This is a genomic window from Marinobacter shunpengi (assembly GCF_045449715.1).
GTDB lineage: Bacteria > Pseudomonadota > Gammaproteobacteria > Pseudomonadales > Oleiphilaceae > Marinobacter.
This window is the reverse complement of the sequence record NZ_JBJJLA010000010.1, coordinates 115,167-172,837: the sequence shown is the minus strand read 5'-3', so window position 1 is coordinate 172,837 and position 57,671 is coordinate 115,167. Positions and strand designations below refer to the sequence as shown.

Annotated in this window: 47 protein-coding genes, 2 tRNA genes and 1 pseudogene (2 of these 50 cut by a window edge); 38 read left to right on the top strand and 12 right to left on the bottom strand. The window is 60.6% G+C overall.

What is annotated here, in order from left to right; translation table 11 throughout:
* From ACJO3T_RS05360 to ACJO3T_RS05250, 23 genes are all read left to right on the top strand, one after another.
* Positions 1 to 1,432, top strand: partial view of an ATP-binding response regulator gene (locus tag ACJO3T_RS05360; RefSeq protein ID WP_406962056.1) — the 3' portion only. The gene continues 158 nt to the left of window position 1, outside the view; the window shows 1,432 of its 1,590 coding nt (coding positions 159–1,590); its start codon lies beyond the left edge, outside the window; the stop codon is at positions 1,430 to 1,432.
* Between the two features lie 152 nt (positions 1,433 to 1,584).
* Positions 1,585 to 1,661: transfer RNA gene (locus tag ACJO3T_RS05355), tRNA-Asp, on the top strand.
* A gap of 376 nt (positions 1,662 to 2,037) precedes the next feature.
* Positions 2,038 to 4,104 (top strand): oxidoreductase, encoded by a 2,067-nt coding sequence (locus ACJO3T_RS05350; protein ID WP_406977986.1) that lies wholly within the window; start codon positions 2,038 to 2,040, stop codon positions 4,102 to 4,104.
* A gap of 209 nt (positions 4,105 to 4,313) precedes the next feature.
* Entirely contained in the window at positions 4,314 to 5,576 is a 1,263-nt protein-coding gene (locus ACJO3T_RS05345; RefSeq protein WP_406977985.1) for a DNA repair protein, read from the top strand.
* A 145-nt stretch (positions 5,577 to 5,721) separates the two neighbouring features.
* Positions 5,722 to 6,606: an NAD(+) kinase gene (locus ACJO3T_RS05340; RefSeq protein WP_406962062.1), complete on the top strand. Its 885-nt coding sequence runs from the start codon at positions 5,722 to 5,724 to the stop codon at positions 6,604 to 6,606.
* Positions 6,607 to 6,608: 2 nt separating this feature from the next.
* On the top strand, positions 6,609 to 7,619 hold the full coding sequence (locus ACJO3T_RS05335; RefSeq protein WP_406962064.1) for a metallophosphoesterase: 1,011 nt from the start codon (positions 6,609 to 6,611) through the stop codon (positions 7,617 to 7,619).
* Between the two features lie 5 nt (positions 7,620 to 7,624).
* A complete protein-coding gene (locus tag ACJO3T_RS05330) occupies positions 7,625 to 8,488 on the top strand; it encodes a rhomboid family intramembrane serine protease (protein WP_406962066.1) in 864 nt (287 codons plus the stop codon).
* Positions 8,489 to 8,689: 201 nt separating this feature from the next.
* Entirely contained in the window at positions 8,690 to 8,941 is a 252-nt protein-coding gene (locus ACJO3T_RS05325) for a YeaC family protein (protein WP_406962068.1), read from the top strand.
* 46 nt (positions 8,942 to 8,987) lie between these two features.
* Positions 8,988 to 9,788 (top strand): DUF2797 domain-containing protein, encoded by an 801-nt coding sequence (locus ACJO3T_RS05320; protein ID WP_406962375.1) that lies wholly within the window; start codon positions 8,988 to 8,990, stop codon positions 9,786 to 9,788.
* Positions 9,789 to 9,793: 5 nt separating this feature from the next.
* Positions 9,794 to 12,433, top strand: coding sequence for an aminopeptidase N (gene pepN / locus ACJO3T_RS05315; protein WP_406977984.1), 2,640 nt, complete (start codon positions 9,794 to 9,796; stop codon positions 12,431 to 12,433).
* Positions 12,434 to 12,633: 200 nt separating this feature from the next.
* A complete protein-coding gene (locus ACJO3T_RS05310) occupies positions 12,634 to 13,629 on the top strand; it encodes a TAXI family TRAP transporter solute-binding subunit (RefSeq protein ID WP_406962072.1) in 996 nt (331 codons plus the stop codon).
* Between the two features lie 90 nt (positions 13,630 to 13,719).
* Entirely contained in the window at positions 13,720 to 16,338 is a 2,619-nt protein-coding gene (locus tag ACJO3T_RS05305; protein WP_406962074.1) for a TRAP transporter permease, read from the top strand.
* 110 nt (positions 16,339 to 16,448) lie between these two features.
* The gene (gene thrS, locus ACJO3T_RS05300; protein WP_406977983.1) at positions 16,449 to 18,374 is read left to right on the top strand and encodes a threonine--tRNA ligase; all 1,926 of its coding nucleotides are present in this window, start codon (positions 16,449 to 16,451) and stop codon (positions 18,372 to 18,374) included.
* On the top strand, positions 18,371 to 18,916 hold the full coding sequence (gene infC, locus ACJO3T_RS05295) for a translation initiation factor IF-3 (protein WP_328188925.1): 546 nt from the start codon (positions 18,371 to 18,373) through the stop codon (positions 18,914 to 18,916). The genes thrS and infC overlap by 4 nt, the downstream gene beginning before the upstream one ends.
* A 93-nt stretch (positions 18,917 to 19,009) precedes the next feature.
* Positions 19,010 to 19,201 carry a 50S ribosomal protein L35 gene (rpmI, locus tag ACJO3T_RS05290; RefSeq protein ID WP_406962077.1) on the top strand — a complete coding sequence of 64 codons (192 nt, stop codon included), beginning with the start codon at positions 19,010 to 19,012 and terminating at the stop codon, positions 19,199 to 19,201.
* 30 nt (positions 19,202 to 19,231) lie between these two features.
* The gene (gene rplT, locus ACJO3T_RS05285) at positions 19,232 to 19,585 is read left to right on the top strand and encodes a 50S ribosomal protein L20 (RefSeq protein ID WP_328188913.1); all 354 of its coding nucleotides are present in this window, start codon (positions 19,232 to 19,234) and stop codon (positions 19,583 to 19,585) included.
* 229 nt (positions 19,586 to 19,814) lie between these two features.
* Positions 19,815 to 20,813, top strand: a complete 999-nt coding sequence (pheS, locus tag ACJO3T_RS05280) for a phenylalanine--tRNA ligase subunit alpha (protein ID WP_406977982.1) — start codon at positions 19,815 to 19,817, stop codon at positions 20,811 to 20,813.
* A gap of 62 nt (positions 20,814 to 20,875) precedes the next feature.
* On the top strand, positions 20,876 to 23,248 hold the full coding sequence (gene pheT, locus ACJO3T_RS05275) for a phenylalanine--tRNA ligase subunit beta (RefSeq protein WP_406977981.1): 2,373 nt from the start codon (positions 20,876 to 20,878) through the stop codon (positions 23,246 to 23,248).
* Between the two features lie 2 nt (positions 23,249 to 23,250).
* Positions 23,251 to 23,550, top strand: coding sequence for an integration host factor subunit alpha (ihfA, locus tag ACJO3T_RS05270; protein WP_328188909.1), 300 nt, complete (start codon positions 23,251 to 23,253; stop codon positions 23,548 to 23,550).
* Positions 23,534 to 23,899: a MerR family transcriptional regulator gene (locus ACJO3T_RS05265; RefSeq protein WP_406962084.1), complete on the top strand. Its 366-nt coding sequence runs from the start codon at positions 23,534 to 23,536 to the stop codon at positions 23,897 to 23,899. The genes ihfA and ACJO3T_RS05265 overlap by 17 nt, the downstream gene beginning before the upstream one ends.
* Positions 23,900 to 24,054: 155 nt before the next feature.
* Entirely contained in the window at positions 24,055 to 24,492 is a 438-nt protein-coding gene (locus ACJO3T_RS05260; protein ID WP_406977980.1) for a hypothetical protein, read from the top strand.
* A gap of 47 nt (positions 24,493 to 24,539) precedes the next feature.
* A complete protein-coding gene (locus ACJO3T_RS05255; protein WP_406962088.1) occupies positions 24,540 to 25,142 on the top strand; it encodes a DUF938 domain-containing protein in 603 nt (200 codons plus the stop codon).
* A 102-nt stretch (positions 25,143 to 25,244) separates the two neighbouring features.
* Complete coding sequence (locus ACJO3T_RS05250) at positions 25,245 to 26,306, top strand: calcium/sodium antiporter (protein ID WP_406962090.1); 1,062 nt, start codon at positions 25,245 to 25,247, stop codon at positions 26,304 to 26,306.
* Between the two features lie 98 nt (positions 26,307 to 26,404).
* Here ACJO3T_RS05250 and ACJO3T_RS05245 read toward each other — a convergent pair whose 3' ends face one another.
* Positions 26,405 to 27,649 (bottom strand): acyl-CoA dehydrogenase family protein, encoded by a 1,245-nt coding sequence (locus ACJO3T_RS05245; protein ID WP_406962377.1) that lies wholly within the window; start codon positions 27,647 to 27,649, stop codon positions 26,405 to 26,407.
* A 103-nt stretch (positions 27,650 to 27,752) separates the two neighbouring features.
* Positions 27,753 to 29,468 carry a class I adenylate-forming enzyme family protein gene (locus ACJO3T_RS05240; protein WP_406977979.1) on the bottom strand — a complete coding sequence of 572 codons (1,716 nt, stop codon included), beginning with the start codon at positions 29,466 to 29,468 and terminating at the stop codon, positions 27,753 to 27,755.
* A 261-nt stretch (positions 29,469 to 29,729) separates the two neighbouring features.
* Here ACJO3T_RS05240 and ACJO3T_RS05235 point away from each other — a divergent pair, with 261 nt between their 5' ends.
* Positions 29,730 to 30,923, top strand: a complete 1,194-nt coding sequence (locus ACJO3T_RS05235; protein ID WP_406962093.1) for a TAXI family TRAP transporter solute-binding subunit — start codon at positions 29,730 to 29,732, stop codon at positions 30,921 to 30,923.
* A 92-nt stretch (positions 30,924 to 31,015) separates the two neighbouring features.
* Positions 31,016 to 32,944, top strand: a complete 1,929-nt coding sequence (locus ACJO3T_RS05230; RefSeq protein WP_406962095.1) for a TRAP transporter permease — start codon at positions 31,016 to 31,018, stop codon at positions 32,942 to 32,944.
* A 43-nt stretch (positions 32,945 to 32,987) separates the two neighbouring features.
* Here ACJO3T_RS05230 and ACJO3T_RS05225 read toward each other — a convergent pair whose 3' ends face one another.
* On the bottom strand, positions 32,988 to 33,686 hold the full coding sequence (locus tag ACJO3T_RS05225; RefSeq protein ID WP_406962097.1) for a TetR/AcrR family transcriptional regulator: 699 nt from the start codon (positions 33,684 to 33,686) through the stop codon (positions 32,988 to 32,990).
* Between the two features lie 247 nt (positions 33,687 to 33,933).
* Here ACJO3T_RS05225 and ACJO3T_RS05220 point away from each other — a divergent pair, with 247 nt between their 5' ends.
* Positions 33,934 to 35,118, top strand: coding sequence for a TAXI family TRAP transporter solute-binding subunit (locus ACJO3T_RS05220; protein WP_406962099.1), 1,185 nt, complete (start codon positions 33,934 to 33,936; stop codon positions 35,116 to 35,118).
* 139 nt (positions 35,119 to 35,257) lie between these two features.
* On the opposite strand, the gene ACJO3T_RS05215 is transcribed toward ACJO3T_RS05220, so the two are convergent.
* The gene (locus tag ACJO3T_RS05215) at positions 35,258 to 36,277 is read right to left on the bottom strand and encodes a CNNM domain-containing protein (protein WP_406962101.1); all 1,020 of its coding nucleotides are present in this window, start codon (positions 36,275 to 36,277) and stop codon (positions 35,258 to 35,260) included.
* A gap of 153 nt (positions 36,278 to 36,430) precedes the next feature.
* Between ACJO3T_RS05215 and djlA the strand changes: the two genes are divergently transcribed.
* The 6 genes and pseudogenes from djlA to rhuM all read left to right on the top strand — a co-directional run.
* On the top strand, positions 36,431 to 37,210 hold the full coding sequence (gene djlA / locus ACJO3T_RS05210; protein ID WP_406962103.1) for a co-chaperone DjlA: 780 nt from the start codon (positions 36,431 to 36,433) through the stop codon (positions 37,208 to 37,210).
* A 234-nt stretch (positions 37,211 to 37,444) separates the two neighbouring features.
* The gene (locus ACJO3T_RS05205) at positions 37,445 to 38,212 is read left to right on the top strand and encodes a metalloregulator ArsR/SmtB family transcription factor (RefSeq protein ID WP_406962105.1); all 768 of its coding nucleotides are present in this window, start codon (positions 37,445 to 37,447) and stop codon (positions 38,210 to 38,212) included.
* Positions 38,212 to 39,243 (top strand): ACR3 family arsenite efflux transporter, encoded by a 1,032-nt coding sequence (gene arsB / locus ACJO3T_RS05200; RefSeq protein WP_406977978.1) that lies wholly within the window; start codon positions 38,212 to 38,214, stop codon positions 39,241 to 39,243. The genes ACJO3T_RS05205 and arsB overlap by 1 nt, the downstream gene beginning before the upstream one ends.
* 15 nt (positions 39,244 to 39,258) lie before the next feature.
* Positions 39,259 to 40,263: an ArsJ-associated glyceraldehyde-3-phosphate dehydrogenase gene (locus tag ACJO3T_RS05195; protein WP_406977977.1), complete on the top strand. Its 1,005-nt coding sequence runs from the start codon at positions 39,259 to 39,261 to the stop codon at positions 40,261 to 40,263.
* Between the two features lies 1 nt (position 40,264).
* Complete coding sequence (arsJ, locus tag ACJO3T_RS05190) at positions 40,265 to 41,476, top strand: organoarsenical effux MFS transporter ArsJ (protein ID WP_406977976.1); 1,212 nt, start codon at positions 40,265 to 40,267, stop codon at positions 41,474 to 41,476.
* A gap of 12 nt (positions 41,477 to 41,488) precedes the next feature.
* Positions 41,489 to 41,776, top strand: a pseudogene (gene rhuM / locus ACJO3T_RS05185) (RhuM family protein); the annotation flags it as partial.
* A gap of 9 nt (positions 41,777 to 41,785) precedes the next feature.
* On the opposite strand, the gene ACJO3T_RS05180 reads toward rhuM, so the two are convergent.
* Positions 41,786 to 43,123: an aminotransferase-like domain-containing protein gene (locus ACJO3T_RS05180; RefSeq protein ID WP_406977975.1), complete on the bottom strand. Its 1,338-nt coding sequence runs from the start codon at positions 43,121 to 43,123 to the stop codon at positions 41,786 to 41,788.
* Positions 43,124 to 43,215: 92 nt separating this feature from the next.
* Here ACJO3T_RS05180 and ACJO3T_RS05175 point away from each other — a divergent pair, with 92 nt between their 5' ends.
* A complete protein-coding gene (locus ACJO3T_RS05175) occupies positions 43,216 to 43,815 on the top strand; it encodes a DJ-1/PfpI family protein (RefSeq protein ID WP_406977974.1) in 600 nt (199 codons plus the stop codon).
* Positions 43,816 to 43,898: 83 nt separating this feature from the next.
* Here the strand turns inward: ACJO3T_RS05175 and ACJO3T_RS05170 are convergent.
* Positions 43,899 to 43,975 (bottom strand) — tRNA-Pro (locus tag ACJO3T_RS05170).
* A gap of 259 nt (positions 43,976 to 44,234) precedes the next feature.
* On the opposite strand from ACJO3T_RS05170, the gene ACJO3T_RS05165 reads away from it, so the two are divergent.
* Together ACJO3T_RS05165 and ACJO3T_RS05160 are read left to right on the top strand one after the other, a co-directional pair.
* Positions 44,235 to 45,863: an FMN-binding glutamate synthase family protein gene (locus tag ACJO3T_RS05165; protein WP_406962379.1), complete on the top strand. Its 1,629-nt coding sequence runs from the start codon at positions 44,235 to 44,237 to the stop codon at positions 45,861 to 45,863.
* A gap of 284 nt (positions 45,864 to 46,147) precedes the next feature.
* Positions 46,148 to 47,737, top strand: coding sequence for a BCCT family transporter (locus ACJO3T_RS05160; protein ID WP_406962117.1), 1,590 nt, complete (start codon positions 46,148 to 46,150; stop codon positions 47,735 to 47,737).
* 142 nt (positions 47,738 to 47,879) lie between these two features.
* Here the strand turns inward: ACJO3T_RS05160 and ACJO3T_RS05155 are convergent, their stop codons facing one another.
* From ACJO3T_RS05155 to ACJO3T_RS05145, 3 genes are read right to left on the bottom strand one after another with little or no spacing between them, the layout of a single operon-like run.
* A complete protein-coding gene (locus ACJO3T_RS05155; protein ID WP_406962119.1) occupies positions 47,880 to 48,827 on the bottom strand; it encodes an alpha-L-glutamate ligase-like protein in 948 nt (315 codons plus the stop codon).
* A complete protein-coding gene (locus ACJO3T_RS05150; RefSeq protein WP_406962122.1) occupies positions 48,824 to 50,341 on the bottom strand; it encodes an inactive transglutaminase family protein in 1,518 nt (505 codons plus the stop codon). The genes ACJO3T_RS05155 and ACJO3T_RS05150 overlap by 4 nt, the downstream gene beginning before the upstream one ends.
* A 10-nt stretch (positions 50,342 to 50,351) precedes the next feature.
* Complete coding sequence (locus ACJO3T_RS05145) at positions 50,352 to 51,137, bottom strand: ATP-dependent zinc protease family protein (protein ID WP_406962123.1); 786 nt, start codon at positions 51,135 to 51,137, stop codon at positions 50,352 to 50,354.
* 274 nt (positions 51,138 to 51,411) lie between these two features.
* Between ACJO3T_RS05145 and ACJO3T_RS05140 the strand changes: the two genes are divergently transcribed.
* Together ACJO3T_RS05140 and ACJO3T_RS05135 are read left to right on the top strand one after the other, a co-directional pair.
* Entirely contained in the window at positions 51,412 to 53,031 is a 1,620-nt protein-coding gene (locus ACJO3T_RS05140) for a DNA recombination protein RmuC (RefSeq protein WP_406977973.1), read from the top strand.
* Between the two features lies 1 nt (position 53,032).
* Positions 53,033 to 53,890, top strand: coding sequence for a tetratricopeptide repeat protein (locus ACJO3T_RS05135; protein ID WP_406962126.1), 858 nt, complete (start codon positions 53,033 to 53,035; stop codon positions 53,888 to 53,890).
* 97 nt (positions 53,891 to 53,987) lie between these two features.
* Here ACJO3T_RS05135 and ACJO3T_RS05130 read toward each other — a convergent pair whose 3' ends face one another.
* Positions 53,988 to 54,761: an enoyl-CoA hydratase gene (locus tag ACJO3T_RS05130; protein ID WP_406962127.1), complete on the bottom strand. Its 774-nt coding sequence runs from the start codon at positions 54,759 to 54,761 to the stop codon at positions 53,988 to 53,990.
* A gap of 229 nt (positions 54,762 to 54,990) precedes the next feature.
* Here ACJO3T_RS05130 and ACJO3T_RS05125 point away from each other — a divergent pair, with 229 nt between their 5' ends.
* A complete protein-coding gene (locus ACJO3T_RS05125; RefSeq protein ID WP_406962128.1) occupies positions 54,991 to 56,505 on the top strand; it encodes a fumarate hydratase in 1,515 nt (504 codons plus the stop codon).
* Between the two features lie 96 nt (positions 56,506 to 56,601).
* Here the strand turns inward: ACJO3T_RS05125 and ACJO3T_RS05120 are convergent, their stop codons facing one another.
* Positions 56,602 to 57,147, bottom strand: coding sequence for a hypothetical protein (locus tag ACJO3T_RS05120; RefSeq protein ID WP_406962130.1), 546 nt, complete (start codon positions 57,145 to 57,147; stop codon positions 56,602 to 56,604).
* A 129-nt stretch (positions 57,148 to 57,276) separates the two neighbouring features.
* Positions 57,277 to 57,671 carry the end of a protein adenylyltransferase SelO gene (locus ACJO3T_RS05115; protein WP_406977972.1) on the bottom strand. Its footprint extends 1,066 nt past the window's final position, so 395 of the gene's 1,461 nt are visible here — the last part of the coding sequence; the start codon falls outside the window, past its right edge; it ends in the stop codon at positions 57,277 to 57,279.

Below are 57,671 nucleotides of genomic sequence, written 5' to 3'. Positions count from 1 at the left end.
CGAAGTCATCCTGCTGGATATCATGATGCCGGACCTGGACGGCTACCAGGTATGCGAGCGTCTGAAGGCGGACCCGGTCACCGCGGATTCCGCCGTGGTTTTCCTGTCGGCCCTGGACGATGTGGATGCCAAGCTCAAGGGGTTCTCCCTTGGGGGTGCCGACTATATCTCCAAACCCTTTCAGGCCCAGGAGGTGATCGCCCGGGTGGGCACCCACGCCCGCGTCATACGCCTTGAGCGGACCCTGCAGGAGCGCAACCGGGAACTGGAAAGCGACCAGACCCGTATCCTCAATGCCATCAGCGAAGGCATCTACGGGCTGGATGCCGAGGGCGATATTGTCTTTGCCAACCCGGCGGCGGCCATGATCAGCGGTTGCAGCGTGGAAAAGCTGATCGGCCAGAATTTTTTCGAGCTTCACTTCCATCAGCCCCGTCCCTGTTCCGGAGCCCTGTGGCATCCATCGGAGGATGCTGCCGACGGGTTGCCGGTGCAGGCCACCTGTCGTCAGGGAATTGCCGAACATCAGCGTAACGTCACCATGTACCGGGCCGACCGCTCCGGCTTCCCCGCCGAATACCGGGCCACGCCCAAGAAGGAAGGGGACCGCCTGACCGGCGCGGTGGTGGTATTCCGGGATATCACCACCGAACTGGAGAACGAGCAGGCCCTGGAAGACGCCCGTAACCTGGTGCAGGAGCAGCGGGACCAGCTTGCCCATGCCTCCCGCATGGCCACCATGGGGGAAATGGCTGCCGGCTTTGCCCATGAGGTGAACCAGCCCCTGACCGCCATTACCAATTACGCCCGCGTTGCCCTGCGTATGCTCAGGACCGATGAACCCGATCCGGAACTGCTGTCACAGACCCTGGAAAAGATTGAAGCCCAATCCCACCGGGCCAGTGAGGTGGTCAGGCGTATTCGCGGGTTTGTCCGCAAGCCGGCGGTGGGCAAGGAGGTACTGTCGGTAGCTGCCTTGCTGGAGGAAACCCGCCAGTTTGCGGAGGTGGATGCCCGCAATAACGACGGTGGTGTCGAGGTGGTTGTGGCGGATGAGGTGCCGGATGTCCTGGCGGACCCCGTCCAGGTACAGCAGGTGGCCCTGAACCTGATCCGCAACGCGCTGGAGTCCACCCGGGGGGCGGGCTCCGTGGAACCGGTGGAGGTGAATGCCCGAATGCTGGACGACACCATGGTCCGCATCGAGGTCCGGGACCATGGTGAAGGCCTGCCCGAAGACGCCGAACAGAAGCTGTTCCTGCCGTTCTTTACCACCAAGAAGGAGGGGATGGGGATCGGTTTGACCCTGTGTCGTTCCCTGATTCAGGCTCAGGGGGGCGAGATCGGTTTTGAGCGTCCGGAGGGGCAGGGGGCGGTGTTCTTCTTTACCCTGCCAGTGGCTCCGGCGACGGCTGAGTTGAGTGCGGAGTAACCGGTTCAGGGAGGCTCTGGAAAAAGTTTTCAGGAAAGCGTTGACATGCCCGGAGCCATCTTTATAATGCGCCCACGTTGTCACAGAGCAGTCACGCAGACGGGCTCAGCCAGATCCACTCCTTCGGTTTCAGGTGGGTGGCAACAGATCGCGGAGCGGTAGTTCAGTTGGTTAGAATACCGGCCTGTCACGCCGGGGGTCGCGGGTTCGAGTCCCGTCCGCTCCGCCATTTTTCTCCCCCTTTCATGTCCCCTTTGATTTTCCTGTTTGGAAGCTCCCCTGGTCTTGGGTAGTTGTTCCTGTTTGTTTTTTACCTGTCGCAAAAATTGTCCGGTAAGTCTTGAGCCTGATCGGCCGAACCTCTACTTTAGTCGAATCCTGAACATGGGCGCCTTGTTCATCACCTGGTGAAAGCAGCCAAGATTGCGAATCCGGGGACATGGTCCGGCACCGGGTGCCGTTTTCCGGGACACGCCGTGGATCCGTCCATGGAGGCTCTTCAAAAACGTCCATGTTTTTGAAGGTCCCGGAAAACGGCCCCCGGCACCGAACCTCGAACCTGGGTGGTGCCGCCAAAAACTAAAATTGATTAAGAGAGACCCCGCATGACCGCTTCACAACAACCGGGCAAGGCCCGGTATCCCCATTTGCTGGCCCCTCTGGATCTGGGTTTTACCACGCTCCGTAACCGGACCCTGATGGGCTCCATGCACCTGGGGCTGGAAGAGCGCCCCAATGGTTTTGAGCGTCTGGCCGCCTTCTACGCCGAGCGGGCCCGTGGTGGTGCCGGGCTGATCGTGACCGGGGGCATCGGCCCTAATGTGGAGGGCAGTGTCGGCCCCGGCGCCGCGAAGATGACCACGGAGGAAGAGTCGGATCAGCACAAGGTGATTACCCAGGCCGTGCATGAGGCCGAAGGCACCATTTGCATGCAGATCCTCCATGCCGGTCGTTACGCCTATCATCCGCAACTGGTGGCGCCGTCTGCCGTGCAGGCGCCGATCAACCCGTTCACGCCCAATGAGCTGGATGAGGCCGGGATCGAGAAGCAGATCGAGGATTATGTGACCGCGTCGGCCCTGGCCCAGCGGGCCGGATACGACGGTGTCGAGATCATGGGCTCCGAGGGCTACTTCATTAACCAGTTTATCGTTGCCCGTACCAACAAGCGCACCGACGGTTGGGGTGGCAGTTACGAGAATCGTATCCGCCTGCCCCTGGAGATCGTTCGGCGGGTGCGGGAGAGGGTTGGCCCCAATTTCATCATTATCTACCGCCTGTCCATGCTGGACCTGGTGGAAGAGGGCAGTACCTGGGAAGAGGTGGTGCAACTGGGTAAGGCCATCGAGAAGGCCGGTGCCACCATCATCAATACCGGCATCGGCTGGCATGAGGCGCGGGTGCCCACCATTGCCACATCCGTGCCCCGGGGCGCGTTTACTGAAGTCACGGCGCGGATGAAGAAGGAAGTCAGTATTCCGCTGGTGACCACCAACCGCATCAATATGCCGGACGTGGCGGAGCAGATCCTCGCCACCGGCGAGGCGGACATGGTGTCCATGGCCCGGCCGTTCCTGGCGGATGCGGATCTGGTGAACAAGGCGGCGGAAGACCGGGCCGAGGAAATCAATACCTGCATTGGCTGCAACCAGGCCTGCCTGGACCATACCTTCAGCGGCAAGCTGACCAGTTGCCTGGTGAATCCCCGCGCCTGTTATGAGACCGAGCTCAATTACACCCCGACGGAAAGCCCCCGGAAACTGGCGGTGGTTGGCGCCGGTCCTGCCGGTCTGGCCTTTGCCACCGTGGCTGCCCAGCGCGGGCACAAGGTGACGTTGTTCGACTCCGCTGACGAGATCGGCGGGCAGTTCAACCTGGCCAAGCGGATTCCCGGCAAGGAGGAATTCCACGAAACCCTCCGCTATTACCGCGTCATGCTGGCGAAGCTTGACGTGGATGTGCGTCTGGGGTCGCGGGTTGACGCCGATACCCTGCGTGAGGGCGGGTTTGACGAGGTGGTTCTGGCCACTGGTATCAAGCCTCGCACGCCAGAGATCGAGGGTATCGACCATCCCAGGGTGGTGAGTTATATCGATGCCCTGACCGGTCGTAAGCCTATTGGCGAACGGGTGGCGGTGATTGGCGCCGGTGGCATCGGGTTCGATGTGTCGGAGTTCCTGGTGCATCAGGGGGCGTCGGTATCCCTGGACAAGCATGCCTTCATGAAGGAGTGGGGCGTGGACCTGTCGGTTGAGCATCGCGGCGGTGTCGAAGGTGTCAGTGCGGACGTGACGCCACCGGCGCGGGAGATCTGGTTGCTGCAGCGCAAGACGTCCAAGGTGGGCAAGGGGCTGGGCAAGACCACCGGCTGGATCCACCGTTCCGCCCTGAAGATGAAGGGCGTGCACATGGTACCGGGCGTCACCTACCGGCGGATCGATGACGAGGGGCTGCATGTGTCCATCGCCGGTAAGGGCGAGAATGCGGAGGACCGGGTGCTGGCCGTGGACAGTATTGTGGTCTGCGCTGGCCAGGATCCCCTGCGCGAGCTCCAGTCGGCACTGGAGGGAAGCAACCTGCCGGTGCACCTGATCGGCGGTGCGGATGTAGCGGCCGAGCTGGATGCCAAGCGCGCGATTGATCAGGGCAGCCGGCTGGCCGCCTCGCTATAACCTGTATCCGTTGGAGACGGGTCGCCGATATCGGCGGCCCGTTCCGCGGTAGTCAATCACAAATTCTCACAGTTCCCTGCTGCCGATAGTGACTCCCTCTGGCTAAAATGGACGCTGGTCGTCACACTGAGATGTTCCGATGCAATGTTGTGACCTCTCTGACGTCACAATATTTGGTAACTCAGGTTTCTTTTAGCCGGAGGGTTTAAATGGCTCTAGCCGATCCATCCGAAGAAGGATATTCCGCCGTTTTCCTCATGGATGGTATCGAGGTGGCGCGTCAGATGCGGGCCACCGAATTTGACGCCTTCCTGGACGGCTACGTGGGCCTGTCGGACCTGGCGGACACCGACGTGCAGGCAGTGTTCGTGCAGATCGGTACCGACCTGCTGGTGCGGGGGCTGGTGTTCTTCCGGATCTACTTTGACGAGGAAGGGCGCGCTGACAGTCACTGGAACATTCCGGTGGAGGCACTGGTCATGAAGGGCTCGGCCGGCCCGGATATGGGGGCGGGGCCCATCCGTCTGGTCTGCCGCAGTCTGTGTCCCGAGAAGCGCTACCAGTCCGAGCTTTGGGATCCGGACATGACGCCGGGGTCCAACCACTTCCAGACCATCCGCAAGGCCGTGACGGCCAACCATCTCAAGTACAAGCGCAAGAGTTCGTCCGACGACGAGCAGATCCCCGTGTTGCGTACCGCGCTGGGTAAGCCGGACGCCGAGGTCGCCAGCCAGGAGGCCAGGGCCCAGCGGAACCGGCTGGCCCACATGATTCGTGAGCAGCGGTTGCGTATCAAGACCCTGCAGGGCGCCCACCGGGATTCCCTGGCGGCCATGCAGCGGGAACAGAGGCTCGAACATCGCGCCTGGCAGGAAAAGATGACCGAGCTGGAACGGAAGCTGGAACGGACCAGGCTCGATGCGAAGAAGGTGAAGAAGCGCCTGGAGCGCCGGGACCTCCAGGTGGAGGAGTTGCGCCAGCAGCTGGATGAGGCCCGGGCGGCAGCGTCGGAGGCGCCCCAGGGTATGGAGGAAGCCGCCCAGGCGGAAGTGGTCCTGCTGCGCGAGCAACTGGAGCGCAAACAGCGGGAGCTGGACAGTATGGGGGAACTCACCCGGGAACTGGAGCAGGCCCTGAATGAGGCCCGCAACAAGGCCCCGGACGAGGACAGCCTGATTCGCCAGTTGCAGGACCAGAAGGTTTTCCTGGTGGGCTACCACGCTGGTGTCGGTCACCTGACCCTGCCCTACAACGACCTCCGCCGTTATTTCGAGAACCCCACCGGCTACGCGGCGGAAAAGTGTGGACTCTCGGAACCGGACTACCGTCGCTGGCTGGACCACTACGAGAACCCCGTCTGCCGTGCCCCGGGCAAGAAGAAAGGGCAGACCTGTGGCCAGCCGGTCCTGCGGATCAGCCAGCCCGGCGAGTTCGAGGCGGGCGTGCACGACCGTTGCGACGATCACCGTTAACCTTCACCGACCTTGACCACCGGACAATCTTTTTCAGAATTGATCCGTAATTCGTTAAGATGATGGGAGGCTTCCGGGAATGGGCCAGCCAATCTCTGGTCCCCGGACGCTTCCAGACATCGCGACTGACAGACTGAGAGAGTTAATGGATCAATTCAGGAATATCGGTGTTATCGGCCGCATGGGCAGTGTCAAGGTGGTCGAAACGCTGAGGTCCCTCAAGACCTACCTGCTCAATGAAAACTACCAGGTGATCCTGGAGCAGGACACGGCGGGCATGCTGCCCGGTCACGGCCTTCAGGTGGCCAGCAAGAAGCTGCTGGGTGAAATCTGCGACCTGGTCATCGTCGTCGGCGGTGATGGCAGCCTGCTGGGGGCGGCCCGGGAGCTGGCCAAGTCCAAGATTCCGATCCTCGGGGTCAACCGAGGTCGCCTGGGATTCCTCACCGACATCTCTCCCTCGGAGCTGGAAGCGCGTCTGGAAAAGGTACTGCGGGGCGAATATATCGAGGAGAACCGCTTCCTGCTGGATGGCAACCTGGAGCGGGACGGGCAGCCACTGGGTTACGGCAGTGCCCTGAATGATGTGGTGTTGCACCCGGGCAAGTCCACCCGGATGATCGGGTTCGATCTCTATATCGACGGCCATTTCGTGTACAGCCAGCGGTCCGACGGACTGATCGTGTCCACCCCCACCGGTTCCACGGCCTATTCCCTGTCCGCCGGCGGGCCCATCATGCACCCCAAGCTGGATGCGGTGGTGCTGGTGCCCATGTTTCCCCATACCCTGAGCAGCCGGCCCATCGTGGTGGATGGCAAGAGTGAGATCAAACTGGTGATCGGCGACACCAATGAGACCTATCCCCAGATCAGCTTTGATGGCCAGATGGACATCGCCTGTGCCCCGGGGGATATCATCCGTATCACCAAGAAGCCCTTCAAGATCCGCCTGATCCATCCCAAGGATCACAATTTCTACGCCACCTGCCGCGAGAAACTCGGTTGGGCCAGCGAGATAGCAGCGAGTTAATCATGGCAAGTGTAAGACCGGCCTCCCGGGGCTACGACATCATCGGCGATATCCATGGCTGCGCCCGTACCCTTGAACACCTGTTGCAGCAGATGGGATACCGCAAGCGCAACGGCGTCTACCAGCATGACCGGCGCCAGGCGATCTTTATCGGCGACATCATTGACCGGGGCCCCCGGATCCGCGAGGCGCTGCACCTGGTCAGAGACATGGTGGAGCATGGCTCCGCCCGGATCGTCATGGGCAACCATGAATACAACGCCCTGGGCTATTGCACCCGGGCCCGGCCAGGCAGTGGCAAGGAGTTCCTGCGGGAGCACAATGCGCGCCATAACCGACTGATCCAGGAAACCCTGGAGCAGTTCGATCACCATCCCCAGGAATGGAACGAATTCCTGGAATGGTTCTACACCCTGCCACTGTTCATCGAGGAGGAGCGCTTCCGGGTGGTACATGCCTGCTGGGACGAGCGTCTGATTCGCCAGTTCCTGGAATCCCAGGGCAGCCCCTGTATCGACGAGGATTTCCTGCATGCGTCGGCGGCCATCGAGTCCTTCGCCGGACAGGTCATGGATACGCTGCTGCGGGGCACGGACCTGCCCCTGCCGGATGGCACGACCATCACCGGGCGGGATGGCTACACCCGCAGGTTCTTCCGCACCAAATTCTGGGCCGACGATCCCCGCACCTATGGTGATGTGGTGTTCCAGCCCGACCCGTTGCCGGAGGAGGTGGCCCGCCGCGAGCTATCCGAGAAGGAACGATCGGAGATCATCCGGTATCCCCTTGGCGAACGCCCGGTTTTTGTGGGTCACTACTGGATGGAGGGCGAGCCCGCCCCATTGAAACCCAATGTAGCCTGCCTGGATTACAGTGCCGTGAAATACGGCAAGCTGGTGGCCTACCGCCTGGACGACGAACGGGAACTGTTACCCGAGAAGTTCGTCTACGTGAACGTGGAGCGCCCGGAAATCAGCGGCGCTCCCCAGACCGAAGACAGCGTCGCGAGGTAAGAGGCTTGCATCGAATCAAGGAACTGGAGACCGGGGACGACCTGTCCGGGTTCAGCACCTGGCTGGGACACCAGGGGGTGAAACACCAGATCACCCGGGAGTCCGATGTCCAGGTGCTGTGGCTGGACAACCCCGACCATGAGGAACCGGTGCTGGCCGCGCTGGAGCAGTACATGACCCGGGACGATGTCCGTGACCGGGTGAACCAGGCCAGCCGGGCGCCGTTCCGTGGTGGTCGCTGGCAACCGGCACCCAGGCATTCACCGATGGTGTTCGGGCTGATCATTGTGGCCGCGGTGGTCGCCTGGCTGACCGGGCTTGGGGAAAACATCATGTCCGCGGTCTTCATGTACGTGGACCCTCGCTATCACGACTGGCAGACGTTCGCGCAGCGGCTGGACGCCCTGACGGGCAGCCTTGCCAGTGGCCAGATCTGGCGACTCGTGTCGCCGGATTTCCTCCACTTCAGCCTGATGCATATCCTGTTCAACTCTGTGATGCTGTGGTTCCTGGCCAGCCAGGTGGAGTGGATGGATGGCCGGGGGCGCTTCCTGGCGCTGTTCCTGGTGACCAGTCTGGCCTCCAACACGCTGCAGTACCTGGTCTCGGGGCCGCTGTTTGGTGGGTTGTCGGGGGTCGTCTACGGGGTGCTGGGCTACTGCTGGCTCAGTCAGCAACGGCAGCCCCGTTTCCAGTTTCCGCCGGCCCTGGTGACCTTTGCCCTGGTGTGGATGATCATTGGATTCACTCCGTTACCGGTCTGGCTGGGAATCGGTCGCATGGCCAATGAGGCGCACCTGGGGGGGTTCCTGGGTGGATTGCTGATGGCTCTTGTGATGCCACCCCCTCGACTGCAACGGGCGACCTGAGTGCGAGGAGTCCGTGCGATTTCCACCGCGCAGACTCCTGGGCTTTTAGTTCGGACATAAAAAAAGCCCCACCAAAAGGTGGGGCATAAATGAGCTCGGAAGCTCCTGATGAGAGAGACCAAATGAAACGACCGCGTCATTTGGTGGGTTAATGATAATCATTTTCGTTTAAGGGTGTCAAACCCTTTCGGGCACTTTTTTATGACTTACGAAGAATTAATTCAACGCCTGGATCCTACCGTCTACCAGAACCTGCGCCGGGCCATCGAGCTGGGCAAATGGCCGGATGGCCGCAAGGTGTCCGGCGAGCAGCGCCGGATCTGCCTGGAGGCCGTGATCCATTACGAGAAAACCCACAATATTCCCGAGCATGAGCGGGTAGGGTACATCGAGCGCCAGTCCTGTGGTTCCGGCAAGGACCCCGGCGAAGACACCATCCGCATCGTAAGCTGAGGTGGTCTTGAGCGAAACCATCGAACTCAGTGGCCGCCTGGTGAAAATGCCGGCGGTGGCAGAAACCCCTGTAGGCTATACCCTGAAGGTAGGTGACCACGGCCTGGCCCTGAACGACCTGATCGGGCAGCCGATAGAAATTACCTTTAGTGGTGAGATCCGCTGTGTCCACTGCAATCGCAAGACCAGCAAGAGCTTCAACCAGGGCTACTGCTATCCCTGCTTCAAGCGGCTGGCGGCTTGCGACAGCTGTATCATGAGCCCGGAGAAGTGCCACTATCACCTGGGCACCTGCCGCGAGCCGGAGTGGGGCGAGACCCACTGCATGACCGGCCACGTGGTCTACCTGGCCAATTCATCCGGACTGAAGGTGGGCATTACCCGGGCCAACCAGGTGCCCACCCGCTGGATCGACCAGGGGGCGGTGGCGGCCATTCCCATGCTGCGGGTGGCAACCCGCTACCTCGCGGGCCTGGTGGAAGTGGCCTGCAAACAGCATGTGGCGGATCGCACCAACTGGCGCACCATGCTCAAGGGCGAGGCGCCGGAAATGGATCTGGTGGCCGAGCGGGCAGCACTGCTGGAGAAAATTACGCCGGATCTGGAACAACTGGCCGTCGAACATGGTCAGGGCACCATCGAAACCGCCGATGATCCGGTCTGGACTCTGGATTATCCGGTGGAGACCTGGCCGGAGAAGGTCAAGCCCCATAATCTGGACAAGGAGCCCGTGGTCACGGGTGTTCTTCAGGGGATCAAGGGGCAGTACCTGATGCTGGACACCGGCGTTATCAATATTCGCAAGTATACGGCCTACAACGTCCGTGTACGGGTTTTATCGGAGTAAGACCAATGCGCACAAGCCAACCGAAAACCATCTATCTGAGTGAATACCGGGTACCGGACTTCCTGGTGGATCACGTGGACCTGCGGTTCGAGCTGTTCGAGGACGGCGCCCGGGTACACAGCACCCTGAGCATACGCCGTAACCCGGAGGCCACGGGACCGGCGGAACAGCTTGAGCTCAACGGCGATTCCCTGACCCTGGAATCCGTCCACCTGGACGGTCGTGAGCTTCAGGCGGGCCAGTTCGAGGACCGGGGCGAGCTTCTGGTGGTGCCGTCGGTGCCGGATGCCTTCGAGCTGCAGGTGGTCACCTGGATCGAGCCCCAGAACAACACCCGCCTGGAGGGGCTGTACAAATCCTCCGGCATGTTCTGCACCCAGTGTGAGGCGGAGGGTTTCCGTTGCATCACCTTCTTCCCGGACCGCCCGGACGTCATGGCCCGCTATCGCACCCGTATCGAGGCGGACAAGGCGTCCTACCCGATCCTGCTGTCCAACGGCAACGATGTGGAGCGGGGCGACCTGGAGGGTGGCCGTCACTTCGTCACCTGGGAAGATCCGTTCCCCAAGCCCAGCTACCTGTTTGCCCTGGTGGCCGGGGACCTGGTGGAGAAGAAGGACCGCTTCACCACCCTGTTCGGTCGTGACATCGACCTGCGTATCTATGTGGAACCCCGCAATGCCACGAAGACCGGCCACGCCATGGACTCCCTGAAACGGGCCATGCGCTGGGACGAGGAGGTCTATGGCCGCGAATACGACCTGGACATCTTCATGATCGTCGCGGTGGACGACTTCAACATGGGCGCCATGGAGAACAAGGGCCTGAACATCTTCAACTCGTCCTGCGTACTGGCCAGCCCGGAGTCGGAAACCGATATGGCCTTCCAGCGCATCGAGGCCATCGTCGCCCACGAGTATTTCCACAACTGGTCCGGCAACCGGGTGACCTGTCGTGACTGGTTCCAGCTCAGCCTGAAGGAGGGTTTCACGGTGTTCCGGGATTCCCGGTTCTCCGCCGACATGGGCTCGCCCACGGTCAAGCGTATCGAGGACGCAACCCTGCTGCGTACCGCCCAGTTCGCCGAGGACGCCGGTCCCATGGCGCATCCGGTGCGCCCGGCGTCCTACATGGAGATCTCCAACTTCTACACCCTGACCATCTACGAGAAGGGCGCCGAGGTGGTGCGGATGATCCACACCCTGTTGGGGCCGGAGCTGTTCCGCAAGGGCAGTGATCTCTACTTCGAGCGTCATGACGGCCAGGCGGTGACCACGGATGATTTTGTCAAAGCCATGGAAGACGCCAGTGGCCGTGACCTGGGCCAGTTCCGCCTGTGGTACGAACAGGCTGGCACACCCGTGCTGGCGGTGGAGGACGACTATGACGAGGCGGGGCAGGTCTATCGCCTGACCGTTCGCCAGAGCATTCCGGACACCCCGGGCCAGACCGACAAGAAGCCCCAGCACATACCGTTCGCCCTGGGGCTGCTGGATCAGGATGGCAATGACATTCCATTGACCCTGTCCGGAGAGAGCGAGCAGGGGGACACCACCCGGGTGCTGGAGTTGACCGATGAGGAACATGTCTTCGAGTTCACCGGCATCGACAGTCGCCCGGTACCGTCACTGCTGCGGGATTTCTCGGCGCCGGTGCGGGTGAACTACTCCTGGAGCCGCGATCAGCTGATGTTCCTGATGAGCCATGACAGCGACGGTTTCAATCGCTGGGATGCCGGTCAGCGTCTGGCAGTGGATGTGATCCGCGAGCTGTCGGGGCACGCCGACACCAGCGTGGACGACCGGCTGATCGAGGCCAGCCGCACCCTGCTTAATGACCGGGATGCGGACCAGGCGCTGGTGGCCAAGATGCTGCAACTGCCGTCCGAGGCCTATCTGATCGAACTCTCCGATGGGGCGGATGTGCAGATTATCCACCACGCCCGGGAGCGGGTGCTGAAGGCGCTGGCCACCGCCCTGCGGGACGATCTGCTGGCCTGCTACCGGCGCCAGCAGCCGGCGGAACACTACCAGGTGACGCCGGAGGATGTGGCCAGTCGCAGCCTGCGCAACATGGCGCTGGCCTGGCTGCTGCATATCGGTGACGAGCAGGCGCGGGACCTGGCGCTGGAACAGTTCCACTCCGCCACCAATATGACCGACCAGTCCGGCGCCCTGCGGGCCCTGGTGAATTCCCCCTTCGGGGACGAGCGCAGCCGCGCCCTGGATGCCTTCTACCAGCAGTGGCACCAGGACCCGCAGGTGGTGGAACAATGGTTTTCCATCCAGGCAGGCAGTCCGGTATCCGGGGATCTGGCGGCAGTCCGTCGGTTGCTGGAGCATGAGGCCTTCGACTGGAAGAATCCCAACAAGATCCGCTGCGTGGTGGGTGCCTTTGCCGGCCAGAACCTGGCCCATTTCCACGAGCAGGATGGGTCCGGCTACCAGTTCCTGGCGGACACCATTCGCCGCCTGGACGACAGCAACCCGCAGATTGCTGCCCGGCTGTGTGCACCGTTGACCCGATGGCGGAAGTTCGCCCATGTCTACAGCGAAGGCATGCGTAAGGCTCTGGAGTCGGTGCGGGAGAAGGATGGTCTGTCCCGTGATGTCTACGAGATCGTCCACAAGAGTCTGGCCGACTAGCCGAGAATGGTTGGAGACTCAGGCGCTTAGTCCCATAGTCGGCTTTATTTTGGGGCCAATGTGGGCTATTTTCTAACAAGCTGAGAATGTGACGTATTGTAACGTCCGGCTGGAAAGCCGCCGGATAGCCCCGCTGTCGCTTTTGGCAGTCCGGGGGGCCGGGGGTTCGACCAATAACGCGAATCAAGAAGGAATCGTCTATGGCAATCCGAACAGATCTGAGACTCAAAGCCTCCACCCTGGCGATCGCAGCGTCCGTTGGCCTGGCAGCGGGCTCCATGTCGGTGTCTGCGCAGGACCAGCGCTTCGTGACCATTGGTACCGGTGGTGTCACCGGTGTCTACTACCCGGCCGGTGGTGCGATCTGTCGGCTGGTCAACATGGATCGCAAGGAGCATGGCATCCGTTGCTCCGTGGAAAGCACAGGCGGTTCCGTCTACAACCTGAACGCCATCCGTCAGGGTGAACTGGACCTGGCGGTTGCCCAGTCCGACTGGCAGTACCACGCCTACAATGGCACCAGCCAGTTCGAGGACGACGGCAAGAACGAGAACCTCCGCGCGGTCTTCTCCCTGCACCCTGAGCCTTTCACCGTGGTCGCCAGTAAGGGCTCCGGCGTCAAGACCTTCGAGGACCTGGAAGGCAAGCGGGTGTCCGTGGGTAACCCCGGCTCCGGTCAGCGGGCCACGGCCGAGGTGCTGATGGATGAAATGGGCTGGACCATGGACAAGTTCTCCCTGGCCGCTGAACTGAAGGCCGCCGAACAGTCCCAGGCCCTGTGTGACGGCAATATCGATGCTTTCTTCTATACCGTGGGCCACCCGTCCGGTGCCATCAAGGAGGCCACCACTTCCTGTGACAGCACCATCGTGGCAGTGGACAACGATGCCACCCAGACACTGGTCGATGACAACCCCTACTACCGGGTTGCCACCATCCCGGGCGGCATGTATCGCGGTAACGACGAGGATGTGACCACCTTTGGTGTGGCCGCTACCTTCGTGACCTCCGCCGATGTGGATGAGGACGTGGTCTACGAAGTGGTCAGCGCGGTGTTCGAGAACTTCGACAGCTTCAAGCGCCTGCACCCGGCCTTCGCCAACCTCAAGAAGGAAGAGATGGTATCTGATGCCCTGAGTGCTCCGCTGCATAAGGGAGCCGAGAAGTACTACCGTGAGGCAGGCCTGATCGACTGACGGTCCGGCACTCAGTTGTAATCGTACCGCCGGAGGCCGAGTCCTCCGGCGGTTTGTATCTGACCACTGAATTTCCGATGGAACCGGCCCATGAGCAAACGCGACCCGTCTGCTTCCGACAGTGTTGATGTCTCGAAGATTCACGAAGTACTACAGACGGAAACCGGGGGCAGGGCGTTAACGGGACCGTCGTCGGTCCTGCTGTTCGTCGTTCCGCTGGTGTGGTCGCTATTCCAGTTGTGGATTGCGTCCCCGCTGCCGTTCATGGTGGATTTCGGGGTGTTCAATTCCACCGAAGCCCGGTCCATCCATCTGGCGTTTGCCACCTTCCTGGCGTTTACCGCCTTCCCCATGTTCCGGGGGCGGCATATCAACCATATTCCCTGGTTTGACTGGATTCTGGCCCTGGCGGCATCGTTTTCAGCGGCCTACCTTTTTATTTTCTATGACCAGTTGGCTGACCGTCCCGGCGCGCCTGTTACCCGGGATCTGGTGGTCGCTCTGGGGGGGCTCGTGCTGCTGCTGGAGGCCACCCGGCGTGCACTTGGCCTGCCGCTGACCGTGGTCGCCGCAGTCTTTATCACCTATTCCCTGGCCGGTCCCTGGATGCCGGATGTGATTGCCCACAAGGGCGCCAGCCTGCAGAAGCTTGCGTCTCACCAGTGGCTCGGCACCGAGGGTGTGTTCGGGGTTGCCCTGGGGGTTTCCACCACCTTCGTGTTCCTGTTCGTCCTGTTCGGGGCGCTGCTGGAGAAAGCCGGGGCGGGTAACTACTTCATCAAGGTCGCCTATGCGCTGCTGGGGCATATGCGGGGCGGTCCCGCGAAGGCCGCGGTGGTGTCCAGTGGCCTGTCCGGGATTATTTCCGGCTCGTCCATCGCCAATGTGGTGACCACCGGTACTTTCACCATCCCGCTGATGAAACGGGTGGGTTTCCCGGCCACCAAGTCCGGGGCCGTTGAGGTGGCTGCCTCCACCAATGGCCAGCTTACTCCGCCCATCATGGGGGCCGCCGCGTTCCTGATGGTGGAATACGTGGGTATTTCCTACCTGGAGGTCATCAAGCACGCCATCCTGCCGGCGCTGATCTCCTATATCGCCCTGATCTACATCGTTCACCTGGAAGCCTGCAAGCTGGGTATGAAGGGCATCGAGCGCCTGAACAAGCCGACCCTTGCCCAGCGCATGCTGACCTGGGTGGTGTTACTGATCGGTCTTATTGTGCTGACCCTGGTGGTCTACTACGGGATTGGCTGGACCAAGTCGCTGATGGGGGAGGCCGCCGTCTGGGTTTTGGGCCCGCTGTTGCTGCTGGTCTACATTGCGCTTGTTGCCTACGCCGCGAAATTTCCGCCCCTGGAGTCGGATGACGGCTCCAGCGATATGACCGAGCTGCCGGAGGTTGGTCCCACGGTCAAGACCGGCCTGTACTTCCTGCTGCCGGTGGTGGTGCTGGTCTGGTGTCTTACCGTCGAGCGCTTCTCGCCCCAGCTGTCCGCCTTCTGGGCGACCATATTCATGATCTTCATCGTGATCACCCAGCGGCCCCTGCTGGCGTTCTTCCGCAAGCACGGCGACATCGGGGGCACTGTTCGCAGCGGCTTTTCCGAGTTGATCCATGCCCTGGCCACCGGTGGCCGTAACATGGTGGGCATCGGTGTGGCGACAGCCACTGCCGGCATCGTGGTGGGTACGGTCACCCTGACCGGCATCGGCCTGGTCATGACCGAGTTCGTCGAATTCATCTCCGGCGGCAACCTGTTGCTGATGCTGATCTTCACCGCGCTGATCAGTCTGCTGCTGGGGATGGGGCTGCCCACCACGGCCAACTACATAGTGGTGTCGACGCTGATGGCGCCGGTAATCGTGACGCTGGGGGCCGAGAATGGCCTGCTGGTGCCGTTGATTGCCGTTCATCTGTTCGTGTTCTACTTCGGCATCCTGGCAGACGATACGCCACCGGTGGGCCTGGCTGCCTACGCCGCCGCCGCCATCTCCGGGGCGGATCCTATACGTACCGGTGTGCAGGGCTTTGCCTACGATATACGAACCGCCGTGCTGCCGTTCATGTTTATTTTCAACACGCAGTTGCTGCTGATTGGCCTCACTGGGCCGCTGGATCTGATTATCACCATCGCCAGCGCGGTGGTGGCGATCCTGGCGTTCTCGGCGGCCACCCAGGGCTACTGGTTGACCCGCAGCTACCGTTGGGAATCGGCCCTGCTGATCCTGATCGCCTTTACCCTGTTCCGCCCCGGATTCTGGTGGGACCGGGTCTATCCGGAATACGAGCAGCGCCCCGGGTCGGAACTGGTGCAGCAGGTGGAGGCGCTGGCGGATCAGCCGCGGGTGGATGCCATCATGGCCCAGGCATCCGGTCCGTCGCTCACCGGGGACGAGGAGCGCTCCACCTGGGTCAAGATCCCGCTGGCTGAAGGCGACACCCCACAGCAACGTGTGATGAACATGGGCATCGAGGGTGCTCCGGACGGCGACGTGTACACGGTGGACTTCGTCGGCTTCGACAGCCCGGCCGCCAACGCCGGTCTGGATTTCGGCTGGACTATCAATGCCATCCGGGTTCCCCAGGAGCGCCCACCCCGGGAACTGATCTATATTCCGGCCCTGGCCCTGCTGGGTCTGATCGGCTGGTTGCAGGTCCGGCGCCGGCGTAAGGAAAATCCCCCAGACACGGCGCCAGCCACCTGACAGGCCAGCAGATTTCCTGTTAAACTCCGGCCCGATCGAGCCGCACTGGTAGCGCGGCTCCCGTTAACACGTGGTCTTTGGTACGGATCACCGCTGAGAGGAGTTTTCCCATGCCGGTAGTTACCCTGCCTGACGGCAGTCATCGCAGTTTCCCCAATCCCGTCACCGTTCACGATGTGGCCGCTGATATCGGCGCGGGCCTGGCCAAGGCCGCCCTGGCTGGTCGCGTCAACGGCAAGCTGGTGGACACCAGTTACCGTATTGACAGTGACACCGATCTGGCCATCGTCACCGACCGTGACGAAGAAGGGGTTGATGTCATCCGTCATTCCACTGCCCACCTGTTGGCGATGGCGGTAAAGGAGCTGTTTCCCGAGGCCCAGGTCACCATTGGCCCGGTGATCGACAACGGTTTCTACTACGATTTCAAGTTCGACCGCCCGTTCACCAACGAGGATCTGGAGCGGATCGAGAAGCGCATGGGCGAGCTCGCCAGGCAGGACATCCCCGTGTCCCGCTCCGTCATGTCCCGGGACGAGGCCATCAGGCTGTTCCGCGACATGGGTGAGGAATACAAGGTCCGCATCATCGAGGACATCCCGGGTGACGAGGATCTGTCCTTCTACCGCCAGGGCGATTTCATCGATCTGTGCCGCGGCCCCCACGTGCCCAGCACCGGCAAACTCAAGGCCTTCAAGCTGACCAAGGTGGCCGGCGCCTACTGGCGTGGCGACACCGGCAACGAGCAGTTGCAGCGGGTGTACGGCACGGCCTGGGCCAACAAGAAGGAACTCAAGGCCTACTTGCAGCGCCTGGAAGAGGCCGAGAAGCGGGACCACCGCAAGATAGGCAAAAAGCTGGGTCTTTTCCACATGCAGGAGGAAGCCCCGGGCATGGTGTTCTGGCACCCGGACGGCTGGTCCCTGTACCAGGAAGTTGAACAGTACATGCGCGGGATGCAGCGCCGTCATGGCTACCAGGAGATCAAGACGCCGCAGGTGGTTTCCCGTACCCTGTGGGAGCGGTCCGGTCACTGGGACAAGTTTCAGGATGACATGTTCACCACCGAGTCGGAGAAATACGACTTCGCCATCAAGCCCATGAACTGCCCCTGTCACATCCAGGTGTTCAACCAGGGCCTGAAGAGCTACAAGGACCTGCCGCTGCGGCTGGCGGAGTTCGGTTCCTGCCACCGTAACGAGGCGTCCGGCGCGCTGCACGGGTTGATGCGGGTGCGTGGTTTTACCCAGGATGATGCCCATATCTTCTGCGAGGAAGATGCCATCCAGAAGGAAGTCTCCAGCTTTATCGCCATGCTCCATGAGGTGTATGCGGACTTTGGCTTTGACCAGATCCTGTACAAGCTGTCCACCCGCCCGGAAAAGCGGGTTGGCTCCGACGAGGTGTGGGACAAGGCCGAAGCGGCCCTGGAAGAGGCCCTGAACCGGGAAGGTGTGGACTGGGAACTGCTCCCCGGCGAGGGTGCCTTCTACGGGCCCAAGATCGAATTCTCCCTGAAGGACTGTATCGGCCGGGTCTGGCAGTGTGGCACCATCCAGGTGGACTTCTCCATGCCGGGGCGCCTGGGCGCCCAGTACGTGGCGGATAATTCTGAGCGCAGGACACCGGTTATGTTGCACCGGGCGGTCCTGGGGTCCTTCGAGCGGTTTATCGGGATCCTGATCGAGGAATACGAGGGTGCCTTCCCCACCTGGCTGGCACCTACCCAGGTGGCTATCCTGAATATTACTGATCGCCAGGGGGATTATTGCCGAAATCTCGCAGAAAAGTGGCAGAATGCGGGCTATCGGGTAAATGCTGACTTGAGAAACGAGAAGATCGGCTTTAAAATCCGCGAGCATACTTTAAACAAGGTTCCCTATCTGGTCGTGATCGGCGATAAGGAAGTCGATAACGGGGCCGTTGCGGTGAGAACCCGCAAAGGTGAAGATCTCGGAACCATGTCGCCGGAAGCGTTCGAGGAGCTGCTGTCAGCAGAAATCGCACGCAAAGGCAGAACCAATACGGAGAACTGACTATCAAACAGCGAGCGAATCGGGGTGGTCGTGCACCAAAAGCACGGATCAACGATAACATTGACGCAACGGAAGTCCGGCTTATTGATGCGGAGGGCAACCAGGTTGGCGTTGTGCCGATCGAAGAGGCTTTAAAGTCAGCTGAAGAAGCGTCTCTGGACCTGGTTCAGGTTACGGATTCCGATCCGATCGTCTGTAAGATAATGGACTACGGCAAGAAGGTCTTCGAGGAGAAGAAGGCCAAGGCCGCTGCGAAGAAGAAGCAGAAGCAGGTCCAGGTCAAAGAAGTGAAATTCAGACCAGGGACGGAAGAAGGGGATTATCAGGTCAAACTACGCAACCTGATACGTTTCCTTGAAAACGGGGACCGCGGCAAAATCACTGTCCGCTTCCGTGGCCGTGAGATGGCACACCAGGAAATCGGTATGCAGCTCATGAACCGCATCGAGCAGGACATTGAGGAGCTGGCCCAGGTAGAGCAACGGCCCAAGATGGAAGGCCGCCAGATGACCATGGTGGTGTCGCCCCGTAAAAAGAAGTAATCCCGATCATCAGTCAGGTCCCCCGCACTGGCGGGGGATTTGTCGTTCAGGATTGCATTTATTGATTGAAAAACAGAATGCGGAGTTTTAGAAATGTCCAAGATGAAAACCAAGAGTGGAGCCACCAAGCGGTTCAAGAAAACCGCCAAGGGCTTCAAGCATAAGCAGTCCTTCACCAGTCATATCCTGACCAAGAAGAGCCCGAAGCGTAAGCGTCAACTGCGTGGCACCAAGATGATCGCCAAGTCAGATATCGCTTCCATCAAGCGTATGATCGCTAGCTAACCAACCGGACTCTAGAGAAGGAATCAGTTTATGGCACGTGTAAAGCGTGGCGTGGTAGCACGCCGTCGTCACAAGAAGATCATGAAGCAGGCCAAGGGTTACTACGGTGCCCGTAGCCGTGTTTTTCGGGTAGCCAAACAGGCGGTCATCAAGGCGCATCAGTACGCCTACCGTGACCGTCGTAACCGCAAGCGTGCGTTCCGCGCCCTGTGGATCTCCCGGATCAACGCCGGCGCCCGCGCCAATGGCCTGTCCTACAGCCGGCTGATCGCCGGTCTGAAGAAGGCTGAAGTAGAAATCGATCGCAAGGTTCTGGCCGATCTGGCCATGAACGAGCAGCAGGCATTTACTGCTGTCGTGGAGAAGGCAAAAGCGGCGCTCTGATCGCCGGGCTCTTTCGACGAGTTTCGATCGATGGGTGACCGTTTCGGCGGTCACTCCCTGACAGGGGAAGGGCGCGCTCTTCCCCTGTTCTTGTTTGGGGCGACTGAAAATGGCCAGTCCCGAACAGTACATTAGTCCGAATAATTGAGGGAGCTTCCGAAAAGCGTCATCGGTCAGGACCCGCCGGTTGGCCTTTCCGGAAACTCCCTGTGGTTTGGAGCAGGCATCAATGGAAAACCTGGAGCAACTTGTTCAGGACGGGCTTACGGCTGTCAAGAACGCGGAAAGTTTGCAGGCGCTGGATCAGATCCGGGTGGAATACCTGGGCAAGAAGGGCGTGATCACCCAGCAGGCGAAAACCCTGGGCAAACTCAGCGCCGAAGAGCGCCCCGCCGCCGGCCAGAAGATCAACGAGGCCAAGGGTCAGGTGGAAGAGGCCATCAACGCCCGTCGCGCCAGCCTTGAGGAAGCCGCCATCGCCGACCGGCTGGCCCGGGAGTCCATCGACGTGACCCTGCCGGGACGCGGCCAGGACCTGGGCGGCCTGCATCCGGTGACCCGCACCCTCCAGCGGATCGAGCAGTTCTTCGGTAATGCCGGCTACACCGTCGAGCAGGGGCCGGAGATCGAAGATGATTACCACAACTTCGAGGCCCTCAATATTCCGGGACACCATCCCGCCAGGGCCATGCACGACACCTTCTATTTCAATCCGGGCACACTGCTGCGAACCCATACCTCACCGGTACAGATCCGCACCATGGAGGCCGGCAAGCCGCCGTTCCGCATGATCTGCCCGGGCCGGGTCTACCGCTGTGACTCCGACATGACCCATACCCCCATGTTCCACCAGGTGGAGGGGTTGCTGGTGGAGAAGAATGTCAGCTTCGCCGACCTGAAGAGCACCATCGAGGAGTTCCTGCGGGTGTATTTCGAGCGGGACCTGAAAGTGCGTTTCCGTCCGTCCTATTTCCCGTTCACCGAGCCCTCCGCTGAGGTGGATATCGAGTGGGGTCGTGAGGAAGACGGCAGCATCAAGTGGCTGGAAATCATGGGCTGCGGCATGGTTCATCCCAAGGTGTTTGAACACTGTGGCATCGATGCCGAGGAGTACCGGGGCTTTGCCTTCGGCCTGGGCGTGGAGCGTCTGGCCATGCTGCGTTACGGGGTGAACGACCTGCGCATGTTCTTCGACAACGACCTGCGTTTCCTGCGTCAGTTCCGTTAATCACACCAGGAGTTGTTCAGAGGCTCCCCCAGACAACATCGCATCAGGACAAGGCATTTACCATGAAATTTAGCGAAAAGTGGCTGCGTGAGTGGGTTAATCCGGCCATTGGCACCCAGGAACTGATGGACCAGATCACCATGGCGGGTCTGGAAGTGGATGGTTTCGAGTCGGTCGCCGGGGCGTTTACCGGTGTCGTCGTGGGTGAGGTCAGGTCCGTGGCGCCACACCCGGATGCCGACAAGCTAAGAGTGTGTGAGGTCAGCAGCGGCGACGAGACGGTTCAGGTGGTTTGTGGTGCCCCCAACGTGCGGGAAGGCCTGAAAGTGCCGTTTGCTGTGGTGGGTGCGGTGTTGCCCGGCGATTTCAGGATCAAGGCGGCCAAGCTCCGTGGTCAGCCGTCGAATGGCATGCTGTGTGCTGAATCAGAGCTGGGCCTGTCCGACGACAGTGCCGGCCTGATGGAGCTACCTGCCGATGCGACGACCGGCCAGGACCTGCGTGAGTACCTGGGGCTGGACGATATCACCATTGATGTGGACCTGACCCCGAACCGGGCGGACTGCCTGTCCCTGCGTGGCCTCGCCCGGGAGGTGGGTGTCCTGACCGGCGAGCCGGTGCGGGAACCGGAATTGGCGCCGGTACCGGCCAGTCATGACGAAAAACCGGCCATTTCCGTTGATGCTCCGGCGGCGTGCCCCCGTTACCTGGGCCGGATCGTGCGGAATGTGGACCTGTCCGTCGATACCCCCCTGTGGATGGTGGAGAAGCTGCGCCGCAGTGGTATCCGTTCCATTGATCCGGCGGTGGACATCACCAACTACGTGATGCTGGAACTGGGTCAGCCCCTGCACGCCTTCGACCGCGCCGAGATCGAGGGCGGCATCGTGGTGCGCATGGCAAGGCAGGATGAGGAACTGGTGCTGCTCGATGGCCAGACCGTGAAGCTGACCCCGGACACGCTGGTCATTGCCGATCACGCCAAGCCCCTGGCCATTGGCGGTGTCATGGGCGGTGAGCACTCGGGGGTTACCGAAAAGACCCGTGACCTGCTGCTGGAAGCGGCCTGGTTCGAGCCGATTGCCATGGCCGGCAAGGCCCGGGAGTACGGCCTGCACACCGACGCCTCCCACCGCTTTGAGCGGGGTGTCGACTATGAACTGGCCCGCGCCGCCATGGAGCGGGCGACGGCACTGTTGCTGGAGATTACCGGCGGTGAGGCCGGTGAAATTGTAGAGGTGGCCAGTGACGAGCATCTGCCCAAACCTGGCCAGGTAACCCTGCGTTCCGACCGCCTGAACGCTGTACTGGGCATGAGCATTGATGTGGCCCGGGTGGAGGACATTCTCACGCGTCTGGGGTTGGCGATCATCGACCAGACCGGCGACCGCTGGACCGTCAGAGTGCCCAGCTACCGGCCCGATATCGGCATCGAGGAAGACCTGATCGAGGAAGTGGGGCGGGTCTACGGCTACAACAACCTGCCGGTGACCGAGCCGGTGGGCTCGCTGGCCATGCGCCCGGCGAAGGAGGCTGTGCGTCCGGTGTCCGCCGTTCGCAACTTCTTCGTTGCCTGCGGGTACCAGGAAGCCATTACCTACAGCTTCGTGGACCCGAAGGTCCAGGAAATCCTGGATCCGGAGCGGGAGGGTATCGCCCTGGCCAACCCCATTTCCGCTGACCTGGCGGTGATGCGAACCACCCTCTGGAGTGGTCTGGTCAAGACCCTGGAATACAACCAGAAGCGTCAGCAGCCCCGGATTCGCCTGTTCGAGACCGGCCTTCGGTTCGTGAAGGACGGTGATGGAATCGATCAGCGGCCCATGCTGGCCGGTATAGTTACCGGCGGGCAACTGCCTGAAAACTGGGCCAATGGCCGCCGCGCCGCTGATTTCTTCGATGTGAAGGGCGAGCTGGAAGCCCTGTTCGACCTGCTGGGTGTGGAGGTCCGCTTCGCCGCTGGCCAGCACCCGGCGCTGCATCCGGGGCAGACCGCAGAGCTGTTCCTGGGCGATCAGCCGGTGGGCTGGCTGGGGGGCATGCATCCCCAGGTGCAGAAAAAACTGGATCTGGATGGCACGATCCTTATGTTTGAGCTATTCTTGGATTCAATCGTTTCCGGATATGTGCCTAATTTCAAAGAATTTTCAAAATACCCTGAAGTTCGTCGGGATTTGGCTATTATTATCGGAAATGAGATTGCGTTTGCAGACGTTGACCGGGTTGTTCGCAACAATGCAGGTAACCGTCTCAACGGATTGCGTGCGTTTGATGTCTATGAAGGCGAAAAACTGGGCGAGGGCAAGCGAAGCCTGGCGCTCAGCCTGTTCTGGCAGCATCCCGAGCGCACACTCAATGACGACGAAGTGCATGAGTTCTTCGACAGGGTGGTGAAAGCCCTGCAGGAAGAGCTGGGGGCGACACTGAGGAGCTAGAAATGGCGGCTTTGACAAAAGCGGAAATGGCGGAGAGGCTTTACGAGGAACTTGGCCTGAACAAGCGGGAAGCCAAGGAAATGGTGGAGGCCTTTTTCGATGAGATCAGAGACGCACTCAGCCATAATGAGCAGGTGAAACTGTCGGGGTTTGGCAATTTCGACCTGCGTGACAAGAAACAGCGACCGGGACGGAACCCGAAAACCGGGGAAGAGATTCCTATCAGCGCGCGCCGCGTGGTGACTTTCCGGCCGGGACAGAAGTTGAAACAGAAAGTAGAAACCTATGCTGGAAGCCAGTAATAACAACGAACTCCCGGCCATCCCCGGCAAACGTTACTTCACCATCGGTGAGGTAGCGGACCTTTGTCAGGTCAAGGCCCATGTGTTGCGGTACTGGGAGCAGGAGTTTCCCCAGTTGTCACCGGTCAAGCGCCGGGGCAATCGCCGTTACTACCAGCGCGCGGATGTTATCACCATACGCCAGATCCGCAGCCTGCTATATGATCAGGGGTACACCATTGGTGGCGCCAAGCAGAAGCTGAGCAGCCATGAGATCAAGGAAGACACCAGTCAGTACAGGCAACTGATCCGGCAGACGATCACTGAGCTTGAGGATGTGCTGGATGTGCTCAATTCACCGGTCAGATAGCGGTGATGATCACGTCATTGTCTGCGACAGTAAAACCGGCCTCCAAGGCCGGTTTTTTGTGTCTGTCCGGGTGAAGCGGGCGTGCCAGAGCCGTTGAATGCCTGGTCAGTCTTGGCTAGATTGATGAACAGGAATCTTCCGTGGAGGTATCGGTCATGACATCGGACACACCCTTCCATCGCGCTTTCGAGAACCGCATGCAGGCACTGGGTTTGCCGGTGGCGGCGGAGCCCTTTGAGCATTTCTCCCGGGCCGTCTCCAACGCCTCCCAGATGGCGGCGGTGGTGGGCCTGTTGGAGGAGCGGTCCACGGTGACGGAGCTGGTCAGGCGTACCCTGGGCCTTGAAAAGCTGATGGTGGCCGCAGACTTCAATGCCCGCGCCTACACCGCGGGCGTTATCAGCAGTATCGCCCTGGCGTCCGGCCAGGTCCGGGATGGCCGGGCGCCCATGGGGGACCTGTTCCGGTTTACTTTCCAGCACAGGCTCCAGTTTCCCGGCTGGCAACTGGTGTTCATGATGAACCCGGCCCTGACCGACCCCACCTCCGACAACTCCCACGCCTTTGGCAACCGTGCCCGTCAGGTGGCCTGATGGGACGCCTGTCGGGAAGTGTTACTGCTACTGTGAAAGGATAACCCGTGGCTGATCCCCTGCCTTTCTCCCAGGCCTGTGAGAACAACCGGCAACCCATCCTGGAGCAACTGGGCCAGGCGCTCACTGAACCGGCAACGGTGCTGGAGATTGGCACGGGTACCGGTCAGCATGCCGAGTACATCGCCAGCCGGTTACCACATCTGCACTGGCTGCCCACCGATCACCCCGACAACCTGTGGATGTGTCGGCTGCGGCTGGAGCAGGCGGACCTGGCTAATGTGGACGATCCGAGGTCGCTGGATGTCAGCGACCGGCCCTGGCAGCTACCGCCCTTTGACCATGCCTTCACCGCCAACACCACCCATATCATGGCCTGGGAAGAAGTCTGCCGGATGTTCGAGGGTGTGGCGGAGCGCCTGCCCGTTGGTGGCACCTTCTGTCTGTATGGCCCGTTCAACTACCATGGCACTTTTACCAGCGACAGTAACCGCGATTTCGATCGCCACCTCCGTGCCCGGGCCGGGCATATGGGCTTGCGGGATATGGACGATGTCACCGCACTGGCCTCGGAACTGGATCTGGAGTTGAAACGGGATGCGGCGATGCCCGCCAACAACCGGTTTCTGGTGTTTGAGAAAGTGGAGTGACCAGCATGGTCGAAACCGGATACCCACCCGGTGTGAATGACTGTTTGTGCTGTCGATAAATTTCCCTGATGCCCATCTCATCCCTGGAGGGTTGGAAAGATAATGTTGACCTGGTTAATACTGGCCATGGGCCTGGTTTTGCTGATTGTTGGTGCGGAACTCCTGGTGCGGGGTGCCGCCCGGCTGGCGGCCAGTTTTGGCGTACCTGCGCTGGTGATCGGGTTGACGGTGGTGGCCTTTGGAACCAGCGCGCCGGAACTGGCCGTCAGCGTGAAATCCGCCTGGTCCGGTGAAACAGAGCTGGCCATCGCCAATGTGGTGGGCAGCAACATCTTCAATGTCCTGTTTATCCTGGGGCTGGCGGCCCTGGTGTCACCGCTGGTGGTGTCCCGTCAGCTGATCCGGCAGGACGTACCCATCATGATCCTGGTGTCGGCGATCGCTGCGGCCATGGCCTGGAATGGCATGTTGTCGCTCTGGGAAGCCGGGCTGCTGGTTGCCGGATTGATCGTGTATACGGTTTTCCTGTTTATCCAGGGGCGTAAAGGCGGTGTGGAGGCCGACGATAATGCGCTCACTCCCTCGGTGCCGGTCTGGCGGAATCTGCTGCTGGTTGCGACCGGACTTGCCCTGTTGGTGTTGGGGGCGCGGTGGCTGGTCGAGAGCGCGGTCAGCATCGCCTCGTCGCTTGGCGTGAGTGAAGCAGTTATCGGCGTGACCATTGTCGCGGCGGGCACATCCCTGCCGGAGGTCATGACGTCCGTGATGGCCACATTGAGGGGGCAGCGGGATATCGCCATCGGTAATGTGGTGGGCAGCAACGTCTTCAATGTGCTGTGCGTACTGGGCCTGTCTGGTCTGGTATCGCCGGAGCCGCTGGTGGCGGGCAGCCAGTTGGCGGGGCTGGATATTCCAGTCATGGTTGGGGTGGCGGTGCTTTGCCTGCCCCTGTTCTTCACCGGTGCCACCCTGTCCCGGTTCGAGGGTGCGCTTTTCCTGGGGCTCTATGTCAGCTACGTATGGTACACGGTAGCCCTGACCCTGGGGGCGTCCTATCTACCGATGATGGAAGCAGGCCTGGCCTATGGGCTGATACCGTTGGTGGTGATTGTGGTGGCGGGACTGTTGGTGAGGGATTTGGTGCAGCGCCGGACGGCCTCCTGACAATCAGCCTCTTGATGTCATCAGCCCAGCCCCGTCCGGCCTGGTGGGCAGGCCGGTGGTGACTGGGCTGATGCGGGACGGTTCAGGATCCGTGGGGGTTATTCCCCGCGGCGATACGGATCCTGGTTGTAGGCCTTAACTTCGGCCCGTGCCACGACGTTGTGGTGGACTTCGTCGGGACCGTCCGCCAGACGCAGGGTGCGCTGCTTAGTGTACATGTCGGGCAACGCAGACCACTGGCTGACACCGGTGGCGCCATGGATCTGGATAGCCTCGTCGATGATCTTGCAGACCTTCTCCGGCACCATGGCCTTTGCCATGGAAACCCAGATGCGGGCTTCCTTGTTACCGAGCACGTCCATGGCCTTGGCGGCCTTGAGGACCATCATGCGCATGGCCTCGATTTCGATGCGGGCCCGGGAGACGGTTTCCATGTTCTTGCCCAGGTCCAGGATCGGGCGACCGAAGGCTTCCCGGCTCTGACCACGCTCGATCATCAGGTCCAGGGCCTTTTCGGCGGCGCCGATGGAGCGCATGCAGTGATGGATTCGACCTGGCCCAAGGCGGAGCTGGGAGATCTCGAAGCCACGGCCTTCACCCCAGAGGATGTTCTCCTTGGGCACGCGGACATTGTCCAGCGTGATGTGCATATGGCCGTGGGGGGCATCGTCGTGGCCAAAGACGTTCATCGGACCCACGACGGTCAGCCCCGGTGCATCCATTGGGACCAGGATCTGTGACTGCTGACGGAAGGCTTCCGCCTCCGGGCTGGTCTTGACCATGCAGATCATGATCTTGCAACGGGGGTCGCCGGCACCGGAGATGTAGTATTTCTCGCCGTTGATGACCCACTCGTCGCCATCGAGCACCGCGCTGGTTTCGATGTTGCGGGCATCGGAGGAAGCTACCTGGGGTTCGGTCATGCCGAAGCAGGAGCGAATCTCACCGTTCAGCAGTGGCTTGAGCCACTTTTCTTTCTGCTCCGGGGTGCCCACGCGCTCGAGCACCTCCATGTTGCCGGTATCCGGGGCGGAGCAGTTAAGGGTCTCGGAAGCCAGGGGGTTCTTGCCCAGTTCCACAGCCAGGTAGGCGTAGTCCAGATTGGACAGACCCTCACCGGTTTCGGCATTGGGCAGGAAGAAGTTCCACAGGCCCGCTTCCTTGGCCTTCTGCTTGGCACCTTCCAGCAGTTCCAACTGACCGGGGGCGTAGCTGAACCGGTCGGCGCGACCTGCTCCAAGGCGCTCGAACTCCTCCAGTATCGGGTCGACATTATCACGGATATGCTTCTTGACGGCGTCCAGCAGGGGGCGGGACTTTTCCGACATGGTCAGGTCATTCATTTCCGGGGGCGTTGTTGTACTATCCACCGTTTGTTTCTCCTTGGTTGCGGGTCATGGGGACCCGGTTGTCGTTGTCTTTGAGGGCCGGTCGATGCCGGCCGTTCTATTCAGCAGAATCCTGGCAAAGGCGCTGCAGTGTCTTGCGGTCAAGCTTGCCGGTGCCACCCCGGGGCAGGGGCTCATCGTGGAACCAGAGTTTTTCCGGCAGTTTGAAGGCGGCGAGCTTCCTTGCCAGCACCGTCAGGATGTCGTCCTGATCAGCCGTGGCGCCTTCGCGCAGATAGATCGCCGCCCCGACGATTTCCCCCAGTCGTTGGTCCGGCACCGGAAAGACACAGGCTTCCGCCACGGCGGGGTGTTCGTGCAGGGCGCCTTCCACCTCAAGGCAGGATATGTTTTCGCCGCCCCGGATGATAATGCTTTTCTTGCGGTCGACGATGTAGATCAGGCCGGTCTCGTCCATGCGGGCGAGGTCACCGGTATACAGCCATCCATCGCGCAGGGTTGAGGCTGTCTCTTCCGGCAGGTTCAGGTAGCCGCGCATGTTGGCGGGGCTGCGAACCGTGAGTTCTCCCACCTCACCGGTGGCTACTTCCCGGCCGCTGGCATCGACGATCCGCATCTCCTGCAACGGTGGTGTCACTCGCCCGGCGGCCTCCGGATTAGCTACATAGTCGGGGCCGCTGATGAGGATGCCCAGGGAATTGGTCTCTGTCATCCCCCAGCCGGAAGCGGGACTGGCGGCGGGAAAACGCTGACTGATTTCGCCCACCTGGGAGGCGGGACGTTTAGCGCCGCCGGCGCCGACGGTTTCCAGTGAGTCTAGTCTGGCGCCGGACTTTTCCGCCGCCGCGATCAGATCCGCCGACTGGGTCGGGACCCCCACGAAGCGGGTGATCCCTTCCTGTTGGATGAGGTTTACGGCCTCATCCGCATTCCACTTGTACATCAGAACCAGCTTGGCCCCCAGCGCCATTCCCTGCAGGAACATGGAGTGAAGCGCGGTGACATGGAACAGGGGCGTGACAACCAGCGAGGCCGGCGTCGTCGACAGCGTGGCGGCGCCGTCGGGGTCCATCAGGGCGGCCACTTCCTTGCCCATCACCCAGGAATGGACGGATGAGATGGCGCCGCGGTGGGTTAGCAGCACCCCTTTGGGGCGTCCGGACGAGCCGGAAGAGTACATGACCGCAAAGTCGTCGTCCGGGGCAATGGCGGTCGTGGGCCAGGACGTGTCTGTAGAGCGGGCCAGCAGGCCGGTGTAGTCAAGGGGGCCGTCGGCATCGTGGACTGCCACCTGGGTGACATCGAGGCGGCTCACATGGGATTCAAGGGCCTGGTAGCGGGCCCGGTCGGAGAACACGATGCTGACGCCACTGTCCTCAAGGGCGAAGGCCAGTTCATCCCCGGACCACCAGGCGTTCAGCGGCACCATGACGGCCCCGGTTGAGGCGATGGCCATGATCAGAACCGCCATTTCCGGGTAGTTGCGCGTGGCGATGGCAACACGATCCCCGGGTTGCACACCGAGCTCTCCGGTCAGGGCATGGGCCATGCGGTTCACGTCATCGGCAAACGCCCGGTACGACCACCGGCTGTCGCCGTATACCAGAAATTCCCGCTCCGCAAAGGAATCCACAGCCGTCCGGAGCAGTGCCCCCAGGTGATCCGGGGCATTGGCAAAGACTGTGTAGGGAACTCCCCGGATGACTGCCTCGGTTACCTGAAACCGGGGATCTGTGGCGACCACATGGGCAATGGCTTCATCGCGGGTCATGGGGCTGCTGGTTGACGTTGACCGGATATTGGCAGGGGGCATGGGGTTCACCGATACAGGGGGCATTGTTGTAAGACTGACATCTGTCAGCTAACGCTAAAGCGCCAATGCGGCGCTGTCAATTATAAATCGAGCGCGTGCTCTATTTAATGTCTGGAAGGTGGTATATCTGTTGACGTTCCATGGCCGATCTTCTAGCCTGACAAACGTCAGGAAACCACCGAAATTGACATGTGACCGGTTTGCAGTCCTTCTGTAACGGTCGCTGAACATAACAACAATAGGCTCCACGGAGACCGCATCATGACCAAGATAAAGACCTCCCGCTCCCTCATTTCACTGACTGCCGCCGTGGCACTGGGTGTCTCTGCCGGTGTTGCCCAGGCAGAAGACTACGACTTGCCACGACTGCTGGTGATTGGTACCCCCGGCACATCCAGCGGTAGTTTTGCCTCTACCAACGGCTGGGCGCCGGTGCTTCAGGATCAGACCGGAACTGTTGCGCGCATTGTGCCTGAAGACAGCGAAACCCAGCGCTACAAGCGTCTGACCGATCGTCAGGATATCACCATGAGTTCGGTGTCGTCGGCGGAAATGCGCTTCCAGATTGAGGGTATTGGTGCCTATGCCGGTACCAAGCCGGTCGCCCAGCGTGTGGTCTGGCACCACAATGATACGCCCTGGGGCTTTGTGGTCGCCGGGGATTCCGATATCCAGACCATGGAAGACCTCAAGAAAGGTGGCGTGCGTGTCGCCCAGGGGGCGTTTTCGCCGCCCATGACCACGGCGGTCAAGGAGGCTCTCCCCGCCTATCTCGGGCTTTCCGATGAAGAGACCGATGAGCTGCTTGAGTTTGTGCCGGCCAGCAGCTATGTGGAGAACTGTCGGTCGGTGGTGGAAGGCAAGGCCGATGTCGCCTATTGCGCCAGCATCAGCTCGGTGCTGTCTGAAATGGAAGGTGCCCCCGGCGGCATCCGTTGGCTGAACATGGACCAGGACAACAAGGAAGCCTGGAGTGGTTACCTTGAGCACCGTCCGATGATCGTGCCCACCGAAATCAGCATGGGCGTCTCCAGCGCCAAGGGCGTGGATGGCCTGGCGTCCAACTTCCTTTATGCCGTCCCGGCGGATGCCGAAGAGGAATTCGTCTACAACATGGCGAAATGGTTCCACCAGGGGTTCCCCGACTACAAGGGCACACATGCCCTGGCAACGCGCATGGATGTGAAGGTCTTCCGTGACTACCTGGATCGCTCGCCGCTTCCGGTCCACGAGGGCACCGTGCGTTACCTGAAGGAGATTGACGTCTGGACGGAAGAGGACGAGGCCAGAAACAACGAGGCCATCGCCAAGATGGACAAGTGGATCGAAGCCCGCAAAGCGGCCCTGGCGGAAGCCCGGGACAAGCGCGTGACGCCGGACTATAACGACGAGGAGTTCATGGCCATCTTCGAGAAGCACACCGAGGGCCTGGAAGGTTTCCGCTCACGGCTGTGATCGTATGGTGCCGGTCACCTGGCTGAGAATACCAGCCTGGTGACCTGTGTTCGGGTTTTTACGTTTGTTCCTACTTATCCGGCGGATGCGCTATGACTGATACCACCTCTCCCCCTGATGAAAGCGCCGTGGCGGGTTCCGAAGTAACCCGCCTGGGTGATCTCTACTCATGGCAAAGCATAGTTTTTGTCATACTGAGTATTTGCGGCCTGCTGTCTGGCCTGGCCTATATCTTCGGCTTCACCTGGGACGGCCAGCGGCTGCTTGAGGGTGAATACTACTGGGCCTTTATCGGCTTCTTTGCGGCGGCGGCGTTTATTGCGCTGCCAGGCCGGGCAGGGCAGAAGAAGGTGCCCTTCTACGATGTTATTGCCGCGGTGGTGATTATCGCCATCAGCTTCTATTTTGCCTCCAATGCCTGGGATATGGTGCAGGCCGGCTGGAGCAACCTCTACCTGGGGGTGGTGGTATGGCTGATGATGATGGAGTTGGCCCGACGCAGCGGTGGTATCCCGTTCCTGCTGGTGGTGGTCCTGCTGGGGATGTATCCCCTGGTGGCGGACTACTTCCCCGGCCTGCTGATGGGCATTCCCTATGACTTCGAGTACATGATCGAGGCCCACGTGTTCCGGGCCGAAGGCATGATGGGCATTACCACCAAGATCGTGGCGGAGATCATCCTGGGTTTCCTGGTGTTTGCCGGCGTGCTGCTGGCCACGGGGGCCGGTGGTTTCTTCATCGACCTGGCCAATGCCAGCTTTGGTCGCTATCGCGGTGGTCCGGCCAAGGTGGCGGTGGTCGCCAGTGGCTTCATGGGTAGCCTGTCGGGCTCCGTGTTCTCCAACATCGCCGGTACCGGGTCGATCACCATCCCAACCATGAAGAAGGTGGGGTACCCGGCTCACTACGCGGGCGCGATCGAAGCCTGTGCCTCCATGGGCGGCGCAGTGATGCCGCCGGTAATGGGGGCGATTGCCTTCGTCATGGCCATCACCATTGGGGTGGACTACGCCACCATCATGATCGCGGCGATTCTGCCGTCACTGCTATTCTATTTCGGTCTGCTCCTGCAGGTGGATGCCTACGCCGCGCGCACCGGGCTCAAGGGCATGCCGAAGGATCAGCTTCCCTCTGTTCGCAGGGTTCTCCTCAAGGGCTGGCCGTTCCTGTCGGTAATGGTCTTCCTGATCTGGGGGCTGCTGTACATGCGCTGGGAATACTACACGCCCTGGTACGCCTGCCTACTGATGATCGGTCTGTCGTTCCTGCAGCGGGACACCCGCATGACACCCCGGAAGTTCTACGATGCCATCCGGCAGATCGGGGTGCTGATCACCCAGACAGCGGCGATTATCCTGCCGATTGCCTTTGTGGTGAGTGCGTTGACCATTACCGGTGTTACCGGTTCGGTAACCTCGGGGCTGGTCAGTCTTGGGGGCGGCAACCTGTACCTGATCATCTTCTTCGGGGTCGTGGCCTGCTTCATCATGGGCATGGCAGGGCTGGCCATCGTGGCGTACATCTTCCTGGCGGTTACCCTGGCGCCGGCCATCACCCAGATTGGCGGGCTGGATACCATCGCCGTGCACTTCTTCATCGTGTACTACGCCATGCTGTCGGCGATCACTCCCCCGGTGGGGGCCGCTGCCTTCCTGGCTGGCACGATTGCCGGGGCCAAACCCATGAGGACGTGCTTTACCGCCATGCGGCTGGGTGTGGTGATCTATTTCATCCCGCTGTTCTTCCTGTTCCAGCCTGCGCTGGTATTGCAGGGAGATCTGACTCCGCTGCTGTATGTACTGCCATCCATCGTGGTGGGCATCATGCTGATTTCCGGTGGTTTCGAGGGGTATCTGCTGGGCGTTGGCCGGGTACCGTCCATGGTGAGGCTGCCTCTGCTGGCGGTGGGCTTCGCCTTCAGTTTCCCCGGCTTCTGGACGACCATGATCAGCGGTGCCCTGGCGGTATTGCTGGTGGGCTACATCTGGCGGTATAACAAGGCGCAGCCGGCCATGGCCTGACGAGGTGGGTGCCGGCGCCAGTTCTTCAGGCGCCGGCACTCGCTCATTCGCTGTCTGTGGTGGGCTGAGCCGCTCCCGTGGATGGATGGCTGGTCAGGCTTTCGATCATCGCCACAATGGCGGTGGCAACGGTGTCCGCCACCAGGTCGCTGTCCAGATCCGTGTGCAGCCAGTCCCTGAGGGGGCCAAAGCCACCCAGGAAGATAACCAGGTTGGCAACCACCTGGGCCCTCGGATCATCGTCCGGCAATTCCGTCAGGTGCCGTATTTGACCGGCCAGTTCCCCAATCACCCTTGCATCCCGTTCACGCATGGCCTTGCGGTCAGGTTTTGTCAGGTGAGGAACGGTTCTGTAGGCCAGCAGGGTGCCTTTGCGCTTCTTGGCCCAGACCTCCTTCAGGTAGATGGCAACATTCTCCTTGAGGGGTCTGTCCGGATGCTCTTCCAGCAGGTCGTACAGGTTCGGGGCTCCGGAGCGGAACCACATCTTGTTCAGAAGTCGGCGCAGGATGTCGTTCTTGTTGGCGATATAGTCATAGATACTGGCCTGGTTGACGCCGGAGCGCGCGCAGATATCGCGGATGGTGGTGGAGGCAAACCCCTTCTGCAGAAACAGCTCCAGCGCGGCTTCGCAGATCTGGTCCCGGCGCTGTTCAACCAGGGTGGTGTTCTGGATGCCGGTCATGCTTGCTTCGGCAAGTTCCGGGGAGGTTGATTCGGTCGGGGTGTTGTTATTCTGCATAGTGGCATCAATATCCTGACATTTGTCAGTTTAGTGTAAACCTACCTGATTGAAATGAAAAACCGGATGAGTTCCCGCTTTAGTTCGCAGCGCCGGCACGACCATCAGATGTGCAGGCCAGCCTGATTGAACCGTTCTTTGATTAATCATCCATTGGGGGCTAATCTGACAGTTGTCAGGATGGTGGGCGATTGTCCGTCACCGCACAATGACATCAAAAACAACAATAGGACTTGGAGATAACATAATGCGATCCCGTTTCTTGCAGCCTGCCCTGCTTTCCTTCGCGGTAGCCCTTGGGTCGGTGGGTGTTGCCCATGCCGACAATGACGCCTTGCCCCGATTGCTGGTGATCGGCACCCCCGGCACCCAGACCGGCAGCTTTGCCTCCACCAACGGGTGGGCTGCGATCTTCCAGGAGCAGACTGATTCGGCTGCCCGAATCGTGCCGGAAGACAGTGAGACACAACGTTACAAGCGCCTGACGGATCGGCGGGACATGACCATGAGCTCGGTCTCCGCCGCCGAGATGCGTTTCCAGATCCAGGGGATTGATGCCTATGCCGCCACCAAGCCGGTCGCGCAGCGCCTGGTTTGGCACCACAACGACACCCCATGGGGCTTTGTGGTATCCGGTGATTCGGACCTGAACACCATTGAGGATCTGGAAGCCGATGGTATCCGGGTTGCCCAGGGGGCCTTTTCGCCGCCCATGACAACGACCGTGCGCAAGGCTATGCCTTCCTACCTCGGGCTCTCCGAGTCGGAGGCGGGGGAGACGTTCGAGTATGTCCCGGCCAGCAGCTACGTAGAGAATTGCCGTTCCGTTGTTGAGGGTAAGGCGGACGTTGCCTGGTGCTCACCGATCAGTTCCGTGCTGTCGGAGATGGAAGGCGCTCCGGGTGGCATCCGTTGGCTGGAGATGGACGTCGACAACAAGGAAAGCTGGGCTCGTTTTCTGGAGCACTCACCCATGTCCATTCCCACCACCATCAACTTCGGTGTGTCCTCGGCCAAGGGGGTGGGTGGTCTGACGTCCAACTTTGTCTACGCGGTTCCCGCCGATGCCGATGACGATTTCGCCTATGCCATGGCCAAATGGTTCCACCAGTCCTATGACGACTACAAGGGCACCCATGGCCTGGCGACCCGCATGAGCATGGACGTGTTCAGGACGTTCCTGGATCGGTCGTCCATCCCGGTACATGAAGGCACCGTGCGGTACCTGAAGGAAATCGGGGAGTGGACCGAGGAGGACGAAGCTGCCAACCAGGAAGCCATCGAGAAGATGGACCGGTGGATCAGCGCCCGAGAAGCGGCCCTCGCTGAGGCCCGGGACCAAAGGATTGTGCCGGACCCGGACAGTGAGGAGTACATGGCTATCTTCAACAAACACACCGAAGGGCTGGAAGGCTTCAGCTCGCGTCTCTGACCCGCCGACCTACGCCCGGCAGGTGGCTGTATCGCCTGTCGGGCGGACTCTCCCCGATTAACAACTTTCTCGATTAATGACTATCCCGATGGCGAACGGTCCCGTTCGTCCGCTGCCCCCCCCCGGTGATCCGGTGGCGCTACTGCCCCCGCTGGCGGAGCTTGCGGCTCCAGCGTTGCTTGGCGTAACGGCGCAGGTTGGAGACATTGTCGGTCTCATCCATGATCTCGGTGCCCAGCAGGGTTTCCAGCAGGTCCTCCAGCGTAACAATACCCAGCCAGGTGCCCAGTTCGTCGTAGACCACGGCCATGTGCTGGCGTTCCCTGAGCATTTCGGAGAACAGGTACTCTATGTTGGTGTTGGCCTTGACCCGCATGACCTGGCGCAGGTTATCCATCAATGGGGTGTTCTCGTCCAGGGTGATCAGGTCAGCCTTGTGGATATAGCCCAGGGCCTCCCAGTCTTCGTCTAGAACGGGGAAGCGAGAGAAGGGCGTGTTGCGAACTTTATGCAGGAACTCATCGAGGGTGGTGTCCGGAGTTATTGTCTTGCACACCGTGCGCGGCGTCATGACAGCGCTGACCTTGATCTCGTGGAAGCGCAGCACGTTCTGGATGATCCGTCTCTCGTCTTCATCCAGCGCCTGCTGGTCCCGGCCGATTTCCGCCAGGGCGCTGATTTCACCCCGCACATCGGTTTCTTCCTCCGTGGAGGTGAGGCGGCGGGTCACCTGCTTGGACAGCCAGACAAATGGCAGTAGGGCCTTCATCATGAAGCCGAGAATGGAAGGCAGCGCCGGTGCAATCGTCCGCCAGTACTTGGCGCCGATGGTCTTGGGAATGATTTCCGATAGTATGAGGATGGCCAGGGTCATGGCGGCGGAGGCGGCGCCCAGCCAGGCCTCACCAAACACCACGGTGACCTGGGCCCCTACGCCGGTGGCGCCCACGGTATGGGCGATGGTGTTCAGGGTCAGGATGGCCGACAGCGGATCGTCGATTTCGTCCTTGAGTTTACGCAGGCGGACAAACAGGGTGGGATGGTCCTTCCCCAGGGACGCTATATAGCTCGGGGTGATGGATAGCAGTGCAGCCTCGAGAATTGAACACAGGAATGAAAAGCCGATAGAGAGAACGGCAAAGAGAATCAGGAGTGTCATGCAGGCCCTGTCAGGAGGAAGAAAGCTGAATGGTATCGCCCTGGTACCCCGGTGTGAAGCCTTCCGGTCGATCTCTGCCAGCCTGGGTGGGGCCGGGAGAATCGGTGAAAAAATCGGTATAGTGCGAAAAACTTACACGAAGGGATGAAAAGCATGCTGTTTGCCATTCTGTTGGGTGCTGCCATTGGATACGCCTTTGGAAAGTTTCCGGGCCTGATCATCGGGGGGGCTGTCGGGGCGTTCCTGTTCAATCGCCTGAAGAGCAAGCTGGTGGGCCGTCTGCGGGACCTCCAGTCCGGTTTCGTGGAGTCGGTATTTGCCGTAATGGGGGCGGTGAGCAAGGCTGATGGTGTGGTCACCCGCAACGAGATCCAGATGGCGGAGGCCATGTTCGACCGTTTCCACCTCAATGCAACCCAGCGGGAGACGGCCAAGGCCGCCTTCAACCGGGGCAAGTCGGCGGATTTCGATCTGGACGCTGAGCTGCAGAGGTTTCGCCAGGTTTGCGGTGGTCAGCCCGCCCTGCTGCAGATGTTCCTGCAGGTGCAGGTATCGGCGGTGTCCGCCGACGGTGAGGTTCATCCGGCAGAGCACGAGATGCTGGTGCGTATCGCCCGCGGCCTGGGCCTGCCGGACAGTATGGTGGAGCAGCTTGAAGCAACCCTGAGGGGGGCCCGGGCGGGTGCATCCGGGGCTGGTAATTATTCCACTGCACAGCAGATTGACGATGCCTACAAGACCCTGGGTGTCAGTCCCTCTGTCGGCGACGCTGAACTCAAGCGCGCCTATCGCAAACTGATGAGCGAGAATCACCCGGACAAACTGGCTGGTCGCGGCTTGCCCGAGAGTATGCGGGAAATGGCCGAGGAACGGACCCGGGAGATCAGTCACGCCTACGATGTCGTCAAGCAGGCCAGGACAAAATCCGCCTGACTGTTTTAGCGCTCCTGTTCGTGCGCGTGTCGGGCCATCGACCGTGCGCATCGCGCCATGGATGGCTGGTCAATTGATCTTTCGTATATTTGAATATTCGATAAATCGAATGCTTTGAGTCCTCCCTCCTCAGGATTGGTTTGAAAATCCTCCATAATTTCATCTTGAGTAGCTGGTTTCGCCTATATATACTGAATTTCAAATATATCATGTTCCGTATATCTGGTGAGCCCAATGCAACGCCGAATCCTTTTCGTCTGTACTGCCAACAGCGCCCGATCCCTGATGGCAGAGGCCTTACTGAGAGACCTGGCCGGTGACGCTTTCGAGGTGGCCAGCGCTGGTACCCATCCCGATTCGCCGCACCCCATGGCCCTGCGGGTACTGCAGGAGGCGGGGATACCCACGGATGGGCTCAGAAGCAAGCCACTGTCCGAGGTGCAGGGCGATAAATGGGACTACGTCATCACCCTGTGCGAACGCGCCGAAAAGGAATGTGGCACCGTCTGCCCCTCCGCCCAGCAGATTGCCTGGGATTTCGCTGATCCGTCGCCGTCCGGGCGCTACTCCACCTTCGCCCTCACGCTGGGGGAGCTGCGTGAACGGCTCGCCCTGTTTGTCACCGTTCACCAGAAGGAGACAGGGGGGCAATCGCCCGGCTATGATCCGGTGACGGTCTTCAAGGCACTGGGGGATGAGAGTCGGCTGTCGATGATCCTGTTGATCAGGGCGCACCAGGAGCTGTGTGTCTGTGAGCTGACGGCGGCACTGGACGCACCCCAACCCAAGGTCAGCCGGCACCTTGCCATTCTCCGTGATGCCGGTCTTCTGGAAGGCGAGCGCCGGGGGCAGTGGATCTACTATCAATTACACAGCCGCTTGCCTCGGTGGGTGGAACGGATGATCGGTGAAGCCGCCGAGGCCAATGGCGGGCGAATCGACGAGGAAATGAAACGACTGGCGGCCATGCCGGATCGTCCCGTCAAGGCGGATTGTGCCTGATGGGGGTTTTCGAACGTTATCTCAGTCTCTGGGTGGCGCTGGCCATTGTCCTTGGTATTGTGTCCGGCACCTTTATGCCGGGTCTGTTCGAGGTGCTGGCGGGATTCACCTACGCCCATGTCAACCTGGTGGTGGCGGTGTTCATCTGGGCCATGATCTACCCGATGATGGTGCAGGTGGATTTTACCGCCATCCGCAATGTGGGTCGCAGGCCTCAGGGGTTGTTCCTGACGCTGGTGATCAACTGGCTGGTCAAGCCCTTTACCATGGCGGCGCTGGGCTGGTTGTTCTTCCGGGTCTTCTTTGCCGGCCTGGTGGATCCGGCCACGGCCAACGAGTATATCGCCGGCATGATCCTGCTGGGCGTGGCCCCCTGTACGGCCATGGTGTTCATCTGGAGTCACCTGACCCGGGGAGATTCCGGGTACACGCTGGTACAGGTGTCGGTGAACGATTTCATCATGATCTTCGCCTTTGCCCCCATCGCCGCCTTCCTGCTGGGGCTATCGTCCATCACCGTGCCCTGGCAGACCCTGTTGCTCTCCGTTTTGCTGTACGTGGTGGCGCCCCTGATCGCCGGCATAGTTACCCGGCGCTATCTCCTGCGCCGTGGTGAGCAGCGGCTGGACACCTGGCTGGCCCACAGCAAGCCGACCACGGTTCTTGGGCTGCTGGCAACCGTAACCCTGCTGTTCGGCCTGCAGGCGGATCGTATCCTGGACAATCCTCTTGCCATTGGATTAATTGCCATTCCACTGCTAATCCAGAGTTACGGCATCTTTTTCATTGCATACTTGGCTGCCCGGAAAATGCGGCTGCCCCACAACGTGGCGGCCCCGGCAGGGCTGATTGGCACCTCGAACTTCTTTGAACTGGCAGTTGCGGTGGCTATCAGCCTGTTCGGGCTGACGTCAGGGGCGGCGCTGGCCACGGTGGTTGGGGTGCTGGTGGAGGTGCCGGTCATGCTGTCGCTGGTTGCCTTTGCGAATCGCACGAGACACTGGTTTCCGGCGGCATCGGCCGCAACCTGAATCAAGGAGTACACCATGAGCAAGATCAAGGTCGGTATCAACGGATTTGGCCGCATCGGTCGCCTGGCGTTACGTGCAGCCTGGGAATGGCCGGAGCTGGAATTCGTGACGGTCAACGACCCCGGGGCGGATGTGGAAAGCCTGGCGCATCTGCTGATGTTCGACAGCGTCCATGGTCGCTGGGATCGTGATGCCACCGCGGACGGCGGCGATATGGTGATCGACGGCAAACGGGTAACAGTCACCCATAGCCGGACTATCGGCGAGACCGACTGGTCCGGCTGTGATGTGGTGATCGAGTCCAGCGGCGCCATGAAGACGCTCGACAAACTGCAGGCCTACCTGGACCAGGGGGTAGGGCGAGTGGTGGTCTCTGCGCCGGTCAAGGAAAAGGGGGTCAGGAACATTGTCCTGGGCGTAAACGATGATGTGTTCGACCCGGCGACGGACCGGATTGTCACCGCCGCATCCTGCACCACCAACTGCCTGGCGCCGGTGGTCAAGGTGATCCATGAGCAACTGGGTATCCGCCATGGCTCCATCACTACCATCCACAGCCTGACCAACACCCAGACCATTCTTGACGCGCCCCATAAGGACCTGCGGCGGGCCCGGGCCTGCGGCAGCTCGCTGATTCCCACCACCACGGGCTCTGCCACCGCAATCATCGAGATCTTCCCGGAGTTGAAAGGGCGCCTGGATGGCCATGCCGTGCGGGTGCCGCTGACCAATGCCTCGCTCACGGACTGTGTGTTCGAGGTGGAGCGGGCGACGGATCGGGATGAGGTCAACCGGCTGCTCAGGGAGGCCGCGGAAGGGGAGCTCAAAGGTATCCTCGGCTACGAGGAACGCCCGCTGGTGTCCATCGACTACAAGACAGACCCCCGGTCGTCCATTGTTGATGCCCTGTCCACCATGGTGGTTAACGGCACCCAGGTGAAACTGTACGCCTGGTATGACAACGAATGGGGATACGCCAACCGTACCGCAGAGCTGGTTCGCAAGGTGGGCAGCGCCTGATATGGATGCCGCTGTCCGACAGTACCTGGTGATTACTGGCAACTACTGGGCCTTTACGCTGACGGATGGTGCCTTGCGGATGCTGGTGGTGCTGCATTTCCACCAGTTGGGCTACTCGCCCCTGGAAATCGCCCTGCTGTTTATCTTCTACGAGTTCTTCGGGGTGGTGACCAATCTGGTGGGCGGTTACCTGGGGGCCCGCATGGGTCTCAACCGCACCATGAATCTGGGTCTGTTCCTGCAGATTGTGGCGCTGGGTATGCTGGCGGTTCCGGCCGCCGCACTCACCGTGCCCTGGGTGATGGCCGCCCAGGCCCTGTCCGGCATCGCCAAGGACCTGAACAAGATGTCCGCCAAGAGTGGCATCAAGTTGCTGGTGCCCCATGAGCAGCAGGGCAGGCTGTACCAGTGGGTGGCGATCCTCACCGGCTCCAAGAATACCCTGAAGGGTGTCGGCTTCTTCCTGGGGGGCGTGCTGCTGATGGCGGTGGGTTTCCGGGGAGCGGTCCTCATCATGGCGGCAGCGCTGGTGGTGATCTGGCTGTCCAGCCTCGTCCTGCTGGGCCAGGATCTGGGGCGGAGCAAGGCCAGGCCGAAATTCACCGATATCTTCTCCAAGAGTCGGGCTATCAACGTACTGTCCGCAGCGCGGCTGTTCCTGTTTGGTGCCCGGGATGTCTGGTTTGTGGTGGCACTACCGGTGTACCTGCACACCGTATTCGGCTGGGATTTCTGGAAGGTAGGCGGCTTTATGGCCAGTTGGGTTATCGGCTATGGCTTCATCCAGACCGTCGCCCCCCGAATCACGGGGCACGGCGAGGGCCGCCAGGCCGCCTTTGCCTGGGCCTCCCTCCTGGCGCTGGTGCCGGTTGCTATTGCCGTGGGCCTGATGGCGGACTGGTCACCGCGGGTGGTGGTCATCGGCGGGTTGCTACTGTTTGGCGTGCTGTTCGCCATCAACTCATCACTGCATAGCTACCTGATCGTCCGTTACGCCCGGGGCGATGGTGTGTCGCTGGACGTCGGCTTCTACTATATGTCGAATGCGGCCGGCCGCCTGGCAGGAACGGTACTTTCCGGCTGGGTCTATCAGGCTTATGGTCTGGAGGCCTGCCTGTGGGTGTCTGCCGGATTTGTGGCCTTGGCGGCGGGGTTGGCGCTGATGCTGCCGTCTACGGATGCGGTTGCGGTGGAGCGATCAGCAGCTGGTTGAGAGGTCAAACATAAGCGGAAGCATTACAGTCTGGATGCGGTGATTTCCGTGGGCTATCGAATCAGTTCTGCCCGTGCAACTCAGTTCCGAATATGGGCTACCCGTGTTCTACGTGAACACCTGACCCGAGGCTGGACGCTCAACCGCCAGCGCTTTGAAGAAAACGCCCAGGAACTGGAAGCGGCTTTGACCCTGGTGCGCAAGGCCGCCCAGAGCCCTGCGCTGGATGCCAGCAGTGGCAGGGGGCTGGTGGACATCGTTAGCCGCTACGCCCAGACCTTTCTTCCTCTGCAACGCTACGGCTGTGAGTCATCCAAAGGCATGGTATTCAACGATTTGCCGAATGGTCGCCAGCGAACGTCGTAGAATATTCAGTTCGACCGAACCAAGCGCGATGCGAATTGCTTGTGGGGGCTGGGCCGACGTGGCGAAGGGGGCGGCCGTTGAAACCAGAATGCCATGATCGAGAAGCTCACGCACCACCCGGTCGGCTCGGACTTCCTCCAGCAGCGGAAGCCAAAGGAAGTATGACGCTGGGTGCGAGATAACGTCCATTCCCTGAAGTGTCTCTAATGCGACCACCTGTCTTGCTGCCGCATCCTTTCTTTTGGCCGCTTCGAGTCGATTGACGGTCCCGTCCTCAACCCACCCACAGGCAATCGCAGTCATAACGCCTGGCGTATTCCAGGTTGTCGCGCGAATGGCCCGTTCAATCCGCGGGATCCACTCTCCAGGAGCTGTCACGAAACCGACGCGCAGTCCAGTCGCAACGCTTTTTGAAAAGCCTGAAACATAGACGGTTCGTTCTGGTGCCAGCGCGGCTATTGGCGGTGGTGAATGGGGCTCAAGGAAAGCGTATGGGGCATCCTCGATAAGGATCAAGTTGTGTCGTCTGGCCAGTTCGACCAACGCGTTCCGCTGCTCAATGTCCATCACCCACCCGAGTGGGTTATGCACAGTGGGCTGGGTATAAATCGCTTGGACCCGCCGCCGCTGGCAAAGCCTCTCCAACGCTTCCAGATCTGGCCCTGAGCCAAGGGTAGGAACGGCTGCCAGCTCCAGACCAAGACTGTCGGCAAGCACCTTCATTCCCGGGTAGGTCAGGGCATCGGTGGCCACGACATCGCCGGTCTTAAGTAATGACATCATTGTCGTCGTCAGACCATGCTGGGCCCCGTCGACGAGCAGAAGATTGCAGGGATCCACATGGAGGCCCCGGTCGATCAGGTGGGCTGCTACGATCTCTCTCTCATGCATTCGTCCAGCATGGGGCTGGTAGCGTAGGAAGGCGTCCAGGTCTCCTGACGTCGATAGTTGCCGTAGCGCCGTACGTAACAGTTCCGCCTGCTCTGGTAACGATGGGTAGTTGAAGTTGAGATCGACTATGTCATTGGCGGCCGCTTGTTGGTCGACGCCGAGGCCTGGTGGTAGCGAGATCTCCCGAACAAAAGTGCCACGTCCGGTTTCACCACTCACCAAACCCATAGCTTCGAGTTCTGCGTACGCTCGCGAAGCGGTAGCCAAGGCCAGTCGATGTTCGCTGGCAAGTTGGCGGTGAGTTGGTAAACGATCGCCCGGACGCAGCTCCCCGGAACGGATTCTTGTGACAAACGTGTCGACGACCTGCCTATAGCGAGCTCGGGGCATGCTGGATTGTATCCATTACAATAATTTGATTGTACTGCATATGCTGCCTACGATGCGTGGCTTCATGCAACCCGAAATGGAGGCAGTACCCCATGCACACAGTCATACTGACATTTGATGGTTTCAACGAACTCGACTCGTTGATTGCGTTTGGCATTCTCAATCGCGTTAAAAGGCCGGATTGGCGAGTCTCTATTGCATCTCCAACAGCCCGTGTTGTGTCAATGAATGGTGTGTCAGTTGAAGCACAGGCATCCCTCGTCGACGTGGGCGAGGCGGACGCGGTACTGGTCGGTAGTGGTCTCAAGACCAGGGAAGTGGTGGCGGACACAAACCTGATGTCTCAATTCAAGCTGGATCCTGAGCGACAACTGGTTGGTGCCCAGTGCTCTGGTAGCCTGGTTTTGTCGGCACTCGGGTTGTTGGAAGCCATGCCAGTCTGCACTGATTTGACGACCAAACCCTGGTTGCAGGACGCTGGAGTTGAAGTGCTTGATCAACCTTTCTTTGCCAAGGGAAATATCGCCACATCAGGTGGCTGCTTGGCCTCTCAGTATCTCGCAAGTTGGGTCATCGCCCACCTGGTCGGCATTGATGCTGCCTGCGGCGCAATGCATTATGTGGCGCCAGTTGGTGAGAAGGCTGAGTACATTGACCGGATGTCGGCCAATGTCATGCCTTATCTGGGCTAGGGGCAAGCAAAGAAAAGTGTGCCAGAAATGTGCCAGGCATAAAAAAGGCCGTCATCAACGTATTGAAATGACGGCCTTTATGTTGGTCGGGACGGCAGGATTTGAACCTGCGACCCTCTGCACCCCATGCAGATGCGCTACCAAGCTGCGCTACGCCCCGAATTGCATCCGAAAACCGTGTTCAGGAGCCGGGCTCCCGTGGCTTCCGGGCCAGGTTGGTTTCCCTCACTGGCTTAGCGGGAGCGAAGTCTACACTAGCCGTTTGGAAAAATAAACACTCTGTGGAGGCATTGTGCGGAAATCCTGCCAGTCTGGTCCGTGGCCATGACATTTGCGTAGTGACCTGTAGAATCCCATGATTATAAAAGATTTTCCTGGGGCTGATTCGGAGGCGGTTCTTGAAAATTGCACACTGGTCCATGCCGTTGCGCTATGGCGTCTTTGTCCTGAGTATTGTCGGGTTGTTGTTTACCTTGCCCCTGGCCTTCTGGTTGCCGGAGTTGCTGGTGCTGGCGCTGGTATTCCTGGCGCTGGTGATAGTGGGGGTCTGGGACCTGGTGCAGCGTCGGCGCACGGTCAGCCGCAACTATCCGATCCTGGCTCATTTCCGCTATTTTCTGGAATCCATCGGGCCTGAGATTCGCCAGTACTTTATCCAGTCGGACACCGAAGAAAGACCCTTCTCCCGGGAACAGCGAGCCCTTGTCTATCAACGTGCCAAGGATGTGCTGGACAAGCGCCCCTTCGGCTCGCAGCTGGATATGGCGGGGGAGGGGTTCGAGTGGATGGACCACTCGATCCGGCCTGTGGCTATCCAGGATTCCGATTTTCGCATCACTGTCGGGGCGCGCTGCAAGAAGCCGTACAGCGCCAGTGTGTTCAATATTTCCGCCATGAGTTTTGGTTCCCTGTCTGCCAATGCGATTCTGTCCCTCAACAAAGGCGCGCAGATGGGCGGCTTCTATCACGATACCGGGGAAGGCTCCATTTCCCGGTACCATCGGGAGCCCGGTGGTGACCTGGTATGGGAAATCGGCTCTGGTTACTTCGGGTGCCGGAATGACGATGGCACCTTCAGTGAAGAAAAATTCGTGCAGAATGCCACCCTGGATCAGGTGAAGATGATTGAGATCAAGTTGTCCCAGGGTGCCAAACCGGGCCACGGCGGGATATTGCCCGGCGCCAAGGTGACGGCGGAAATCGCAAAGGCCAGGGGGGTGCCGGTTGGCGAGGATGTGGTGTCGCCACCGGCCCATTCCGCGTTCTCGACACCGGTGGAATTGCTGGAGTTCGTCGACCGGCTGCGGGATCTGTCCGGGGGCAAGCCGGTGGGCTTCAAACTCGCCATCGGGCATCCATGGGAATGGTTTGCCATCGTCAAGGCCATGCTGGCAACCGGTCGGCATCCGGACTTTATCGTGGTGGATGGCGGAGAGGGTGGTACCGGGGCCGCCCCGCTGGAATTCATCAATCGCCTGGGCATGCCGTTGATTGAGGCGCTGCTGCTGGTCCATAACTCCCTGGTGGGGGCCAACCTTCGGGAGCATATTGCCATTGGCGCCGCCGGCAAGATCACCTCTGCCTTCAATATTGCCCGGATACTGGCGCTGGGGGCGGACTGGTGCAACGCGGCAAGGGGCTATATGTTCGCCCTGGGCTGTATCCAGGCGCTGAACTGCCACACCGGGCGCTGTCCCAGTGGTGTCGCCACCCAGGACGCCCTCAGGGGCGGCAAGCTGGATGTGGCCGACAAGAGCGTTCGGGTGGCCAATTTCCACCGCAATACCATGAATGCCCTGGCCAACCTGCTGGGGGCTGCAGGGTTGAGACACCCCTCGGAGCTGGGGCCGGAGCATATTGTCAGGCGGGTGAGCAAGACCACGGTGCACTCGTATATGGACCTGTATCCGTTTCTGGAGCCCGGCGTCCTGGTCAACGGTGGTGAGCTGCAGCACGGTGTATTCAGCAAGTACTGGGAGCTGGCGAGGTCCGACAGCTTCGATCCGCCGGAGTTCGTTATCAAGCTCAGGGAAACCAAGATTCACTAGACGGGGATCGGGCGGCTAAGGATCCCCTGTTTGGTGATACAGGTTTGTAAGGCGTAAAAGGATGATTCCCCAACCTTGTACTATGCTTAAAAACGTCACTGCGTCCCGGCGCCCATCATGGCGTGACAGGACGGGCCATGGAGCGCGATAGCGGTATAGAGGCCTGAATTATCGCAGTTCTTTGATTCTTAGAGTTCAAAACAATAAAATTACGCCGTCGTAACGCTTTGGGGCCGCCCGGTCCCGGCAAATCTACAAAGTCACAGTCTATGGGAGGCTCCACAGTGGGCGAGGTTGTCAAAGACGAGTACCAGACCGACTACGTGGCAGGCCAGGACAACATCAACAAGTTTGGCCTGGACATTCATGCTCCGGTGTTTCCCATCACAGCGATCCTGGTGGTCGTATTCGTGGTGGGCACGCTTATGTTTCCCGCTCAGGCCAAAGAGGTGCTGGACGGGACGAAACTGGCGATTATCAATAACTTCGACTGGTTCTTCATAATCAGTGCGAACATCTTCGTGGTGTTCTGTATCGCCCTGATCTTCATGCCGGTGGGCAAGATCCGACTGGGCGGACCGGATGCCAAGCCCGAGTTCTCAACCATGTCATGGTTCGCCATGCTGTTTGCCGCCGGTATGGGTATCGGCCTGATGTTCTGGGCCGTGGCCGAGCCGGTGGCCTATTACACCGACTGGTATGGCACACCGCTTAACGCGGAGCCGAATACCCCGGAAGGGGCTCGCATGGCCATGGGCGGTACCATGTACCATTGGGGCCTGCACCCCTGGGCGGTTTATGCGGTGGTCGCGCTGTCACTGGCGTTTTTTGCCTTCAACAAGGGCATGCCGCTGACCATCCGGTCTGCGTTCTTCCCGCTGCTGCGTGATCGTGTATGGGGCTGGCCGGGTCATATCATCGATATCCTGGCGGTACTGGCCACCATCTTCGGTCTGGCGACCTCCCTCGGTTTTGGCGCCCAGCAGGCAGCGTCCGGTCTGGACTACCTGTTCGGAACGTCCGCCAGTATCAACGTGCAGATGGCGATTATCACCGGGGTTACCTGTGTGGCGCTGATCTCGGTGCTGCGTGGCCTGGATGGCGGCGTCAAGATTCTCAGTAACCTGAACATGATTCTGGCGGCGATCCTGCTGTTCTTTATCATTTTCGCTGGTCCCACCATGGCCATTATCGAGTACCTGTGGATTACGTCGTCCACCTATGTGACCCAGGCGCTGCCTCTGAGTAATCCGTTCGGGCGCGAGGATGAAACCTGGTTCCATGGCTGGACCGTGTTCTACTGGGCCTGGTGGATTTCCTGGTCACCGTTCGTGGGTATGTTCATCGCGCGTGTATCCAGTGGCCGTACGGTTCGCGAATTCATCACCGCCGTGCTGATTATTCCGACTCTGATTACCGTTGTCTGGATGAGCGGCTTTGGCGGTACCGCGCTGGAGCAGATCCAGGGTGGCGTTGGCGTGCTGGCTGAGGACGGTCTGACCGATGTGTCTCTGGCGATGTTCCAGATGTTCGAGAATCTGCCCATGACCGGCATCATCTCGTTCATTGGTATCGTGCTGGTATTGGTCTTCTTCGTGACCTCATCGGATTCCGGCTCCCTGGTGATCGACAGCATCACGGCCGGTGGCAAGACCGATGCGCCGACTGCCCAGCGTGTGTTCTGGGTAGTGATGGAGGGCGCCATTGCCGCCGCGCTGATCTTCGGTGGTGGTGCCGATGCCCTTGGCGCCATCCAGGCCACGGCCATCAGTGCCGGCTTGCCGTTTACCGCTATCCTGCTGGTGATGTGCTGGGGGCTGTTCAAGGGCCTCAGTCACGAGCGCAAGCTGTTGCTGGCGGAAGGCAAGCTGTAGCGGCACTTGCCATTAACAGAAAAACCGGAGCTTCGGCTCCGGTTTTTTTGTGCCTGAAGTATGGCAGAAGGCCAGGAACGACTGGTCAGGTTACCCGGGAAGGTGGTGTAAATCCGTGGACTGTCGTAATAGTGCGGCAGACTCAGGCGCCAAAGGTGGTCATGGCGTAGGCGGCCCGTTTCTCCGGGGTAAAGTGGGGGCGTTTCAGGGATTCGATATTCTGCAGGCGTGGCAGCAACCCCTTGCCGTTGGCCATCTGGATGGTCAGGCCCGGGCGGGCATTGAGTTCCAGCAGCAAGGGGCCTTCGGTCTCGTCCAGCACCAGGTCCACGCCAATGTAGCCAAGGCCGGTGGCCTCGTAACAGCGGGCGGCCATGATCAGCATGGTGTCCCAGTCGTCGATCTGGATCTCGCTCATGGGCAGGCCGGTGTCCGGGTGAAGCAGGGTTTTCCGGTTGAACTGGACGGCATTGAGCGCCTGCCCTGTGCCAATATCCAGTCCGACCCCGACAGCGCCCTGATGGAGGTTGGCCTTGCCATCGGACGCCGAGGTGGACAGCCGTACCATGGCCATCACCGGGTAACCCTGGAACACCACGATGCGGATATCCGGCACGCCCTGGTAGGAATACTTCGATAGCAGCGCGGTCGGGCGGACCAGGTCTTCCACGATGGCGACATCCGGTTTACCGCCCAGGCTGTAGAGCCCGGCCAGGATGTTGCTAAGGTGGCGCTTGAGGTACTCCAGGGACAGATGTGCGCCCGAGGCCTTGACGTACTGCTCGCCCTCCCGACGCTGGACAACGGTAATGCCCTTGCCGCCGGACCCCTTGGATGGCTTGATGGCAAAACCTTCCAGGTCGACCGCCATGTCACTGAAATGACCGATTTCGTGCTGCTGGCGCACCACCTGACGCAATCTTGGCGTCTTGATGTCGAACTCTTCCGCCAGCAGCTTGGTTTTCAGCTTGTCGTCCACCAGCGGATAGGCTCTGCGGTCGTTATATCGGGCGATATAGGAAACGTTGCGTTCGTTCATTCCCAGGATACCGGCCTTGCGGAGCCGGAAGGGCGATATCCAGGAACTCATGAGAACTCCTTCACTGGTCGGAACCGTTTCAGTTCACTGAGCTTGTAGCCGGTGTACTGACCCATCAGCAGCACCAGTCCGAAGGTCGCCAGGTGCAGTTCGGGGAAGTTGAACGTCAGGTGACGGGCCAGCGGGGCATCCATCAGCAGGTAGGCCAGGACCGCCACAAACAGGCTGCCGGACCCCTGTATCAGCACCTCCCGGGCGCCGTCTTCCTCCCACAGGATGGACATGCGTTCAATGGTCCACGCCAGGATCACCATGGGGAAGAAGGTGACCGTCATGCCGGTGTTGAAGCCCATCTGGTAGCCGATGATGCTGATGCCGGTGGTGATGGCGATGACCAGTATGATCAGGGCCGAGATCCGGGATACCAACAGCAGGTTGAGGCTGGACAGATACCCCCGCAGCAACAGACCCACGGTAACCACCGACAGGAACGCCACCAGGCCGGGAACCAGGGAGGTCTGCACAAAGGCGACGGCAATCAGCACCGGCATGAAGGTGCCGGAGGTGCGGACGCCGATAATAATGCGCATGAAGGCCACCACCAGGGCCCCCAACGGCAACAGCAGCAGCATGCGAAACATGCCCTGTTCCTCGATGGGCAGCTCGTACAGGCTGACCAGTCCCAGCCCGTTCTGCCCACCTTCACGGGTGGCCAGCTGAAGCGCAGGAACGGTCTGTTGCAACATGGAGAAGCTGACCTGGGAGTCCTCCCCGCCCATTACATCCAGCAGTGACAAGGCATCCTGACGCCACAGCAGGACATTGTCGGGCAGACCCTGCTGTCCGGTTTCCGGGTGGAAGGTCAGCCAGCGCTCGCCATTGTGTATCTGGAGGAAGGGGCGCAGGGGCTGCAGGCGCCGGGCATCCTCCAGTTGGAGGCCATCCGCCACCCGGGCGGGAATGCCGGCATGGTTGAGCATGCGATGCAACAGGGTGACATGGTTGTCGCTGTTGAGCAGCAGGGCAATGTTCTGGTCCGGGTCGCTGGACTGCATCAGCTTGATCAGTTCCCGGGTCATGCTTTCCGGGCTGGCGGATTTGGCGGCGGCCCGCTCCAGCACTTCGGCCACTGCGGTGGCTTCCGGCTCTTCCCAGAACACGGCTTCCGGGGCCGGTGCTTCGGAGGATGGCGGGACGTGGCTGGACTCATCCGGGGTCAACTGGACGTTGAAGTACAGGGTCTGGGGGCCCTCCGCTTCGCGGATGCTCCACTCGGCCCGCAGGTCGCCGGATTCTTCAATCAGGGAGAAGCCGTAGCCGGGGGAGGCCGCCTGTTGCGATAGCACGCGGAAACCGGGTGGACTGTCCGGCACGTTCAGGCTGACCAGCACTTCCTCGCCCACGGCCTTGAAATCGATGCGGGCTTCCACCATCCACACGGGCTGCTGTTCCCCGGCCAGCCAGGGAATCCCCAACTGAACGTGTCGGGCCGTCGCCAGGGCAATGCCTCCGGCGATGAGCACGAAAATGGCGATGTAGAAGGGATAGCGGGAGTGCAGTTTCAACTCGGGGCCCTCAGTCGCGGCGAATGGCGCTGGTCAGGATGGAGCGGGGCAGCTCGGTGCTGTACTCCTTGCCCACGTCAATCAGCATCACATCCCGCAGGATATTGCGTCCGATCAACAGGGAATAGGTGAGGTGTGCCCGGTCGCTTAGGGTAAATTCGGCCTTCTGCTCATGGTCGCCGATTCGGAACTGCAGCTCCACCACGGCCCGACGCTCATAGTCTTCCTCGTTGGCCTGGATGATCCGGACATTGCGCACCACCTTGCGTTCAAGGGTTTCCAGTTCGTCGTCCTTGCCGGGAACGGGGATATCGAACCGGACCCATTCCTGGCCATCACGCTCGAACCGGCGCACATTCCGTGCATCCATGGACGAGGTTTCGGCACCGCTGTCGATGCGCGCATCGTAGACGAAGTTGGGTCCGACCAGGAACGCCTTTTCCACCTCGCCGACCACCAGCTTGCCTTTTACCCGGTCACTGGTGCCGGTGTCACGGGATTCTTCGGCGGCGCAGATGCGCTGCTTGGGGACAGGGGGGCAGGTGGGGGGCTCGACCTGTTGCCGGATGGTGTCGATGATTTCGCGGGTAGTGTCATCTTGGAGCTCTTTCAGCTCCTGAAAGTGCCGGTCACCGGTGACCTTGAGGTGGGTCAGGTCAGCCTGTTGGCTGGCGACGGCATCCTGCAACCCCTGCATCTCATAACGCTTGACGGAAACGGAGTCGGTGGCGCAGCCGGAAAGCAGCACCACCGTGGCAAGAAGGGCCGCAGCAAGCGGTTTGGATGTCGACAACATGGGATCCCTCTGACTGTCCAGGTCGCGCGGATTATACATGAACGGTCCCTCGCTCGGGTTTACGGTAACTTCACGTTGACGACGCCAAGGGCCCCGTACAAGTCCGGTCCCGGGAGCCTGCCGGCTTCCGATGATGGCGTTCAGCCACAGCGCTCCAGAATTCGCGTATAGTACTGATAAATCGAGCCTACTGAAAACCGGTCGTGCCCTGCCTGGCTGGTTTGAGAAACGGCCTGGCGGAACACCCATCAAACGACTGCGGGAGACTGACGCATTGAATCCGTTGTGGCAGCAGATTATCGATCAACCCGTTGTGCTGGCAATCGGTGTTGTACTTATTGTGCTGATCATTGTATCGCTAGGTTGGGGGCGGGTACTTGCCAGCCGGTTGACCGCCGGGCAGGCCCGGTGCCAGGAGCTGGAGCGGGAGCTGGCTGCCCACCGGCATGAAAACGAACTGCGGCAGCAGCGCCTGGAGCAGGTTACCGACCACGCCGACTCCCTGGAGGCCCGCGTCAGGGAGCTGGACGAACGCAACGAACACTGGCGCACCCAGGCGTCCACCCTGGAACAGCGTGTAGCCACCCTGGAAGCGGAAAAGCAGGCTGAACACTCCAGGGCCGAAGGGATCGCACAGGAGAGGGACCAGCTCCAAAGCCGCCGGGAAGAACTGGCGCGGGAGCTGGAGTCTGTCCGGGTGACGCTGAGGGAGCGGGATGTGACCCTGGAGGAGGAACGCAGGTCCACCACCGAGAAGCTGGAACTGCTGGAGCGCAACCGGGAAGCCCTCAAGCAGGAATTTGAAAATCTCGCCAATCGTATCTTTGAACAGAAGAGCGAGCGCTTCAGTCAGCAGACCCGCACCAGCCTGGACAACCTGCTCAATCCGTTCCGGGACCAGATACAGGACTTCCGCAAGCGGGTGGAGGACGTCTATACCAGCGAGACCAAGGACCGCCAGGCCCTGCGCAGTGAGATCAAGTCGCTGCAGGACCTGAACCGCCAGATCACCGAAGAGGCGGCCAACCTGACCCGGGCCCTGAAGGGGGACAAGAAGATCCAGGGCAACTGGGGTGAACTGATCCTGGAGCGGGTGCTGGAAAAATCCGGCCTGCGCAAGGGCGTGGAGTACGACACCCAGGGCAGCTACCGGGACGCCGACGGACAACTCCTGAGGCCGGACGTGGTGGTACACCTGCCGGACCGCCGTAACCTGATCGTCGATTCCAAGGTGTCGCTGGTGGCCTACCAGCAATGGGTGACGGAGGAAGATGAGGGGGAAAAGGAGAACCACCTGAGGGCCCATGTAGACGCCGTGCGACAGCATATCCGGGGTCTCAGCGAGAAGGACTACAGCCAGTTGCATGGGCTGCATTCACCGGATTTCGTCCTGCTGTTCATGCCCATCGAACCGGCATTCGTGGCGGCATTCCAGTATGACGAGAACCTGTTCGCGGAAGCGTTCGAGAAAAAGATTATCGTAGTGACGCCAACGACACTTTTGGCGACACTGCGGACTATCGAGAACATCTGGCGGTACGAACGCCAGAGCCAGAATGCCCGCAAGATTGCCGATCGTGCCAGCGCCGTGTACGACAAGCTGCGGGTGTTCGTGGAGGCCATGGAAAAGATGGGCGGGCAACTGCAGACGGTGCAGACCACCTATGACGGCGCCATGAATACCCTGACCCGTGGCCGTGGCAACCTGATCTCCCAGGCCAGCAAGTTCGTGGAGCTGGGGGTGAGGGTGAAGAAGGAGCTGCCGCGGACCATCACCGACCAGGCGGAGGCCGGCGGAGAGAATGATGTTGACGACGGGCTCCCGCTGGACGCCGACGGAAGCACCGAACAGGCAGGCACAGACGAGGAAAGCGATGATGTACTCAAGGAATAAGTTGCCTTCAGGTACCAGGCAGGCCAGCCCACTGGCGGGACTGGTCCTGGCGGCGGGCCTGATGATATCCGGTACTGCGCTGGCGTTGCCGGCGGAACACGAAATTCAGCGCTTGATGCTGGCCGTGGAAGAATCTGTCGAGACCGGGCAATGGGGCCAGGCGGCGGAATACCTGAACCGCCTGCAACGGCTGGAAGGAGAGAAACCGCCGGAGTACCTGTACTACCGGGGGCAGGTGATGGCCCAGTCCGGACACTACAATGAGGCCATGTCGGCCCTGGAGAACTATGTCGCCGGTACCGGTGCCGATGGCAAGTACTACACCGAATCGCTCAAGCTGATTACCGATATCGAACAGAACCGGTCCGGACAGGCCGGTTCGGCGAGTGCCGGCGATGCCGGGCAGGAACAGGTGGCCGAGATCACGCCTGCGGGGCAGTCCCTGGGAAGTGGGCAGTCAGCCGCCTCCGGGGATGTCAGCCGGTCCGCGCTGGTGGGTCGTATGAACCGGATCTTCGATCGGGCCGGCTGGCGCCGGGATCCGCGTCTGATCCGGGAAGGAAGCAAACCGGACGTTCATTATCACGCATCGGTGCACGATGGCGAGATCCAGTTCCGTGAAAGCCGCAATGGCGAGGATGGCGTCCGCAAGCTCACAACGCTGATCCTGCCGGTTTATGGCATCAGTCCATTGGTGGAATGGAGTTGCGAGAATGCCACCGAGTCCTGCTGGATCTATGATCCCAGGGACGGTTCCCGCCTGCTGAGGCTGGGAAGCGACCGGGACCAGGTTGAAGCCCTGGCAAACACCCTGAGCAGCCTGATTCGCCAGATGCAGAAGCCATCCGGTAATTCCTGAAACCGAATCACAGGCCAGTGTGGTCAAGGCAAAAAAGACGCCGGTACCCGTGACGTATTATACGTTATGGGTACCGGCGCCTTTTGGTCCGGTTACCTCAGGAGAACGAGGAAAAGTCCGGCTTGCGCTTCTCCATGAACGCTTTGAAGGCCTCGCCGGCTTCCGGTGACTTCAGGCGCTCACCAAACATCTCACCTTCGGCCAGCATCGCGTCACGGAGCCCGGACGCGCAGCTACGGTTGAGCAGGCGGCGGGTGGCACGGACGGCCGCTGGCGGCTGGGCTGCCAGTTGACGGCAGGCCTGCAGGGCCTGTGCCTCGGTGTCCGCCGGTTCGCATACCCGGTTGATCAGCCCCATGTCACTGGCCTTGGGCGCATCGAAGACGCCACCCAGCATTAACAGTTCCGCCGCACGTACCCGGCCGAGCCAGGTGGGCAACAGCAGGCTGGAGCCGCCTTCCGGACAGAGCCCGAGGTTGGCGAAAGGCATCTGGAACGCGGTGTTATTGCCGGCGAACACCAGGTCGCAGTGCAGCAGCATGGTGGTGCCGATGCCCACCGCGGGGCCATTGACGGCCGCCACCACCGGTTTCTCGGCCGAGGCCAGCCCGAACAGGAAACGCCCAACCGGGGAAGATTCGAACTCGCCCACGGGGCCGGCAGCGAAGTCAGACAGGTCGTTGCCCGCCGTAAAGCATTCCTCATTACCAGTGATCAGCGTGCAGCGGATATTGCTGTCGTTCTCGGCGTTCTGGATGGCGTCCGCCAGGGCGGCGTACATGGCCTGGCTGAGGGCGTTCTTGCGGTCAGGGCGGTTGAGTCGGAGGACCTGGATCTTGTCCTGGATATCTACGGAAATGTGTTCGCTCACGAGGGCTCCTTTACGTTGTTCTGATGGGCACCGGGACTACGACTTTCGTCGTGATCCGGGATTAAACCCCATAACGGCGACGGGATGCAAAGGTTGGCGCTGTCCGCTGCCAGTCTGTATAAAATCCGACCCTGCTGGTAAACTGGGCGCCGTTTTTTGCGGGGCGGTCGCCTCCCGGCGGCATCCACCAGCCCTCCAACCGAATAACCCGAAAACTGATGAGACGCCTATGACCACCGTAATCCGCCAGGACGACCTGATCGAGAGCGTAGCGGACGCGCTGCAGTTCATCTCCTACTACCATCCCAAGGACTTTATCCAGGCCGTGCACGAGGCCTACCAGAGGGAAGAGTCCCAGGCGGCCAAGGATGCCATGGCGCAGATCCTGATCAACTCCCGCATGTGCGCCCAGGGTCACCGTCCCATCTGCCAGGACACCGGTATCGTCACCGTGTTCGTCAATATCGGCATGAACGTGAAGCTGGAGTGCGACCAGCCCCTGGACGATGTTATCAACGAGGGCGTGCGCCGTGCCTACACCCATCCGGACAACGTGCTGCGGGCATCGGTACTGGCTGACCCGGATGGCGCGCGCAGCAACACCAAGGACAACACCCCCGCCGTCATTCACTATAAGATGGTGCCCGGCGACACCGTTGAAGTGCACGTGGCGGCCAAGGGCGGTGGTTCCGAAGCCAAGTCCAAGTTCGCCATGCTGAACCCGTCCGACTCGGTGGTGGACTGGGTGCTGAAGATGGTGCCCCAGATGGGCGCCGGCTGGTGCCCGCCGGGCATGCTGGGTATCGGCATTGGCGGTACCGCCGAGAAGGCCATGGAGCTGGCCAAGGAATCCCTGCTCGATCCCATCGATATCCACGACCTGAAGGAACGTGGCGCCTCCAACCGGGCGGAGGAACTGCGCCTGGAGCTTTTCGACAAGGTCAATGACCTGGGCATTGGCGCCCAGGGCCTGGGCGGCCTGACCACGGTGCTGGATGTGAAAGTGAAGGATTATCCGACTCACGCCGCCAACAAGCCCGTGGCCATCATTCCCAACTGCGCCGCCACCCGTCACGCGCACTTCGTGCTGGATGGCTCCGGTCCCTCCCTGCAGACCCCGCCGAGCCTCGAAGACTGGCCGGAAATCACCTGGGAAGTGGGCGATAACGTGCGCCGGGTGAACCTGGATACGGTCACTCCGGAAGATGTGAAGGACTGGCAGCCCGGCGAAACCGTGCTGCTGTCCGGCAAGATGCTTACCGGTCGTGATGCCGCCCACAAGAAAATGGTGGACATGATCGGCAAGGGTGAGGAACTGCCGGTGGACCTGAAGGGTCGCTTCATCTACTACGTGGGTCCGGTGGACCCGGTACGTGAGGAAGTGGTTGGTCCTGCTGGTCCCACCACCGCCACGCGCATGGACAAGTTCACCCACACCATGCTGGAGAAGACCGGCCTCACCGGCATGATCGGCAAGGCGGAGCGTGGTCAGGTGGCCATCGACGCCATTCGCGAGTTTGGTGCGGTCTACCTGATGGCGGTTGGTGGTTCCGCCTACCTGGTCTCCAAGGCCATCAAGAACGCCGAGGTGGTGGCCTTCCCGGAACTGGGCATGGAAGCCATCTACGAGTTCGAAGTGGAGGACATGCCCGTGACCGTGGCCGTGGACTCCCGGGGCAGCTCGGTCCACCAGACCGGCCCGGCGGAATGGCAAGAGAAAATCATCGCCGCGAAGGCGGTGTAGGGCATATACCCTCCCTTCCCGCCAGGGTGAGAGGGTGATTAGACTGATGTGTTCCGGTCTCCCTCTCACCTTCCGGGTGAGAGGGAGACCGGATTACTAGTGGACCTTGGCCTTCCTGTGCAGCGATAGCCCCGCAAACGGATTGTTGAAGCTGCTGTCTTCGCCCTGGAGCACAGCCTCCGGGTGACGAACACTCATCAGGCGTTTCATCTCCTCTTCATCCTGGTGCGGCACGTCCACCATCACCAGGTACTTTCCCGCCTCGATATCGTCATGGAAACGACGGATGCGGTAATTCTCGCTCTGGATGCCGCCAAAGCCGGCCAGCCAGCCGCCGGCGACCACCGCGAAGGCGAAGAGGGCGATCCAGGCACCCATGGGAAAGTTCAGCCCCACGATCAGGGACAGGACTCCGACCACCAGGACGCCGGCCACAGCGCCGATCAGGACGCCCCGCTCCACGAACCGAGGCAGGTCGGTACGGTCCAGCACACTGGCGGTGTGCAGGTGGTGCCGGTAAAGCCCCGCCTCATCCTTGCTGATAATGTGGAAGCGCCAGTCGGTGATGCCGTTGGCATGCACGTCGTCGGAGATCTCATCGACACTGTCGATGGAATCCACCAGATAGAACAATCGTTTCATGGCCTGTCCTCCTCGGTTGGGACAACTTCCAAATGATTGCATTTCCTATTCTAGTGGGTTTGTCTGGTTATTAAATGAACGGCTGAGAAGGGTTGGTGATAACCACATAGCCCTTAGATGTAATCGCGATCAGGACGAGCAACTGATATCCATGTGCTTGCCCCAATCCGGTGGCAGGGTGGCGTAGTGTTCGAACTCTGGCTGTTCGTCGTAGGGATGCCTGAGTACCTCCAGCAACTCTGCCAGGGGAGCATCATCGCCAGCCTGAGCGGCGTCAATGACGTTCTGGGCCAGATAGTTCCGCAGGATGTACTTCGGGTTGACCTGGCACATGGCTGCTTCCCGCTCTTCCGGTGATTGCGGTTCTGATGCCACCCGGGTGCGGTAGCGCCCCAGCCAGTCATCGGCAACCGTCCGGTCCACGAACAGGTCCCTGACCGGGTCGGGCCCCCGTGATGGCAGAGTCGACAGGCCGCGGAAGAAGCGGGTGTAGTCGATGCCGTGTTCATGGAGCATGCTGTAGG

Excerpts from the sequence above, each read along its gene's own strand:
- ACJO3T_RS05350 (WP_406977986.1), top strand. The coding sequence starts at position 2,038 with ATGACCGCTTCACAACAACCGGGCAAGGCCCGGTATCCCCATTTGCTG.
- ACJO3T_RS05345 (WP_406977985.1), top strand. The coding sequence starts at position 4,314 with ATGGCTCTAGCCGATCCATCCGAAGAAGGATATTCCGCCGTTTTCCTC.
- ACJO3T_RS05340 (WP_406962062.1), top strand. The coding sequence starts at position 5,722 with ATGGATCAATTCAGGAATATCGGTGTTATCGGCCGCATGGGCAGTGTC.
- ACJO3T_RS05335 (WP_406962064.1), top strand. The coding sequence starts at position 6,609 with ATGGCAAGTGTAAGACCGGCCTCCCGGGGCTACGACATCATCGGCGAT.
- ACJO3T_RS05325 (WP_406962068.1), top strand. The coding sequence starts at position 8,690 with ATGACTTACGAAGAATTAATTCAACGCCTGGATCCTACCGTCTACCAG.
- ACJO3T_RS05320 (WP_406962375.1), top strand. The coding sequence starts at position 8,988 with ATGCCGGCGGTGGCAGAAACCCCTGTAGGCTATACCCTGAAGGTAGGT.
- pepN (WP_406977984.1), top strand. The coding sequence starts at position 9,794 with ATGCGCACAAGCCAACCGAAAACCATCTATCTGAGTGAATACCGGGTA.
- ACJO3T_RS05310 (WP_406962072.1), top strand. The coding sequence starts at position 12,634 with ATGGCAATCCGAACAGATCTGAGACTCAAAGCCTCCACCCTGGCGATC.
- ACJO3T_RS05305 (WP_406962074.1), top strand. The coding sequence starts at position 13,720 with ATGAGCAAACGCGACCCGTCTGCTTCCGACAGTGTTGATGTCTCGAAG.
- thrS (WP_406977983.1), top strand. The coding sequence starts at position 16,449 with ATGCCGGTAGTTACCCTGCCTGACGGCAGTCATCGCAGTTTCCCCAAT.
- rpmI (WP_406962077.1), top strand. The coding sequence starts at position 19,010 with ATGTCCAAGATGAAAACCAAGAGTGGAGCCACCAAGCGGTTCAAGAAA.
- rplT (WP_328188913.1), top strand. The coding sequence starts at position 19,232 with ATGGCACGTGTAAAGCGTGGCGTGGTAGCACGCCGTCGTCACAAGAAG.
- pheS (WP_406977982.1), top strand. The coding sequence starts at position 19,815 with ATGGAAAACCTGGAGCAACTTGTTCAGGACGGGCTTACGGCTGTCAAG.
- pheT (WP_406977981.1), top strand. The coding sequence starts at position 20,876 with ATGAAATTTAGCGAAAAGTGGCTGCGTGAGTGGGTTAATCCGGCCATT.
- ihfA (WP_328188909.1), top strand. The coding sequence starts at position 23,251 with ATGGCGGCTTTGACAAAAGCGGAAATGGCGGAGAGGCTTTACGAGGAA.
- ACJO3T_RS05265 (WP_406962084.1), top strand. The coding sequence starts at position 23,534 with ATGCTGGAAGCCAGTAATAACAACGAACTCCCGGCCATCCCCGGCAAA.
- ACJO3T_RS05260 (WP_406977980.1), top strand. The coding sequence starts at position 24,055 with ATGACATCGGACACACCCTTCCATCGCGCTTTCGAGAACCGCATGCAG.
- ACJO3T_RS05250 (WP_406962090.1), top strand. The coding sequence starts at position 25,245 with ATGTTGACCTGGTTAATACTGGCCATGGGCCTGGTTTTGCTGATTGTT.
- ACJO3T_RS05245 (WP_406962377.1), bottom strand. The coding sequence starts at position 27,649 with ATGAATGACCTGACCATGTCGGAAAAGTCCCGCCCCCTGCTGGACGCC.
- ACJO3T_RS05240 (WP_406977979.1), bottom strand. The coding sequence starts at position 29,468 with ATGCCCCCTGCCAATATCCGGTCAACGTCAACCAGCAGCCCCATGACC.
- ACJO3T_RS05235 (WP_406962093.1), top strand. The coding sequence starts at position 29,730 with ATGACCAAGATAAAGACCTCCCGCTCCCTCATTTCACTGACTGCCGCC.
- ACJO3T_RS05230 (WP_406962095.1), top strand. The coding sequence starts at position 31,016 with ATGACTGATACCACCTCTCCCCCTGATGAAAGCGCCGTGGCGGGTTCC.
- ACJO3T_RS05225 (WP_406962097.1), bottom strand. The coding sequence starts at position 33,686 with ATGCAGAATAACAACACCCCGACCGAATCAACCTCCCCGGAACTTGCC.
- ACJO3T_RS05220 (WP_406962099.1), top strand. The coding sequence starts at position 33,934 with ATGCGATCCCGTTTCTTGCAGCCTGCCCTGCTTTCCTTCGCGGTAGCC.
- ACJO3T_RS05215 (WP_406962101.1), bottom strand. The coding sequence starts at position 36,277 with ATGACACTCCTGATTCTCTTTGCCGTTCTCTCTATCGGCTTTTCATTC.
- djlA (WP_406962103.1), top strand. The coding sequence starts at position 36,431 with ATGCTGTTTGCCATTCTGTTGGGTGCTGCCATTGGATACGCCTTTGGA.
- ACJO3T_RS05205 (WP_406962105.1), top strand. The coding sequence starts at position 37,445 with ATGCAACGCCGAATCCTTTTCGTCTGTACTGCCAACAGCGCCCGATCC.
- arsB (WP_406977978.1), top strand. The coding sequence starts at position 38,212 with ATGGGGGTTTTCGAACGTTATCTCAGTCTCTGGGTGGCGCTGGCCATT.
- ACJO3T_RS05195 (WP_406977977.1), top strand. The coding sequence starts at position 39,259 with ATGAGCAAGATCAAGGTCGGTATCAACGGATTTGGCCGCATCGGTCGC.
- arsJ (WP_406977976.1), top strand. The coding sequence starts at position 40,265 with ATGGATGCCGCTGTCCGACAGTACCTGGTGATTACTGGCAACTACTGG.
- ACJO3T_RS05180 (WP_406977975.1), bottom strand. The coding sequence starts at position 43,123 with ATGCCCCGAGCTCGCTATAGGCAGGTCGTCGACACGTTTGTCACAAGA.
- ACJO3T_RS05175 (WP_406977974.1), top strand. The coding sequence starts at position 43,216 with ATGCACACAGTCATACTGACATTTGATGGTTTCAACGAACTCGACTCG.
- ACJO3T_RS05165 (WP_406962379.1), top strand. The coding sequence starts at position 44,235 with ATGCCGTTGCGCTATGGCGTCTTTGTCCTGAGTATTGTCGGGTTGTTG.
- ACJO3T_RS05155 (WP_406962119.1), bottom strand. The coding sequence starts at position 48,827 with ATGAGTTCCTGGATATCGCCCTTCCGGCTCCGCAAGGCCGGTATCCTG.
- ACJO3T_RS05145 (WP_406962123.1), bottom strand. The coding sequence starts at position 51,137 with ATGTTGTCGACATCCAAACCGCTTGCTGCGGCCCTTCTTGCCACGGTG.
- ACJO3T_RS05125 (WP_406962128.1), top strand. The coding sequence starts at position 54,991 with ATGACCACCGTAATCCGCCAGGACGACCTGATCGAGAGCGTAGCGGAC.
- ACJO3T_RS05120 (WP_406962130.1), bottom strand. The coding sequence starts at position 57,147 with ATGAAACGATTGTTCTATCTGGTGGATTCCATCGACAGTGTCGATGAG.